A 57,671-nucleotide genomic window follows, 5' to 3' on the forward strand; every position below is an offset into this window, starting at 1 on the left:
CTCTAGTCTCAGATAGATACTCTGTTGAGTTACCCACAAGTTATCCACACTCTTGGTATCATTTGAGACAGATTTTTAGTAAAATGATGCACATTTTATGTAAATGACTACTAATGCAGTTGCAATGTGACAGGACAGCTGTGTAGTACAGTCATGACACATGCCCTAATTTTTCATTCCCTAATTTTTTAATCTAGGAAAGGTTTATGCAAAAGATATTTCGGGTGATGATCATCATTGCGATGCTAATTACCGCTTATCTGCTGATTTTGGCATGGCGAGATGATTATGCCGATGCTCCAGCTGTAGATGCGGTGCCAGAAACTACGAGTTCGGTAGGTGCTGACATTCCTTCTACTACTGGTGCAGCAGGTGATATCCCGGTACAGACATTACCTGTGGATAATAGTGCTGTGACAGCGACTCCTGCGAAAAACGCTGGTCTAATCACGGTAACAACTGATCGCTATGATATAAAAATCAATCCAGAAGGTGGTGATATTGTTTATGCTGCGCTCAAGCAGTATGACGCAACGCTCGATAGCGATAAGCCTTTCGTATTGTTAGAAAACAATAGTAACCGTGTGTATGTGGCTCAATCTGGACTTATTGGTCAGAACGGTATCGATACAGCAGAAGGTAGAGCGACTTATAGCCATACTGCTAACAACTATGTGATGGAAGATGGACAGCAAACGTTGTCAGTGCCGCTTACTTATAAGAAAGACGGCATGACGATTACCAAGACTTTCACTTTCACTGAAAACAAATATCCAATCGATATTAGCTATCAGATCCAAAACGCGTCTACCAATGCTTGGCAAGGTCAGATGTTTGCGCAATTAAAGCGTGATGATAGTAAAGATCCTGGTATGTCTGATAAAGGCGCGCTGAGCATGGCGACTTATCTAGGCGGCGCTTGGGGTACACCGGATGATCCTTATAATAAGCTGAAATTTGGTGACTTTAGTGATGGTGAGTTGACGACGACTAGCGATAAAGGCTGGGTTGGTATCGTACAACATTACTTTGTATCTGCTTGGACACCTGAAAACTTCACTGGCAAATTCTTCACTCGTGAAACAGGTAGTGATTACTTTATTGGTTTTAATAGCCAACCAGTGAACGTAGCACCAAACAAACAAGTTACTTTAAATGCAACGCTGTATGCAGGTCCAAAAGTTCAGTCTGAGCTAAAAGACGTTGCGGTAGGCCTTAACAAAACAGTTGATTATGGTCTGCTATGGCCAATATCAAAGGTCTTGTTTGCTATCTTGGAAGGTGTGCATAAGGTTGTTGGTAACTGGGGTTGGTCAATTATTTTACTGACTATCTTAGTAAAAATTGCCTTGATGTGGTTCTCTAATAAGAGCTATTACTCGATGGCTAAAATGCGTGCCATTGCGCCGAGACTCAAAGTGCTTAAAGAAGAGCATGGCGATGATCGTATGAAAATGTCGCAAGAGATGATGGCGATATACAAAGAAGAAAAAGTCAATCCGATGGCGGGTTGTCTACCGATCTTGATGCAGATGCCTATTTTCTTAGCTTTATATTGGGTGTTGGTAGAGAGTGTTGAGCTGCGTCATGCACCATGGATTTTGTGGATTCAAGATTTGTCAGCGATGGATCCATGGTTTATCTTGCCGTTGTTAATGGGTGCGTCGATGTTTGTACAGCAGCAGTTGAACCCGCAGCCAGCAGATCCGATGCAAGCAAAAGTCATGAAGTTCTTGCCGATTATCTTTACTGCATTCATGCTATTCTTCCCAGCAGGTTTGGTTCTATATTGGACAGTCAATAACTTGTTTAGTATGACTCAGCAATATATCGTCAATAAAAAAGTTGATGAAGAGCAAAAGCGTCGTACGGTAAAAGTGGTCGATTAATTAGTTCTTTGTCAGAAACACCAAAAACCATCGCGCAAGCGGTGGTTTTTTTTATAGGTGGTGGATAAGTGGTAAATGTTATCCACAGCTTATCAACATTATCCACAGTTTATAAGTATTAAAACGGAAATATATCTGATACATCTACCTTTCAAAGTTTGCTTTGTCAGTATGAGTCCAGACGTCTATAATGGAGCTTTTAAACATTGAGAGTCATTGTGGATTCCTTAGAGACAGCATTAGCCGTACCTAATTCTTCTGAAAAGTCTAATACATCTGGATTGGCCACAATTGCTGCGATTGCAACGCCGCTCGGGCGAGGGGGTGTGGGTGTCATACGTCTATCAGGCAGCCGTGCTTACGATATGGCATGTGCTCTAACAGGTAAGTCTGCTTTTACGCCGCGAATGGCCAGCTTTTGTCGTTTTTATCAGGCTGATGGCACTGTCATTGATGAGGGATTGGTCTTGTTTTTCAAAGGTCCGCATTCATTCACAGGTGAGGACGTTATTGAGCTACAAGGGCATGGTGGTGTTATTTTGCAAAACCAGTTGCTTGCACGAGTTTTTGAGCTAGGTGCCAAGCAAGCGAGTGCAGGAGAGTTCTCTTACCGTGCCTTTGATAATGATAAGTTGGACTTGGTGCAGGCAGAAGCGATCGCTGATGCGATTGATGCAACCAGTGCTGCCGCGGCCAGTAGTGCGATTCGTTCTTTAAGTGGTGAGTTTTCACAGAAGATTAACCAGTTATTAGAACAACTCATTCATCTTCGTTTACATGTTGAAGCAGCGATTGATTTCCCTGACGAAGAAGACGTCGATTTTTTGTCTGATGGTGTCATACAAAGCAAGCTTGAGCAGACGCAAGATAAGATACAACAAGTTTTAGCAACGGCAAAGCAAGGTCAGCTTTTGCGCGATGGTATCCATGTTGTGCTAGCAGGTAGGCCAAACGCAGGTAAATCTAGCTTGCTCAACCGCCTTGCAGGGCAAGAGCGTGCTATCGTGACTGATGTCGCTGGTACTACACGTGATACGCTGCAAGAGACAGTTGTGCTCAATGGTTTGACACTACATCTGACCGATACGGCAGGCCTACGCGAGACAGAAGACACTGTGGAGCGTATCGGAATTGAGCGTGCCCGTACTGCTATCACTCAAGCTGATATGCTACTGATGGTCTATGATGTAACTCGCGATGTTGAAGAGGAAAGCACACCTTTGCAGCTTGCTGAACAGTTATTTGGTGAATTGCCGGAAGCTAAACGCTTACTAATTATTGCTAATAAGAGCGATTTATTGAGCGATAATGATAGAGAAGAAAGTGCTGCTATGACCCAAGCTGAAATCAAGAACAGAGGCTATCAGCAAGTTAATGTTTCATGTGAAACAGGTATTGGTATCGATAATTTGGTTGAAGCACTATGTGAGAAAGTAGGCTTTCATCCACCAGAGAATAGCTTAATCGCTCGTACCAGACATCTCGACGCGCTTAGACGAACTGCTAATTTCTTAGCAGAGGCGCATGAGCAATTAACCGTGTTCGAAGCAGGTGAATTGGTTGCTGATAGTTTACGTCAGGCGCAGCAGAGTTTGGGTGAAATTACGGGTGAGTTTAGTGCTGATGACTTATTGGGTAAGATATTCGGCAGCTTTTGTATTGGTAAATAACTGATAAACGGTGTTCTTTATTATTTAATAAATTAGCTATCTTAAAAACACTGCTCTTATTCTCAATCGTAAAATAAGGAAATGCTATGCACTGTCCGTACTGTAATGCGTCAGAGACCAAGGTTATTGACTCACGTCTTGCTGCGGAAGGGGCACAAGTGCGTCGACGCCGTTCGTGTAACAGCTGCCAAGAACGTTTCACGACTTTTGAGATGGTAGAAGTTGTCATGCCAAGGATTATCAAATCAAGCAACAAGATTGAACCTTACGATAATGAAAAGCTGCGCCGTTCTATTTTACTACCCTTACAAAAGCGTCCTATCACTATCGATGAACAAGAGGCGATGATTAGTCGTATTGAAAAGCGTGTTAGGCAGATGGGTGAGCGAGAAATCAGTAGTAAAGTCTTGGGTGAAATCATCATGAGTGAACTCAAAACTTTGGATGATGTCGCCTATGTACGCTTTGCTAGCGTGTATCGCGACTTTCAAGATATCGATGCATTTCATCAAGAAATTGCCAATATTCGTCCAAATGAAAAGTAAGCGAAGTAAGCTTTTAAGTAAGCCCTAGTTGATAAGTGATTCCTAGTTATCAATCAGTTTTCAAAGCTTATTTTCTTATATAGAACTCTCAATCATTTATTAAGCCTAGCCTTATGTCTATTCAAAGCCATGCTCAAGATGCTCAAGACCGCTACTTTATGATGCTTGCTATCGAACAAGCGAAGCGCGGTTTGTATACTACTAGACCGAATCCTGCAGTAGGCTGCGTTATTGTTCAGGCAGAGCAGATTGTTGGTCAAGGGTTTCACCCTAAAGCTGGCGAACCACATGCAGAAGTGTTTGCGCTGAAAGAGGCTGTTACACAGGTAGCAGGGGCAACTGCTTACGTTACATTAGAGCCATGTAGTCATACGGGACGTACGCCGCCATGTGCGTTGGCGCTGGTTGCTGCTAAGGTAAAGCGCGTTGTAATCGCAGGTCTGGATCCAAATCCGCAGGTCGCAGGTCGCGGTGTGAAACTATTAGAACAAGCTGGCATTGAGGTAACAGTCGGTGTCCTGACAGAGCAGGCAGAGGCGCTAAACCGTGGGTTTCTAAAAGCCATGCGCACTAAAATGCCCTATGTACGATTGAAAATAGCGACCAGTTTAGATGGCCGTACAGCGATGGCATCTGGTGAATCAAAGTGGATTACCTCGACAGCTGCCCGCGAAGATGTACAAAAACTACGAGCACAAAGTGGTGCGATTATTACAGGTAGTGAAACCGTAATAACTGATAACCCGCAGCTCAATGTGCGCTCAAGACAATTGGAAGTGCCACCTGAGAAAATACCTAATCCTAAAATAGTCATACTTGATAGGCGTCAGCGTTTAAAGCACAGTCTACAGTCTGATTATCAGCTGTGCCGGCATCCAGATACTATCTATTGGCATAAAGATGATTTGTCGGCGTTGTTGGCGAAACTGGTTAGTGAGCACCAGTGCTATGACGTGTTGGTGGAGGCAGGTGCTAGCGTTGCAGGTAGTTTTTTGAGTCAACAGTTGGTAGATGAGTTAATCGTATATCAAGCACCTTGCTTACTTGGTGATGACGCTCGTCCAATGGTTGATTTCAATCCTATGTCCCTTGCTCAGCAGGTACGGTTTGATATAGAAGATTATCAGCAGCTTGGCCCAGATCTCAAATTAACCTTATTACCTTTATAAATATTCTTTGTATAAGCATATTGTCCACAAATTATAAAAAAAAGCTTAGAATATGGATAAATCAATTATTAACTTACGTGTTTCACATGGAACTGTGCATAACTTTGTTTCACATGAAACACAAAAGATGTTTATATTTCGATTATTTTAATAAATATTTATATAAATCAACACCTTAACAGTTTATCCATAAATAAATAGGTTTCATGTGAAATTTTTATTGATTGTGGATAACTATGTATTTATAGCGACTTCTAGCTATATCTCTATTGATTTATCTTTACTTATCCACAATCTATCCTATTAAAGGTCAAATCTATTGATGCTTCACTGTCAGCTATTTGAGCAAATTGTGATAAAGAATTGATAGCTGATTTGATAAACTAAAACATATCGCCTATAACGGCAATACTGTAATGAGATGAGGATAATATGTTTACTGGAATTATAGAAAGCGTTGGAAAAGTTAAATCTATGCAGGCCACAGGCGGTGATATACGTTTGACAGTAGAGTCTGATGACTTAGATTTCAGTGACGTGAAGCTAGGCGATTCTATTGCATCAAATGGTATTTGTTTAACTGTGGTGGAGCTCGGAAGTAATTACTACTCTGTTGATGTCTCACGTGAAACTATTGCTAGAACAGCATTAGAAGGGTTAAAAGCAGGTCATACCGTCAATCTAGAAAAGGCTATGCTACCGACGACTCGTTTTGGTGGTCATATCGTCGCTGGTCATGTAGATGGAGTAGGGGTCGTTAGTAAATTACAACAAGATGCTCGTTCTATCTATATTGAGATTGAGATACCGCAAGAGCTAGCGCACTATACAGCGACCAAAGGTTCTATCACAGTAGATGGTATTAGTCTGACGACCAATTTAGTACGTGACAATATTGTTTCTCTAAATATCATTCCGCATACTGCTCAAGTGACGAATATCGCTAAGCATTGGTTAGTAGGCAACAAAGTGAATATTGAAGTAGATATCGTTGCCCGTTATCTAGAGCGTCTATTAAATAAATCTCAATCTGGCGGTATGAATGCTTCAAACCCGCAAAGCCAAATCACAGAAGCATTTTTGGCCAATAATGGGTTTATGAAATAACAATTAAGCTTACCGAAATATCATCCTCGTACCAAGTTTTTGACCCTATCGATATTATTTTGATTAAGTGATATCGATAGGGTATTTTTTATTTGCACTAGAGATTTATTGTATAAAACTCTGCAAAACGGATTCTAAGTCTTTTTTGCTAATAGGTTTGGATAAAAACTCGTCCATACCAACTTGCATACAAGCCTCGCGATCTTCTTCTGTATTATTCGCAGTTAGCGCCACAATCGGTATTTTATCACCTTGCGAGCGAATCACTTGTGTGGCTTGTAAGCCATCCATAACGGGCATTCGGCAGTCCATCAAAATCAAAGAAATCTCTTCACGTTGGCTTTTGAGTTTCTCAAGTGCTTGCTGTCCATCTTCTGCGACAATACTACGATAACCAAGTTTACTTAACATCTTACAGGCTATCTTTTGGTTAGTAGGACTGTCTTCTACGACCAAAATCAGTGGAGACAAGATTTCTTTCTTAGGTATATCTTCTACAAAAGATAGACTACTGTCGTATTGATGTTTGACCAGTATGTTTAGCGTTTTCCTTGCAAACAAGGTTAAACGTAGCAGTTCAGAAAGTAATAAACTTGCGTCCAAGGGTTTGGTCAAAAATCCATCATATTGGCCTAGTAAAGTAGAAGGGATATGCCTTTCAAGTTTCATGCTAAGTAATATCTTCGGTAGTGAAGGCGTAGCGACTAGGTCGTTTAACACTTCTAATTGCTCGCTATACTTGTTGCTCGCATGAGCTGATAAGGTGATGGATTCGCTGTATTCATAATCTAATAACAAGACAGGAATGACAGTTTGCTCATCTTGTTTTAATTTATTTTTTAGCTGCTGTACAGTGGCTCTATCTAAAGTGCTGTAGATAGTCACGGATATTGTTAAGTACTCGCACAAACGTTGTAAATGTTCAGCAACTAGAGGCTGATTGATGACAGCGATAAGGTGAATATGGGGCAGCTGCGAACAACGATGATATACCGATTGATAAGTGGTCTGAGGATAAGGAAGGTAGAGGCTAAATATCGTCTCTTTATCCACCGTATTACTTAGTTCGATAAAACCGCCGAGTAACTGAGCAAAGCTATTGGCATCACTCAAGCCAATATTACTGTCTTCAACTAAGTCATGATTGCTTTGATTCAAGATATTGACTAATTGATTTTTTCTCTCAGGCGTAATAGTTGCCCCAGTGTCTTTTACGCTAAACCGAATCCAATAAGATGTCTGCGCAGGCATTGTCGTGTCATTATTAGGAGTTAAAGGCTGATTAATTATTCGCGTTACTTTATCTTCAGGTACACGATCAACAGTGAGCGCGACATAGCCTGATGTTGTAAAACTAATAGCGTTTTTCAACAGATTTAATAGGATATGGTGCAGTCGAATGTAATCAGTTTCGATGTAACGAGGACAGTCCGGCGCAAAGAAATAGATCAATTCTAACCCTTGTTGTCTTATTTCTTGTGTGACTAAATTGCTAACCTCTTTACTAACCTTATAAATATCAACCGTTTCTATACTTAGACGTGTTTTTCGGACTTCAACTTCCTCTGTTGCTAGCGTCTCATTGAGCACAGTCAACATGCTTTGACTGGTTGTAATTAATGTATTTAGAGTTTTTTTGCCTTGAGCTGTCAATGTTGAAGGGTCGATGGGTTCCAACGAATCAATTATCTTCTCTAGTGGTAACCTTAACTTACGACCTATAAATGCTTGGGCTTCGTTTGATTCATCAATTTGTAATTGCAGTTGTTGGTTGTGCAGCTGTAGTTGTTCAGATTGATGGAAAATCTCATCGACATTATTAAAAATCACAGTAAAACCGTGAACTTGCCCATGTTCGCCGAACCATGGTGTTACGTGTAGTTGGTAGGCTTGTTTGTTTTCCAAGCCATATACTATAAGCGTGCGAGTAACGCGTAAACTTGAGATGGTTTTTAACAGTATTTGAGTGGCCTCATCTTTCCCTTCAACGAAATCGGTCAGCTCATAGCTCTGCTCTCTCTGTGTAGGAGGAGTGAATACTTGCTCAAAACGCTGATTATAGAAACTAATTTGACCATGTCGTATACTCATCAACATCGGTAAGGGTGCCTGATCAACCAAGCGTTCTAGTCGATGAGTCAATGTTGTTATACGCCGATAGTCATTATGTAGTTGGTAGCTGACGCGACTTAGCGCATGACCTAACAGCATGAACTCGGTAGTAGATTTCTTTCGTAGAAACGGTGGCGGCGTATAAGATTCTTTTGCTCGGCTACTCAAGTTATCGGTATAAACCAGTAATTGTTCCCAGTTGGTTCGACGATTAAGCATATAGAGCAATGCCATGAAGAATAGTACGATGGCAACCATCAAAGGAAGCCAATAACGGTAAGATATCCAGTCGACAACAAAAGGTTCATGGCGTAATACGATATAAACCTGATGTCCGCTTTTTAGATTAATGATTCCTGTTAGTTCATTGCTATTGACGGTATAAGAGCTATGGTCGCTGCTGCTAGAAGCTGATGTACCGATGGTAGGGAAAGCAACGGTAGAAAAAGCAGATTCATTGGGACGAGTATTATGATGAATATAGGTCTGCCCAGAAGGCATCATTAAAATCAGCTGATAACTCAGGTGATCAAAAGTAGGTTGTTCTAAGATTTTTTTTATTTCACTATCTACAGGCGCTGCATGCTCAATAATACTGTGCTGTAGGGAATAAAAAGTATCTATGCTATGTTGTTCACTATGTTTTTTCATCCCATCAAACAGTGTGACATAGTACAGCAGCAACATAACCGTGAGAGACAAGGCATAAAAAATCAATAAGCGCTGTAAGGACTGAAACTGTTGCATGAAAGCGTGGCCCTATCTCGACACGAAAGAATATAGTGAAATAAAATTAAGTTTCTACATATAGTAGATGAATTATACGACAGTTGAATTGTCTAACATTTCTAGTGCTACCTTCTATTTATAGCAGAATAACGGCTTACTGTTTACAGAGAGTGGTTATTAACACCAAATTGTTTTGTAAAAGATATAAATAGAACGTTCGATGTCCTTGATATTATAAAGGCAAATAATGTCATTGGTTATCATGAAGTGAGGTCATTACAATCATGGCACTGCGCCGTAAACTCACCTATAATGAACAAATAAACCTTATATAATGCATGATTATGACTACAACTGCTCCTACCTTTGATACATCTAACTCGCTTACTGACCATGATAACCCAACTACTAACCGATTAAGGGTAGTATTTGCGGGTACACCTGAATTCGCTGCTATTAGCCTTGAATCGTTAATTAATCAGCAAGAAGCGCTGAATATAGAGATAGTTGCTGTTTACACGCAGCCCGATCGTAAAGCAGGTCGTGGTCAAAAACTGTCAGCCTCTGCGGTAAAAGAAGTTGCATTGGCACATGATATCGCTGTCGAGCAACCAGTCACTTTTAAAAAGTCTAGTGCAGAAGGGCTAGCTGCTAGGCAAACTCTGCGCACCTACCAACCAGATGTGATGATTGTCGCCGCTTACGGGTTGATCCTACCTATCGGTGTATTAGAGACGCCTACTCATGGTTGCTTGAATATTCACGCTTCACTGTTGCCACGCTGGCGCGGTGCTGCACCTATCCATCGAGCACTCTTGGCCGGAGACGATGAGACCGGCATTACCATTATGCAGATGGACAAAGGTCTTGATACGGGTGACATGCTTTATAAAGTTAGCGAAAGTATTGCCTCTGATGATACCGCTGCTAGCCTACATGATAAGATGGCTGCACTTGGTGCGACAGCCATTAGTACGGTGTTAAAAGATTTAGCTGCTTATCAAGCTCAAGCTATTGCTCAAAATGATAGTCAAGCCAACTATGCTGAAAAGCTGGTCAAAACCGAAGGCGAAGTTGATTGGTCGCAGCCTGCTGCCGCTATTGAACGCCAAATTCGTGGGCTGACACCATGGCCGGGTGCTTATACTTTCCTAGCAGGGCAGCGCGTCAAAGTGTTGGCTAGCTTACCTGTAAATACATCGCAGCAAACGAATAAACCTGCTGGAACGGTTATCAGTGTCGGACGAAAAGCGATCTTAGTCGCTTGTGGTAAGGATAATGATACCGAGTCGTCGGCCACTACTTTAGCCATTACTCATTTACAGTTTGCGGGTGGTAAGCCGATGACTGCTGAACAAGTTTGCCATGGCAACCAATTAAATGACGGCGATCAATTTACGTCAGAAACAAAATAACGTTACTTATATTTAACCTACTTGCACAAGACGCTATCGATCATACGTCAAGGAAATGAAATTTAATGAGACAAAACAGTACTGCGCCTAGAAACAATAAGCTCAAACCATCAAGCAATCTTATTATGAATGGCAGCGTACGCGTGCGTGTGATTCGTACCTTACTGGCTATTCAAAATGGTCAGTCGCTCTCAAGCGTCCTTGACCCGTTACTGAATAGTCTGCACGATGGCGATAAAGGCTTTGCTCATGCATTACTGCTCACGACATTGCGTCAATGGCATGCGCTGGCACGTTTGCTCGATAGCTTAGCAGACAACCCTATCGACGAAGTTGAAGTGCGTACCACCATTCAAGTCGGCTTAGTACAGTTGCTATATTTAGAAGTGGCTGACCATGCTGCAATTCATGAAACCGTTGAAGCAGCCAAAGAAATTGAGTCTGCTCATTCGACTGGTTTGGTGAATGCTATTTTGCGTAAAGTCGCCAAGAATCCAAGCAAATTCCGTAAGAAATGCGATAAAAAGCATAGTCTACCGAATTGGCTCGCTTATCAGCTTAAGCAAGATTGGAGCGAGCAATATGACGATCTGACACAAGGCTTGCGCCAACCAGCCCCGATGTTTTTACGAGTGAACTCGGCCGTGACTTCAGTAGAAGATTATCAGCATGCATTGGATGGCGCAGAGATTGATGCAGATATCGTTGAGCTAACGACTGGCTTTAAGGTAGCGAACTCATCAGAGTCTGCCGCTGCTACGCTATCAACCAAAGGTCTTAGACTACATCAAAGTACTGCCGTTAACGCTTTGCCTGATTTCGCTTTAGGAACGGCTAGCGTGCAAGATATGCATGCTCAGTTAGCTGCACCGATTATCAATAAAGCATTAATGGCGAAGCTTAGTGCTGTAAAATCTGATACGGAAAATACGAATAATGAGATACATATTCTAGATGCTTGTGCGGCACCTGGTGGCAAGCTTGCTCATTGGTTAGAGCTTATAAGCGCTAACGACGAATCATCGTTGTTTCACGTGAAACAAGACAATAATGAGATATCATCTGAAATGTCACCTGCGATTACTGATATCAGGGTAACAGCTATTGATAATGAAGCACCACGTATCGAGCGTATTCGCGAGAATTTACAGCGCTTGAATCTGAGTCAGCATGATTTGCAGCAAGCAGAGAGAAGCGTCGCACTTAATATCGTCTGTGCAGATGCAACCAGATGGCAGCATGGCAAAAATAAAAAAGCGGCGACAAATGATCCGGTATTTGATGCGATACTATTAGATTCTCCTTGTACTGCGACTGGCGTGATTCGCCGTCATCCAGATATCAGCATCCTGCGTACTGAAGAAGACATCGAGCAAACGGCACTGTTGCAAGCAGACATCTTGCATAATCTATGGCCACAACTCAAGATTGGTGGTTATCTGTTGTATGTGACATGTTCTATCTTAAAGCAAGAAAACGTTGAGCAAATGCAGGACTTTATCACTCATCATAATGATGCGGTAGTGATTGAGTTTACCGACGATTGTAACTGGGGCATCGAACAAGCAATCGGTCGTCAGTGCTTACCAATTGATAGTGCGAGTGGCGATGGTTTTTATTATGCATTGCTACAAAAAACTGCTGAATAAACTGTTTTTAACTATTGAATAACATTATTGTAGACAGGACAATCTAATGAAATATATCAGTACCCGTGGTCAGACAGCGCCGATGGATTTTAGTGATGTGCTTTTGATGGGTCTTGCCCCAGATGGTGGTTTGATGTTGCCTGAGCATTATCCGAATATCGATAGTGCAACGCTTGATGAGTGGCGTACGCTCAACTATCCGCAGCTTGCGATGGCGATTATGCAGCGTTTTGCGACAGATATTCCTGTAGCTGATTTGCAAGATATTATTGAGCGTACTTATACCGCCAAGGTGTTTGGCTCTGAAGAGATTGTTCCTGTCCGCAAACTCGAAGACAATTTATATATTCTAGGATTATCAAACGGTCCGACATTGGCATTTAAAGATGTTGCCATGCAGTTTTTGGGCAATGCCTTTGAGTATGTGCTTAAGAAAAAAGACGCGCGTATTACGATCATTGGTGCGACCAGTGGTGACACGGGTAGTGCAGCAGAGTATGCATTGCGTGGCAAAGAAAATATCGAAGTCTTTATGCTGTCACCGCATGGCAAAATGAGTGAATTCCAGCGTGCGCAGATGTATAGTTTGACCGATGATAATATTCATAACATTGCTATCGATGGGATGTTTGACGACTGTCAAGACATCGTCAAAGCGCTACAGCAAGATGCTGAGTTTAAAGCCGCTTATAATCTAGGCACAGTAAACTCTATCAACTGGGGTCGTATCCTAGCGCAGATTGTTTATTACTTTAAAGCTTACTTTGCGGTCACGATGAGCAACGATGAAAAAGTCAGTTTTAGCGTACCATCAGGTAACTTCGGTAATATCTGTGCCGGTCACATCGCTCGCGAAATGGGACTACCAATTGAGCGTCTGATTGTTGCAACCAATGAAAACGACGTTTTAAATGATTTTTTTAATCAAGGCGCTTATCAGCCGCGTCCGACTGAAAAAACCTATGTAACTTCTAGTCCGTCGATGGATATTTCAAAAGCGTCTAACTTTGAGCGCTTTGTTTATTTACTACTGGAAAAAGACAGCACACGCGTTCATGAGTTATTTGACGGCGTAAAATCAGGTAAAGGGTTTGACTTGTCTGAGTTGATGGAAGCGGTTAATACGCGTTATGGCTTTGCTGCTGGTAAATCTACTCATAACGACCGCTTGCAGACTATCAAAGCACTTTATGAACAGTATGGTGAGCTAGTTGATCCACATACCGCAGACGGAATTAAAGTTGCAAAAGAGCTACAGCTAGATGGCGAAATCATCGTTTGTGCAGAGACAGCATTACCCGTTAAGTTTGCGGACACTATTGTTGAGGCTATTGGTCAGATATATATCGCTCGTCCAGCGCATACTGAAGGGTTAGAAGATTTATCACAGCACGTAGTGGTACTGGATAATAAGGCCGAACTGGTTGCTGAACAAATCCGTCAACATGTCGCACCGAACCCTGCTTAAGTAATTACAGTCTTTAGGCTTATCATCAGCAAGGAAAAGTATCCGCGTGAAAGTTACACCATTGTAATAAAGTGTTTATGATTGTGTTATGGTAGATATAATTGTAATATTAGAAACGGCGTCAGCAAGTCATCATCGTGCTAGGCGCTTTTTTAGGAATTATTCTAGCCAATTACACTGAACAGTTACCCTATAATTTTCATAAGAATTTTATTAATAAATTACTGATATAGTTAAATTTTTATTAATTTAGAGTGTTTTTACAGTGATAAGTTAAGTACGGTTCTTTATGACAAGCACAGTGGTACATATTGTGGATATAACGATGAAGATGAGCTTAAAAAAGATAGCAAAAGCACTATTAATTACGACGTTTAGTAGTGCCATGTTGATGACCACAGCCCACGCAAACAATCCACCACCTACTATCAAGGCAGATGCACCCAATCGTTATATCGTGAAAAAAGGCGATACATTATGGGATATCTCAGGTCGTTATCTAGATAGCCCTTGGCGCTGGAAAGAAATTTGGGCTACTAATAAACAAATTAAAAATCCAAACCTTATTTACCCTAATGATGTTCTTATCCTTTGTGTGATTCAAGGTAAAACGCTAATTGGTGTTGATACAGGTGAAGGTTGTGCTGGCGTTGAAAAGCAGCTCACTGGGAATGTAAGTACAAGTAGAGTAGCTCTTACCTCGACGGCTAACAGTGTTCCTCCTATTCCATTATCTGCTATTCAGCATTGGCTTGATAAAACGCTTATCGTTAATCCTCAAGACTTTAATACCACGCCTTATATTTTGGCTTCTAAAAACCGTAACTTGATTACTGCGAGCGGTGATAAAGTCTATGCTAAAGGCGTTCCGCTTATCGTAGGTCAGCGTTACGGCGTCTACCGTGAGGGTGAGCTATATGTAGATCCTAAAACGCAAGAAGTGATGGGTTTAGAAGTTACGCAGGTAGCGACAGGACTAGTAACTTCTACAGAAAGTAATGGTGTGACTAGCTTGCAGCTTATTGATAGCTATGGCAAAGAAGTGCGTGAAGGGGATCGCGTCTTTGTAGAGTTAGACAACGCTATTCCTCCTGTCTTTTATCCAACGCCTGCAAGTGTCAGTCGCGGCGGTATGATCGTACGTGTGATGGACTCTATCAGCTCGGCTGCGAAGGGTAGTGTGGTCGCCATCAATTTAGGTAGCTTACAAGGTGCTAAGCCAGGTGATGTGCTGACGGTTTATCAAAAAGGACCTTTGGTACGTGATACTAAAGACAATGACACACCAGTACGTTTACCAAACGAGCCTAGCGGTATGGTAATGGTTTTCAATACCTTTGACCACATCAGCTATGCTTATGTACTAGACTCTGAGCTACCACTTAATATTGGCGATCAGTTATTACCACCCCCTTATTTATAAATAGCTATAAGGCTTTATTAAGCAATATATTAAACTAAATACTAATCTAAGCTTGCCTATACGAGACAGATGACAATGACGGCAGTCACCTCTTCTTTATCCGACGATCAGCGCGCTATCTTAGCGCTGTGGTACGAGGTGAATGCGTCATTATCTGCTTATCACAAACTGATCACTTCTTTCGGTTATCCGCAGCTTGCTTGGCAAGCTAAAGTAGAGGCATGGAAGCAACTAGGTATTCACCACACCCATCTCAAACGTCATGAACAGCCAGAGCAAACACTCGCCAATATCGATAAGATTCAGCAAGCATTGATAGATGGGCGTTATGGCTTGCTATTCGCTGATGACGCCGATTATCCTACCCAACTCTCACAAATCTACGACCCGCCGCCATTATTATTTTATCGTGGGAACAGCGCGCGCCTACATCAAGCGCAAATCGCTATAGTAGGTAGCCGAAAACCCACCGCGCATGCGCAAAAAATCACGTTTGATATGGCGCAGTACTTAGCGCAAGCAGGCTATATCATTACTAGCGGTCTGGCTATGGGTGTGGATAAACGCGCACATTTAGGCGCATTAGCACAGGCAGACCCTGACTATCAGGGACGGACGGTTGGTGTAATGGGTACAGGGATCGATGTGAACTATCCCAATCATCGAGATCAGTTATTTACTCAAATTGTTGAGCAAGGTGGCTGCATTATTAGTGAGCTATTACCACACACTCAGCCGCATAAACATACTTTTCCGCGTCGCAATCGTTTGGTAGCTGGGCTGAGTCTTGCGACCATCGTAACGGAAGCGACAATCAAAAGCGGCTCACTTATCACAGCACGTCTCACCTCTGAACAAGGCAAACAGGTCTTTGCTATTCCTAGTCATATTGATAACAGTAATGCAGAGGGTTGCCATCATTTAATACGTGAAGGTGCGACCTTGGTTTATCATCCTCAGCAAGTACTAGAGGACGTCAATGGTCAGCTTGATTACGATAAGGGCGCTGATAGAACAGCGAACGCTACTACTTTCAATAGCAATCACTCGAATATCACTCAGACTTCTGAAGCGATAGAGACAAGCTCAATCAAATCTACTAGCCAGCAACCATCCTCTGAGATAAAACCTGCGCGCAGCACAGTCGTTGTGCCTGAGCATTTAACTGCAATCTATGAGCAGCTTGACTGGCATGGGCAAGATTTAGATGCGCTTATTAGTGCAACCAAGCTTGCACCGCCGCAGTTGATTGGACAGCTAATGGAGCTTGAGTTAATGGGTCTTATCAGCGAACAAGGTGGACGATATTTGCGCGTTTAAAGTATCGTAAATATTCCTTATTGGACACTGGCATAGATAGCACTTAATTATAGACTCTCCTAGACAATATCTCTCTTGTGGTATTATTAGAATTTACTTCTACGAACCATTTAAGTCATGAGCCAACCTACACCTCTTATTACTAATTCAGCCACTCAAGCTGCTAAGTGGCTGAAAGAAGGGCAACTGCTCGCGTATCCTACAGAAAGCGTTTGGGGTATTGGTTGCGACCCTTATGACCAAGCAGCTGTTCAGCGTATTTTGGATATCAAAAAACGTCCACAAGCCAAAGGCATGATAGTCGTCACTGATAGTGTGTCTCGCTTAACACCTTTGCTAGCCTCTTTAGACGATGTCCAGCGCCAGCAGGTTATTGATAGTTGGCAGACAGACGGTAGCGGAGATAAACAGCAAAATCGCCAAGCACATACTTGGTTATTACCAATTCCTCAGCCGCTTGCGAGCACTGTACCCACTTGGATTACCGGCCAGCATCAGACTATTGCTGTTCGAGTTATCTCGCACCCTACAGTTCGTCAGCTTTGCCAGCAGATGGTCAGTGAAGAGAACCCATTTGGGCTATTAGTTTCTACAAGCTGTAACCCATCAGGGCAGTTGCCTGCTAGCACTTTTGATGCCGCCTATGCTTATTTTGATGAGCAAATTGGTTATTTGCAGGGCGATACATTGGGTTATACCTTACCTAGCCAAATTCGTGACGCAACGACAGGTTTCGTCGTTCGATAGCGCTCTCTATAAAAACTCTTAAACTTCTCAGATGCGATTGCTTGCAATGCAAAGTGATAGGTGTTGCTGTGCCTTGTTTATGTGAGCATTTATAAATTAACCATCTGCTAGCTTGCCTATTTTTCTACTTTCCTTTACCAAAAGCATGTAAAAGTCGTTTTGATAAAAACCACAAAAAAGTAGACGATGGTTATAACGGTCTGGTTTTTATTGAACGATAAGTACTTCAACAATAAGCAACTCAACGATAAGTCATAGTGGTGATATTTGAGGCATATAGGGAGTAGGGTATGAATGTTTTGATTAGTGGCGGTTCAGGGTTTTTGGGAAGTGCGTTTAGCCGAGAGTTAATGGCACGGTCTCGCGCGCAAAATAAAGACGTGGCGATTACTTGGCTAACTCGTAATAGCGGCCAACCACATCCCGATGATATCAATATGATGACTTATGACGAGCTTGCGATGTCTGATATGAGTTTTGATGTCATACTGAATTTAGCAGGTGCTGGGATTGCTGACTCTCGTTGGAGCGATGAGCGAAAAGAACAGTTGATGGCGAGCCGTATCAAACCTACTCAGTCGATATTGGAATTTATAGCACGTGCTAGCACCAAACCAAAGTTATTGGTGAGCGGATCAGCAATCGGCTGGTATGGTACGCAAGGTGACAAGCCACTGACTGAAAACAGCGATTATGAGACAGACTTTGCTCATACATTATGTGATGAATGGGAGCAATTAGCACTTAAAGCAACTGATCACGATGTTCCTGTAGCTATCGTCAGAACAGGTGTAGTCATCCATCCTGAAGGTGGTATGGTGGCTAAATTATTACTACCCTTTAAATTTGGTGTCGGTGGTCAGTTGGGTAATGGACAGCAAATCATGAGCTGGATCAGCCGTGAAGATTGGGTCAATGCGGTTATCTTTATTATTGAGCAGCAGCTTAAACTTACTAACGACTCAGACGTTAATCACATCGAAAGTTTAGCCCAAGATAATGCACCTATTAGTGACAGCACTATCAAGACTGCAAGCGGTACCGTAAATGATACACATATAGTCGTATATAACCTTACTGCTCCGAATCCTGTGACCAATCATACTTTTACCAAAGCACTTGGTTCGTGGCTACATCGTCCCACATTTTTTACTTTACCAGAGTTTTTGCTCAAGCTAATGTTTGGCGAAATGTCGACATTACTTATCGATGGTCAAAAAGTGCTGCCACAAGCGCTATTGGATGCAGGTTATTCGTTCAAACACTCAACACTGCAGCAAGCATTAGAAAACCAAGAATAGTTATATGGGTTTTGTTTCATGTGAAACATCACAAAATATCTTTTGATAATCAATTACTGAACCGTATTTATGTTTGAGGGTAGTCCATGCGTTACGCATTTTTCTTCACCATCTTTCTGCTATTACAGTTATTTAGCTTAGGTACAGTATTAAGTATACAGTGGTGGCTCCAGCCTTGGATAACGCTAACATTGCAAACGACGATATGGACCAGTGTATTTATTATTACTAATGGTCTATTAGTATTGAGCGTAAAAAGAGCATTTGCTAACAGTTATCGCTGGGTTAGCGGGTGGATGCTAGTCATGCATTTTATGATACTGACGGCGTTGGCAGTGAGTCTACTCTACGGAGGGTATCTACTAGTAATTTCTTTATCAGGCACTACGTTGCACCAATCGAATGAGATGACTATAGGGCTAAGAGTACTAGCGCTATTCCTATTTATAGGACTATTCATTTATTCATTATATAGTGCCTATGCTCCTGTTATACGCAAGCTCTCTATCAGTATAGATAAACCTTTAACCAAGCCACTACGCATTGCAGTCGCTAGTGATTTGCATATAGGTCGATTATTTGGTGTGAGAGCCATAGATAGATTGCAACAACTTATGATTCGCTCTGGTGCAGATATGCTGCTGATGCCAGGGGACATTATGGATGATAATACAGATGCCTTTAATGAATATCATATGGAGCAAAACTTGGCAGAATTGTGCCGTAGTCTGCCACGTGGTGTTTATGCGACATTGGGTAATCATGATTTATATGGTCACGAGCGACCTATCAGCGAAGCGCTGCAAAATGCAGGTATACAGTTGTTAAACGATGAGGTGCTCTGTATCGAGCATGAAGGTCAACCAATATGGCTAGTTGGACGTTTCGATAATCATAAACGTCAACGTGTAGCAACTACCAATCTACTTGCGCAAGTAGATACGTCGCAGCCAGTGATATTATTAGACCATAGACCGAGTGATATAGATAATCACAGTCAATTACCTATAGACTTACAAGTCTCGGGACATACCCACAACGGTCAAGTATTTCCCGCTAATTTCATCGTCAATGCTATTAATCGTTTGGGTTATGGCTATGAGCAGATTGGTAAAGGACACTTCGTCGTGTCCTCTGGCTATGGTTTTTGGGGCATTCCGTTTCGATTAGGATCGCGCTCAGAGATTTGGTTGATTACGCTATCTGGCAATACAAATTAATTAGTTATACAAATCAATAATTAGCCAGCAAGCGGTCTATGCAGCTAACCGCGATTGTGTACTGATGATCTCACGTACAAAGCTGCTAAACCCATGAATGATATTGTTTGTTTCTTGTCCAAGACCTTGGTGAACACTCATAAAATGAATAAAGCCATGTGGTGCACCAAGCACAGTATAGGTCTCTACAGCAACGCCGTAACCTTTCAGCTGCTTTGCATAAGCAAATGCCTCATCACGTAATACATCGAGCTCAGAAGCTACAATGTAAGTTGGGCAAACTTTACTATTATCACCTAGCATAGGTGAGTTCAATATATGTAGGCGAGGCAGTGGGCTATTCTCTAGGCAAGCAGCATCAAATACTGCTACATCAGCATGATCTAATAGTAGACCTTCACCGTATAGCTCCCAACTTGGATAATCTGTCTCAATATCAGTGACTGGATACAAAGGCATCTGCGCTAGAGGTTCGGGTAGTTTTTCTAATAGATTAAACATTTTCTGTCCATCTATCCCTAAGTCTGCCCATGCGCTTTTGCTCGGTGCAGTCAGTTGCTGCGCAATTAAAGTTGATAGACCACCACCTGCGCTATCACCAGCCAATACAATACGAGAGGGTAACGCACCCAATGTGTGACAGTGATCAACCAACCAATCATACGCAGTGATACAGTCTTTTAATGCTGCTGGAGCAGGGCATTCAGGCGCTAAGCGATAATCTACACTAACCACAGACCAGCCAGTCTGCTCACAGACTGCATGACAGAACTCATGATGTGTATCGACATCACCAATGCAGAACCCGCCACCATGAAAAAACAGCATGACTGTTTCATCAGGATTATGAATACGTTTTCTTCTAAAACCAGATTTTTTGCCGCCGGCTTTATAACAACGGACAGTCATGTCGCCATCATCAGCATTGGCAATCGTTTCATCTTTCCAACTAACAGGTGAATCATTTTTTTTAGTGAAGGGCTTTATATTGCTTAGCATAGTAGTACTGGCTTGTTGCCATACTCTAGGTGATTGCATGGCTACCGCATCAGCAGTAAATCTCTCACGCAACTCCGGCATTGGAGTTAGTTCTAACGGTGTTTTGAGGTAGCTATTTACTGCAAAGATGAGACGCAGGTGAGCGTTTGCATGCAGATATTGTTTTGAATTAGGGCCTTTAAGGTAACCAATTACCCCTTCTAAAATAGGGTCTGGTAAGTAGCCCAGACTTTTCATTGCATAGTGCAATGTATGCGACTGATAGTTTGCTACAGGGTTGTAAGCAAGTATTTTCTCTTTAACGCTCAGACGTTTTTCTGATGAGTTATACGTTTGTGCATCTTGGTTCGATGACTCTTTTGACGCTAGGTGTTCTTTTGACGCTAAGTGCAATGTCATCAATGCTTTATTAAGCAAAGTATTGATAGATAAATTTTTTGAATTAGACATAACAGCTCTCATAAATGATTTTTAGCGTGCATTTGAGTGTAGGCGATAATATTTATAGCAATGATAAAATAGCTATCAGGGTAATAGGGTATCGTTTGGTAATAGCTTGATTAATAAGCGTAAAGTAATTGAAATAAATAGCGGTTTTTTGTTCTTTTTGTGAATGAATATTGAGATTTATTGACAGGGAACAAAAACGTTAGATGCATTTCTTTAATCAGACTTCACTAATATTTGTCATAAATGGTAAAAATTCCTTTGCTCTAGGCTTGAAATTTGTCCTTATCACCTTTATCAAGCAGCTATTGAAGCGTATTAAAAAAAACAATGAGTCAGAATCATCGAGTATTTAATAATGGCATAGTATGACCAGTAATTATTCGGTCTACTGTGCCGTCTCTTAATCTTCATTATTGAAATTCCAAGGAGCTATCATGAGCGAGCAAAACCCGAACCACGAAAATCTTGACCAAAATGTGGCACATGAGAATATTGATCACAATGACAGTATCTTAGAAGAAACCATGAAAGAGTTTGATCCACAGAATAATTCAGGTGAAGAAACGACTATCGAAAACGAAATCAACCTTGATACTTTCAAAGCGCGTATTGCTGAGCTAGAAGGCGAAGTAAAGCAAGCCAAAGAAGGTACTGCACGCGCTAATGCTGAAGCTTACAATGCGCAAAAGCGCATGGAGCAAGAAGCGGATAAAAGCAAAAAGTTTGCACTACAGAAATTTGCTAAAGAATTGTTAGACATCGTTGACAACTTAGAGCGCGCTATCGAAAATGCCGATGCAAATGATCCAGTCGCTGAGGGTGTGCAATTAACGCACAAAGCATTGGTAGCAGTATTGACTAAAAACGGCGTAGAAGTGGTCGATCCCCAAGGCGAAAAATTCAACGCTGACTTCCATGAAGCAGTGGGTATTGACCCAGAAGCAGCGGCAGATACAGTTGGTACGGTCTTACAAAAAGGCTATAGCCTAAACGGTCGTCTATTACGTCCAGCTATGGTTCGTGTTGGTCAGTAATATTTTTAGGGCTAAACCCTACTAATATGAAGGTTTTTCACAAAAAATGACATGAAACACAGTTTTTGCGTGATTATCGCCTTGAAAAATACGACGGGTAAACCGATATATAGCAACAAGTGACCGACTACGGTCTAGATAAATAAGTATTTATAGTTAAAAACAAATTAGGAGCAATTGATTATGGGTAAAGTAATTGGTATTGATTTAGGTACTACTAACTCGTGTGTAGCAGTAATGGAAGGTGACAAAGTTAAAGTCATCGAAAATGCTGAAGGTACTCGTACAACACCATCGATCGTCGCTTATAAAGACGACGAAACGCTTGTTGGTCAGTCAGCTAAGCGTCAAGCAGTAACAAACCCAAGCAACACTTTGTTTGCGATCAAGCGTTTGATCGGTCGTCGTTTTGATGACAAAGTCGTGCAAAAAGATATCGGTATGGTTCCTTACAAAATCGCTAAAGCAGACAACGGCGATGCGTGGGTAGAAATCAACGGTAAAAAGCTTGCGCCACCACAGGTTTCTGCTGAAATCTTGAAAAAAATGAAAAAAACAGCAGAAGACTATCTTGGTGAGAGCGTGACTGAAGCGGTTGTAACTGTACCTGCTTACTTCAATGACTCACAGCGTCAAGCAACTAAAGATGCGGGTAAAATTGCTGGTCTTGATGTAAAACGTATCATCAATGAGCCAACTGCTGCTGCACTTGCTTATGGTATGGACAAGAAGCAGGGCGATAGCACTGTTGCTGTATATGACTTGGGCGGTGGTACTTTCGATATCTCAATCATCGAAATCGCAGACGTAGATGGTGAGCAACAATTCGAAGTACTAGCAACCAACGGTGATACTTTCCTAGGTGGTGAAGACTTTGACTCAGCATTGATTGATTTCTTAGTTGCTGAATTCAAAAAAGAGCAAGACGTGAACCTAAAAGGTGACTCTCTTGCGATGCAGCGTCTAAAAGAAGCGGCAGAAAAAGCGAAGATTGAGCTATCAAGTGCACAAAGCACTGAAGTAAACTTGCCATACATCACTGCTGATAGCAGTGGTCCTAAGCATTTGGTTGTAACTATCAGCCGCTCTAAACTTGAGAGCCTAACTGAAGAGCTAGTACAACGTACAATGGGTCCTTGTAAGACTGCACTTGAAGATGCTGGCCTAAAAATTGGCGACATCAACGATGTAATCTTGGTCGGTGGTCAGACTCGTATGCCACTAGTACAGCAAAAAGTACAAGACTTCTTCGGTCAAGAGCCACGTAAAGACGTGAACCCTGATGAAGCAGTTGCAGCTGGTGCAGCGATTCAAGGTGCTGTATTGTCTGGTGACAAAACTGACGTATTACTACTTGATGTAACGCCATTGACTCTAGGTATCGAAACGATGGGCGGTGTCATGACACCAGTTATCGAGAAAAACACCATGATTCCTACTAAGAAATCACAGGTATTCTCAACGGCTGAAGACAACCAGCCAGCTGTAACGATTCAGGTATATCAAGGTGAGCGTAAAATCGCTAACCAAAACAAAATGCTTGGTCGTTTTGACTTGACGGATATTCCACCAGCACCACGTGGCCTACCGCAAATTGAAGTGTCTTTTGACATCAATGCTGATGGCATCATGAACATCTCTGCAACCGATAAAGGTACTGGTAAAGCACAAAGTATCCAAATCAAAGCGGATTCTGGTTTGTCGGACGAAGAAGTCGAACAAATGGTTCGCGATGCAGAAGCCAATGCTGCTGAAGATGAGAAGTTCGCTAACCTAGCGCAAGTTCGTAACGAAGCAGATGGTCGTATCCATGCCGTACAAAAAGCGCTAAAAGAAGCAGAAGATAAAGTCACTGATGAAGAAAAATCAACAGTAGAATCTGCTATCACTGAGCTTGAAGCTGCAGCGAAAGAAGATGACCATGACGAAATCAAAGCTAAGCTTGAAGCATTAGACAATGCATTCTTGCCAATCAGCCAAAAAATCTATGCTGATAGCGGCGCTGGTGCAGAAGGTATGGATCCAAGCCAGTTCCAACAAGGTGCTGACGATGCTGGTAGCAACAAAGCTGATGACGACGTCGTTGATGCTGAGTTCACTGAAGTAGACGAAGACAAAAAATAATACCAAATCCAAAAATGCGATTAGCTACGTCAAACTCGCTTAGTCTACTTAATGTAGTACTTACGCTTGTTTTCCTTGCTACTCAAGTTTTTGAAAATGGTATAGTCAATACGAATCGATAAGTAGTTAAATTAAAAAACGCATCCTTCGGGGTGCGTTTTTTTATGGCTGCTATTTCTAAATGTTGTTATGCCTATTAGCCACAGTTCCTACTAGCCACTATTTTTACTATCAGTTAATAAATTAAGTTTTAAACGCGCTCACTATTAGCACTTCATAGGTTAAATTAACCATGAGCTGTCCTGTTTCTTCCTTTTCTGAGAATTGCTGCCAATAGTCTGACTCAAATTGCTGTAAACGCGATTTTGTCCATATAAAGGTTCGGCTATCTTCTGATTTAACCTGAGTTTGATTGGTCGATACGCCGGTGAGTTTCATATGCTTTAAGATAGCGTAGGGGGTAGGAAATGGTAAATCAAAGCGCTGAATTGAGAGTTTGATATTCTCAAAGCCAGCACTATCTAATGCCAATTGCCATTCATCAATATCTGGGTAGTGAAGTCCTTGGCCAGTGAGAGTCTTAATTTGCAAAAAGTTATTTGGTGTAAAAGTACTAAAAACTAGCTGGCCTCCAGATTGTAAACGCTGCGCTGATTGTGTGATGAAACTCAACGGACTATCAAACCATTGCACGGCATTGGCACTAACTATCAAGCTATGATTTTCTGCTAAATTTATCGTTTCAGCATCGCCAATCATTACGTCAGCAGTTGGCAGTATTGATTGCAATGTAGCCGTCTGCTCATTACATAACTCATTAATAAGCCAATACTGGCTTTGAATATGATCAGCGAGTAGGCGTGTCATTTGACCTGTACCTGCCCCCACTTCTAGCACACTGGCTTGTTCGGTATTAGCGATACTGTCTAATAAATAATGACAAACAGTCTGTTGAACATTGGCATGCTGGTCATAGTCACTTGCATTGGCAAAGTGGCGAGCGATGGTTTGTTTTCTAACACTGAGGTCATCAGCTGTGTCGAGTGTTGTCATAGGCTTTATTATGTCCGAGTGCGCCAGTTATCTATCGATAGTAGGAGTAAATTCTGTGTTAAACGATAAGCTTACAACTGCTGTATCAGTCGCTCGCAGTCTTCGTTAGTTAGTTTGGCATTCATAACTAAGCGAATACGAGCAGTATTTGTAGGCACAGTAGGTGGCCTGATAGGCAGCGCGTAAAATCCAGCGGCTTGCAACTGTTGCGCTTTGGCAAGGGTACTTGCATTATCGCCTAATATATAAGGAACGATAGGGGACTGGTAGTATATCTCTTGCAAGGTTGGCGATACACGGTGCCGTGGGTCAATGGCTTGACTAAGCGTAGTAGATAACTGTGCTAGATGCACACGTTGGTCAGTTAAAGCCGGCATCTTTGCTAAAATAAATCGTGTCCATGCATGGTTTATCGGAGGGAGTGCGGTACTAAAAATCAGTGGGCGCATGGCATTGATCAGCCATTGTTTGACGACCTCATCACACATTATATAAGCACCAACTGAAGCAAATGCTTTCCCAAAGGTACCCACCAAGTAGTCAATATCCGCCAAGGTATTTGTTTCTTCTGCCAATCCTAGACCTGTATCGCCAAGCACTCCAACAGCATGTGCTTCATCGACATACAGCTCAATACGAGCATCTTTGGATTTTAATTGTACTAGTTCAGGCAAGTCAGCACGGTCACCATCCATACTAAATATACTCTCGGTAACAATAATGATGCGTTCAAACGTCTCGTCTGCTTGTTCAATAAACTTGGCTAAATGTCCGTAATCATTGTGACGGTAACGACGATAGGTAACAAGTTTACTTTGGCTTAGGCGCATCCCATCGATAATGCTGGCATGTACTAGCTTGTCAGCCAAAATGAGAGTTTTGACTGGCAAAGTTGTTAATGCTGGCAAGATACCTAGGTTGGCGTGATAGCCACTGTTCAACACCAGCACCGACTTTGAATCGGTTAAACTCTGTTTCTCTATGGCACTGTGATACCAGTTTTGCAGTTCTTCTTCTAGAGCTTCTAACTGTATATCGTTGCCTGTCAGTAGGCGTGAGGAAGTGGCACTCATTTTAGGAGTGTGCGTAGTAGATAGCTGTCCCACCTGAGCAAGAAACTCAGCTTGCATCTCGGTATCGCCGCCTAAGCCAAGATAGTCGTTACTCGCAATATTGAGTAAAGCCTTACCTTTGCTAATAACGTATCGTCCGTCATGCTGCATGTTTGGTAATTGACGATACTGCTGCTTTGCTTTTAAGTCTGCAAGTGCGCTTTGCAAACGCTCAGTGATAGAATTTTGCATTTTTTCTCTCTAATTATTGTTATATCAGCCATGTTTAGCCAATTTGTCTAGCAAGAAAGCTGTGAAATGAGTACGAATTATTGCATAAACTGGGTGGATGTAACAAAAGGTTTCATATCTAGGCCTTTGTAACCCACACACTGATAAACGCTTTCAATTCTTAACTCTCATACCATTAAACACTGACAGAGTGTCTGAAATAGTTTGTTACTATGTATTCATCGTTAGCAGATAAGGCGATAGGGCCACAAGGCCAATATAAATAAATAACTTGTCTGTCCAAATTTCTTTCAAGGAGCTAATAATGAAAACTCTACAAAAAACAATACTTGCACTAGCAACTGGTTCTTTACTTTCTGTAGGTGCACAAGCTGCTGTTAACTATGGCAACGGCTACACAGGTCAGCCATACGTTGCTGCTAAAGTTGGTCAGTTCGATCTAGATGTTGATGGCGCTGATGACCCAACTGCATACGGTGTAACTGCTGGTTATAACTTTGATCCTAACTTCGGTATCGAAGCGGAATATGTAGGTTCAGATGATGCTGACTATAGAGGCGGCGACATCGATGCTAAAACATACGGCGCTTATGGTACTTACCGTTATGCATTCCCAAATAGTGGCTTATACGCAAAAGGTAAGCTAGGTGTTGCAAAAACTGAAGTAGAAGCTAACAACACTAACTTTGCTGGTGCTTCTGATTTCTCAGACGACGATACTAACATCGCTGGTGGTGTAGGCCTTGGTTACGCAGTAAACTCTGACTTCAGTGTTGAAGCTGAATATGACATGCTAGGTAGCGACGCTGATCTTATGACTGTTGGCGCACAGCTAAAATTCTAATGACTTAGAAAATAAGCTTTTAGCTAAACAGCTATAATAAAGAAACGATCACTTTAAGTGGTCGTTTTTTTTTGCTTAAAATTTATGATGAGGCTTTTAGGGTAATAATTTATAAGTAGCTCACCGATAATATATCATTATCGTTAAAGCGTTGTTATCCTTAAAAATGTGCTACATTAAAAACTGGAATGATAAAGATAGGAATGGTGGCAAGGATGGAGATACTTTGGATGATTGAACCTTGGCATTGGTTAGTATTAGGCTTCTTATTACTAATAGTCGAGATGTTTGTACCAACGTTTGCCAGTTTGTGGTTTGGTGCCGCTGCCATCATCGTTGCAGCGCTATCATGGTTGTTGCCTATTTCTGTCTCTGTTCAGATTATCGTCTGGTTAGTGCTCTCTGCTGTGTTTTTGCTGGCTTGGTTCAAGTTTATCAAACCGTTGTCAGTAGATCGTACCAAAGCTGGGCTAGGCGGTAGTGTCATAGTTGGTGAGGTCGGGATGATTATCGTGTCACCGCAGCTAGATAAAGCTGGCACAGTTAGATTTAGTGTTCCTATCGTTGGTGCGGCTGAATGGATGTGCCGTACGAGAGGGGAGCAGGTGGCAATCGGCGATAGAGTGGTAGTGACGGATATCGTGGGTAACGAGCTGATTGTGAGCAGTACAAAAGCGCAGGCAGCGATGCATAAAAGTATGCAGGTATAATAATAAGGGATGAGTTATGGAAAGCTTTAGTATTGTCATGGTGGTATTGATTGCACTGGTGGTATTCACCGTGTTTAAAGGCGTACGTATTGTACCGCAAGGTTATAAATGGGTAGTGCAGAGACTGGGCAAATATAGCCAAACGCTAGAGCCTGGACTCAACCTCATCATCCCTTATGTAGATGATGTGGCTTACAAGGTAACGACCAAAGACATCGTACTCGATATTCCATCACAAGAAGTCATTACTCGTGACAACGTTGTTATCATTGCAAACGCTGTCGCTTATATTAATATCGTGCGTCCTGATAAGGCGGTCTACGGTATCGAAGACTATGAGTACGGTATCCGTAATCTAGTACAGACGTCATTGCGTTCGATCATTGGTGAGATGGATCTTGATAGTGCATTGTCCAGTCGCGACGAGATCAAAACCAAGCTAAAACATGCAATTTCAGAAGACATCGCAGATTGGGGTATTACCCTTAAAACAGTAGAGATTCAAGATATTAATCCTTCGCAGACCATGCAAGCATCCATGGAAGAGCAAGCAGCGGCAGAACGTTTACGCCGTGCGACCGTGACCCGTGCTGATGGTCAAAAGCAAGCTGCTATCTTAGAAGCGGATGGTCGCTTGGAAGCGTCACGCCGTGATGCTGAAGCGCAGGTAGTACTAGCCAGAGGTTCTGAAGAGTCGATTCGTTTGATTACTAGTGCGATGGGCGAGGAAGAGATGCCGATCGTATACTTGCTGGGTGAGCAGTATATCAAAGCGATACGAGAGTTGGCTGAATCTGATAACTCCAAAATGGTAGTATTACCAGCAGATATCTTAAGCACTGTAAAAGGTATGGTCGGTGATAAATTAAAAGTGTAAAAAGTCATAGCAATATTAAAAAAAGACCTCGCTTGAGGTCTTTTTTATGTGTATTAATTGGACTAAAGTTTCGCTAACTTAGATAACTTTCGAAAAGCGGTTTTGATGTTTTTTTTCTAAGTATTCATCAAATACCATGGCGACGTTACGGCCAAGCAAGCGACCTCTAGGTAAGACGCGAATACCTGCTGCATCCATATCAATCAGTCTGTCGTCTTGCATAGCGCCCAACTGCTGAATCTCATTAATAAAATAGGTGATGGCATCGATACCAAATTTTTGATTCACATCTTTAAAATCGAGGTAATCATGACACAGTAGGTTCATGATGACATATTCACGCAAGCGGTCTTTGATAGAGGTTTTTATATACTTTACCGCAGGCATGACAGTCGGATTGATTTTCGCCATATCAATCTTGGCTTGATAGTTCTGTAGATCAGTATCGTTTTGCAAAATATAGCGCGTATTGGCATTAGAAATCTGACTGATTGATGAGACACCAAAGCCTAATAAGTCACAGTCACCCATGATGGTGTAACCCTGAAAATTACGATGTAATTTACCTTCACGCTGTGCGACAGCCAATTCGTCATCAGGTTTGGCAAAATGGTCGATACCGATATATTGATAGCCAGCTTCAGTCAATGTATTGACAGTACTGCCGAGCATCGTCAGTTTGGCAGCTGGGCTGGGCAAGTCTTCATCTTTTATCTGACGTTGGGCTTTAAATCGCTCAGGCAAATGCGCATAGTTAAAGACTGACAGGCGGTCTGGTGACATCTCGATGATACGATTTACAGTTTTGTCCAACGTATCAGGCGTTTGATGCGGCAAACCATAAATCAAATCAATATTGATAGAGCGAAAACCAAGCTCACGTGCTTCTGTTAGCACGCTTTCAATAAGCTCTGCTGAATGCACACGATTAACGGCGATTTGTACCGTTTCATCCAAGTCCTGCACACCCAAGCTGATACGGTTGAAACCGAGATTACGCAGTATCTTTAGGGTGTTTTCACTCAGCTCGCGAGGGTCAATTTCGATAGAATAGTCACCTTCATCTTCTGGCAAAAACTCAAACTGAGTTTGTAAAAACTCCCACAACTGCACCATCTCTTCGTCACGCAAAAACGTTGGTGTACCACCGCCCAAATGTAGCTGTTTGACCAATGGTTTGTCGCTGCCTTCTGGCTTAGATAACAGGCGGCGCTTATGCGTAATTTCAGCGATTAAATACTGCAAGTAATCACCAGAATCACTATTTTTTTTGGTAATAATCTTATTACAAGCACAGTAGTAGCAAAGATGGCGACAGAATGGAATATGAAAATATAGCGATAAGGGAGCACGCGCTTCACGATTCTGCAGGATTTTCGTCTCAAGACCGATATTCTCGAAGCTATCTGGTATTGGCGTGAACTCTAGAGCTGTCGGATAAGATGTATAACGTGGCCCTGAGCGATTGTACTTATTGATGATTGCTTCATCAAATGCTGGTAGCTGCTTACTCGTAATACTGCCACGTGTACTTGCATAAGGGTTGTCAGGCTGCATAACAGGGCGCACAGTCGTGGGCGGCTCGTCCGCACGGTTGTAGGGCTGCTGAGTGTTCTGTTCTGAATAGTCTGTCATGCGATATTCCTCGTTTTTACTCTAGATACTGCTGGTTTTTATATGATCAATGATTTCGGATTTGGTGTTTATTTTTCGTTTGTATCAATGATTAATAATAAGATTCGAATACGTCATCGGCAGCAGTATGTATCGCTAAATGTATAGTAGATAGTATAACAAATCCTTGTTAGCAGTGGGGTGGTCGGTGAGTATTCTTAAATATTAAAATAGAGCTATCATTTACACATAAAAAACCTCAGAACGACGCTGAGGTTTTGGTGATTCTCTCTACACCAGCAATAAAATACGACATTTGCGCGTTGATAAATAATACTTTATTATCAATGACACTCTGTATTAGGAAGATACTGATGTCGTTTGCCCAAGTCTATACCCGTTCGGTGGTTGGTCTGCATGCTCCCAAGGTCATCATTGAGGTGCATCTATCGCAAGGACTGCCCGCATTGACCATCGTTGGGCTACCTGAGGCCGCCGTGCGTGAGAGTAAAGACAGGGTACGCTCTGCCATTCTCAATTCAGGTTTCCAGTTTCCTAACCGCCGCCTCACGATCAATTTAGCCCCTGCTGATTTGCCTAAAGATGGCGCGCGTTTAGACTTACCAATTGCTATCGGCATACTGGCAGCAAGCGGACAGCTTGAGCTAGAGGTACTATCAGGATTTGAGTTTATTGGCGAATTAGCGCTCAATGGCCAGTTGCGACAAGTAACTGGTAGTTTGGCAGTCGCACGAGCAATCAAAGCTGAGAAATTGGCAATAGCATTGTCGCAGTTAGCAGCGAGTGACCAAGGGCAAAACAATCCAGATACCTCGCCGCCGACAACACCACAACTGATCGTACCGATTGATAATGGTCGTGAGGCCAGCCGCGTTGATGGCGTAACGATACTAGCTGCTCAGAGTCTAAAAGCGGTTTGCGACCATCTACAGTCGCTCGTTGACCCAAGTGCAAACTATGAGAGTTTAGCAGTGGTACAGCCAAGTCTTGCACAGCAGCATGTTGGCTATCAAGTGGATTTAGCTGATGTCAAAGGACAGCATCATGCTCGCCGCGCGTTAGAGATTGCCGCTGCGGGCGGTCATTCATTGTTATTTACAGGGCCACCAGGGTCAGGTAAGACGCTTATGGCATCACGATTGCCAACGATATTGCCAGACTTGAGTGATGAGGATGCACTAGAGGTTGCCAGTACCTATTCGGTGGCAGACAGCGATTATGACTATGGGACGCGGCCATTTAGACAAGTACACCATACGATATCAGCTGTGGCGTTGGTCGGTGGTGGCTCACGGCCAAAACCAGGTGAGATTACGCTAGCTAATAAAGGCGTGTTATTTCTAGATGAGTTACCGGAGTTTGATCGGAGCGTGCTGGAAGTATTGCGTCAGCCGCTAGAAGCCAAACAAATCACTATTAGCCGCGCTAACTCTCAGATGACCTTTCCGGCGAATTTTCAACTGGTCGCTGCGATGAACCCTTGCCCATGTGGCTATGACGGCGATACATCAGGACGTTGTCGCTGTCGACCTGAGCAGATCAAACGCTATCAAGACAAACTATCTGGACCTCTCTTAGATCGTATTGACTTACATATTACCGTACCTGCATTACCGATTGCTGATTTGCAAAATAGTCAGGTAGGTGAAACCTCTAAGCAAGTACGGGCTCGCGTAGTAATAGCGCATCAGCATCAAATGCAGCGCCAGCAAAAGGTTAATAATGAGCTTAGCCCTAGCGAAATCGATGAATATATCCAGCTAGGCGACAATGAAAAGCAGTTATTGCAACTTGCTCAGCAGCGTCTAAATTTATCAGCGCGTGGCTACCACCGAGTACTACGGGTGGCTCGTACAATCGCTGATTTGGCTAACAGTACTGATATCAACAGCGCCCACGTATCTGAGGCGCTGAGCTATCGTAGTAAAGCGTAATCTATATTTGAGTAAGTTACATTATGATGATTCGATAGATTCTTTATAGACTAAACTCTATCTTTCATAATCCAAGCAACCAAGTCAGCAAAGTGATCAAATGCTTCGGTTGGATTTAATTCGCGAATATCTTGCCCGTAGTTATAGCCATAAGACAGGCCGAGCGTGTCCATATTGGCGTTCTGTCCAGCCAACATATCGTTTCTAGAGTCTCCAATCATAACTGCCTGCTCGACACTAAATTTGAGAGTCTCACAGACGTGTAGTAGGGGCGCTGGGTCTGGTTTTTTGACAGCTAAACTGTCACCGCCCATCACTTCACTAAACAAGTCTTGCCAACCAAACGACTGCAATATCTTTGGTACAAATCGAATGGGCTTGTTGGTGACCAAAGCAAGCGTATAGCCAGCAGCGTGCAGTTTTTTGAGTCCGTCATCGACATCTGGGTAGGCAACGGTTTTACTACCACTAAGATTCTTATAAGCCTCAAAAAATATTTGCTCTGCGTGATCGGCTTCCTCAACCGTTAGCTCACCCTCTGCTACTTCTACCTTGCCAACCAAAGCGCGCTCTACGAGCAGTCGTGAACCATTTCCTATCCAATTGCGTATCGTCTCGATAGGGTAAGTGTCTTTACCCAATGTGGTTAGCATGGCGTTGGTTGCGTCGGCCAAATCGGGTACGCTATCAATGAGTGTGCCATCAAAATCAAAAATTAAAAGCTGCTTATTCATTATTCCTCACTATTGAAAATTGTTATATTTATTATATTGGCCATACCTTAGCATAGTAGTATTTCGAGACCAGTCAATTTATTTACCTGTTGTGCTGAATGTCTTGAGTATTAGCATCTATTCGACATCTTTATAGCGTTCACGATGCTCTTTCTTCATTCTTAGATAGTCTTCGTTCTCACGGCATTCATCCCATTTAACTTTAAAGATCCGTGCGGATTCTGCTTTGACAGGGTCTTCCTCTTGTCGTGGCAACTCTTCGCGGCCATGAGCGCCGCTTTGACCTTTTTTATCATCAGGTACCGCGCCTTTATATTTTTTGCCGCCTTTATGATTGGCATAGCGACGAGCACGGGTATAGCCCATTTGGATAAACTTACGCGCCATATCTGCACCGATGAAGTCATCGTCAGCCAAGTAATCTAAAAACATCTGATAGATAGCTTCACTACTTTCGCGGGCAATATCGGGGGTCGCAAAGCGCCAATGGGGTAAAATCTCAGACTTATAAGGCTCTACCAATAATACACCTTGCTCACCGCGACCGACACGGTACAACTCAGGCTGAGCGCGCAAATCCAAACTCTTATAATCTAAGTCGTAATCAAACTCTCTCATAGCTATGACCTATTATTTTTATCTACTCGTATATGGTTATTGAGTATACTTAGCCAAGCTGTTTAGAAAAAAGCACAAAAATGTTATGCAACCGTGACAGTAGGTATTTAGCATCAAAAGCGTTAAGTAGAAATGGTTATGGTAAAGTCAGCTGTGAGACGTATGAAGGCTACAAATATGATGAATGCAATGCCACAAGAGATACTATGTTGAGAAATAAAATAAGTGTAAATGAGCTGAGCCGTTTGCGATTACCCAAAAATATACTGGTAGCGTGGCTCTTGCTAACGACAAGCATACTAGCCAATACGACTGCCCATAGCGCGTGGTTTGAACGTTTGATTCCGCAAGGTGAGACGTATACGGTACGCGAGATAGATCGCGATTTGGCATTTGTGATAGATGGCTTTATCTATGATGCGCGTACGTCTTGTTTTTTGGCAGTGGGCGACCGAGTGATATTTTTTGAAGGGCGTCACGGTATTGATTACCGCGCAACTATATACGACCTAGATTCGCGTGAGCGCTGTAATTTACTATTACGTGGTCGTTTTTACGAATAGTGGTCGGCTATACGAATAAGAACAATGCATAAATAGAATGAATGTTAACGAATACGATAAAATTTAAACATAAAAAAAGCCCCGAACATTGCTGTTCAGGGCTTTTTAGAATTCTATTAACGAATGGTGGCTCGAGGCAGGATCGAACTGCCGACACACGGATTTTCAATCCGTTGCTCTACCTACTGAGCTATCGAGCCGTCTTCGTTGAGGTCGCTATTAAACTAAATATACGCTCAGCTGTCAAGCTGTTTTTGCATTATATCTGATAAAAGACGATAAATAATCAGATATTGGCAAAATTAACCGTTTTAGCGCTCAGTTTAGTCTTTCACACGCAATAGTTCGTACTCGCTCATGATACGGTGAATATCAGCATCAGCAGGGACAAATTCACGTACACCTTTTCTAACTTCGCAATCATAGACCAGTTTAATAAACTTGGCATCGATAGCACGTTTACGATTCTCTGGATGCACCGTGAGATATTGCAGGCGCTTAGCATTGGTCTGCCCGTCATCAAAGCAGGCGACCGCAGCGATAGGCTTATCATTGAACATCCCGACATAGAGATACTGTCCACGTTTAAACCCTTGCTCAACGATATTTAATACCTCGAGACCGTCAGGCTGCGCATCATCGCTATCGTACAATGCCTGCAAGCGCTCTGCTAGCTCATTGTCGCGAGCAGGTTTTTTGATAAGTGGCGCATCCAAACTATTAATGGCGATCGCTTCTAAAGGCATAGCAGTTCCTATAAATAGAGGGTTTCTATAGTATAAATTAGCAATATGAGACAGCACAATGTCATAGCGTGTAGTGCCGTAAGTAAGGGTCTTCAAAGTCAGCGCGAGTCATGATTGATAATACTGAACACACTATTTTAGCAGAATGACGTGATTTTGTGCGTGGTTTACCGCTTGGTCGTGGCAGTAAATGTTAGGGTTTGCTATGATGAGGCTATATAATATTTAGTATGTATAAACCCTAATATGTTGATATCTTTTGTATATATCATTTTCTAATACATTTTTTGCTAAGGTCTGACACAGACACTAGTAAAATATTTTGGGCAGGTTTTTGCCTTATTTATTGACCGCTTTTCACTGATAAAAAACTGATAGAGAGTAGCCATGACAGCCAATGCAACGACGACTGCTGCCACACCTGAGCAAACTGAGTCAAAAAACGTAAATCTATATGGTCGCCCTGAACGTATCGCGACCGTTGAACGTATCACTGCCGAAACGCAAATCACCTGTACCGTTAATCTAGATGGTACAGGTAAAGGCACGGTAGACACTGGTGTGCCATTTTTGGATCATATGATTGATCAAATCAAGCGTCACGGTTTGTTTGACTTAGACATCAAATGTACCGGTGATACGTTCATTGATGACCATCATAGCGTCGAAGACACTGGTATTACCCTTGGTCAAGCCTTTAACAAAGCATTGGGTGACAAAAAAGGCATTCGTCGTTATGGGCACTTTTATGCGCCGCTAGATGAGTCATTGACCCGTGCTGTCGTCGATCTATCAGGTCGTCCTGGTTTGCATATGGACATTCCATTTACGCGCTCGCACGTCGGCCGTTTTGATGTTGATTTGTTCAGTGAGTTCTTTTACGGGTTCGTCAATCACTCATGGATGACCGTGCACTTAGATAATCTAAAGGGCAAAAATAGCCATCATCAGATCGAATCAACCTTTAAAGCCTTTGCTCGTGCATTACGTATGGCCTGTGAATACGATGAGCGTGCGTTGAACACCTTGCCATCGACCAAAGAGGCTTTCTAAGGCGCATTTAAGGCTCTTCTACGGTGTCAGTCAAGCTTGGCGTACTGGTTGTACAGCCTTCGCTTGACTTCCTTGTAGCAAAACCTTATCTACACCCGCGATAATAGAAAGGGCAATAGCCAACAATATAAATGGCTAACGATATAAATAGTAAAGTAGTCAAAATATTTAAAAATGAGAACCAATCGATGACTAAAGTAGCACTACTAGATTATGGTATGGGCAACCTGCACTCTGCTAGCAAGGCCCTATCGGTAGTCGGGGCAGAAGTCTCTATCACCAATGATCCAAAAGTTGTGGCAGCGGCTGATAAAATCGTCTTCCCTGGTGTGGGTGCGATGCGTGACTGTATCGCTGGCATGCACGAGGCGGGCATTGATGAAGTGATACGTCATGCGGTGTTTAACAAGCCCGTTATGGCCATCTGTGTGGGCATGCAGGCGTTGTTTGAGCAGTCAGCTGAAAATGGTGGCACGGACTGCCTAGGCATCTTAAACGGCACTGTAGAAGCGTTTGACCCTACGTGGAAAGACAAGCAAGGCGCGACTATCAAAGTACCGCATATGGGCTGGAATACCATTAGCGGTATGGATTTTGACCATCCGCTATGGCACGGTATCGAAGACAATGCGCATTTTTACTTTGTGCATAGTTACTACTGTGAACCTGCCGATAGCTCACAAGTGGCGGCGATATGTGACTATGGTCAACCGTTCTGCGCCAGTGTGATCCAAGACAATCTATTTGCCACCCAGTTCCATCCAGAAAAGAGCCATACCGCTGGCTTGCAACTGCTCAAGAACTTTGTAGAGTGGAATGTGTAAGTAGTTGATAAACGTGAAGTGAATATTTAATTTAGTAGAAGGTAGATTATCAATTGTATAATCTGCCTTTTTTATGCTCAGCTATCACTTTGTAGCTGCCATTCTTTAGCTATTATAGTTTAGCCATCATGGTTTAGTGATACGCTTAGTTATTTTCTACTCGCTTATATTTGGAATATCTCAGTGGATTTTACTGCCTTTAAAATGAATGTTGTGGAAACAACTGGCCTTGCCAAAGATGCCTTACATATCTATGTCGGTGTCGGTGTTTATCTGCTGTGTCTGGTTGCGCTGCGTCCTATTATCAAAAGCCAAGGTATTCGATCATTTATCGCTCTGATCGTCGTAACTTGCATCGCGCTGTTGGGTGAGTATTTAGACAATCGAGATACGATTGAATCACTTGGCTTGACAGGCTTAAGCCGTGATCAGATACTCGCGAGTATCCGCGATTTGATTAATACTTGTATGCTGCCGTATGTGCTCTTTGCGCTGAATAAGTGGACGACTATATTTCGACCAACCAATAAATCGACTTCACTGACCAAGCGTCATAAAAAAACGGACTATTAATTAGTCCGTTTTTTGTTGTACATCAAAAAATATTTAGTTTATTGCTTGAGGAGAGGAACAAAGCTAATACCACAGCAATTATCGGCAACACCAAAAATTTACTCCATCCAAACGGCAAAGCATAAGCCAGTTTCGGGTAAAAAGGGCAGACATAGACAGCTATTCTGTCTTCTGGAGTTATCGAATTCGCTACTGCCTTTCTAACTCCGTTTTCACCAAAACTACGCACCCCTCCAAAAGCATTCAGTAATGTGCTGGTATAAATGACACCTTCGAACTCATATTGATACTTAATAAAAAGCTCATGCACATCATCCAGATAAGAGAATTTGGCAGAAGTAATCACTATTCTTTTGCTTAAAACCTTTGAATCTACTTTTGGAAAACATAAAAATATAAAGTCAGTTATGATTGCTATTAGGATCCACACCAAAAAAATAGCTGAAAATATAAATATGCCATAGAGTAAAAATATTGGGTACATAGCCATCAGACTCTAGGTTATATGTTAGCTATTAGCCTCATCATAAAGCTCACGTACGACTTCACCAATGGCTTTGATACCATCAGTCAGTGTCTGCTCGTCAGCGGCGATACTCATGCGGATACACTCGTGTGCATGTTGATAATCGCTAACATCGACACCAGGGAAGAAGTACTCACTTGGCACAATAAGCGTACCTTTCTCTTTTAGGCGCTCGTATAGATCCAGCGTGCTAATCGGCAAGTCTTTAAACCATAACCATAAGAATATCGCGCCTTCAGGCTTATGAATGACCAACGGATAATCGCCCAAGGCTTCTTTTAATAGCTTCACCGCGAGGGTCGCCTGCTTTTGATAAAACGGCTTGATGTCGTTATCAGATAATTGCTTAATACGATCGTTTTCTACCAATGGCGTGGCAATCGCTGCACCAAAGCGTGTCGGAGCTAGGTTCACCACCGCATTCATCGCACTGACCGCTTCGATTACTTTGGCATCGGCCACGATAATACCAGTACGCATACCAGGCAAACCAATCTTCGACAGGCTAAAGCACAGAATCGTATTGTTATCCCAATTCAGGTGCGCGTCAGAGTAGATGATATTGGGGAAGGGCATACCGTAGGCATTATCGATGATAAGCGGTATGTCATAACGTTTGGCAATCTCGGCCAAATGCGCCATTTCTTCATCAGTCAGCACGTTGCCAGTCGGATTGGTCGGGCGTGAGCAGCAAATCGCGCCGATACGACCTTCTTTTAGTGCTGGCAAGTTCTCTAACGCGTCAAAATCGACACAATATTTAAAGAAGCCTTCCTCGCCATCATGCGTCACTTCATCGATATGTGGCAATACAGCGGTGAAATGCTGACCTTCTACATGCACATCGCTATAGCCAATATATTCAGGGGTCAATGGCAGTAGAATGGACTTGTCGATAGACTCGCTATTCTCATCAGCGAACGCACCGCCAAACAGATTAAACAGATAGAAAAACGCATTCTGTGAGCCATTGGTCAAGGCGATGTTTTCTGAAGTGAGGTTCCAATCATAATGACGGTTAAAGAAGCCAACCAACGCATCAATAAAGGCGGCATCCCCTTGCGGATTAGAGTAGTTCGCCATGCTGATAATCGCGCTACTATTGGCCTCACCCGTATCGTTATCTGTGCCTAGTGCCTTATACGTCTCCAAGAACAACTCATTGACAGCATCAATTTTGGCAGGGTTACCACCGCCCAGCATGTTGACTGGCTGATCGCTTTTTAGCGCGTCGCCCAGATCATCCATCAATTGTGAAATGCCAGTGGGCTGGGTAAATTTTTGACCGAACTTTGAGAATTTCATAAGGCTACCATGCTGTTTGGGAGGGTGTTATAAGTGGGTATTTAACCGATAAAGTTGGGCTAGTATAGCAAATGAGGGCTATAAAATAAGCAAAGTGCGGGGTAGATATTAACTTATATGTCTATACAGGTTGTGAAGTAAAAAAACCTTCTAGGTGAATAGAAGGCGTTTTGGTTTAAAGTTTTAGTGAAAACCTACTTTGCCCTCATGTAAGAGCTATCTATAGTTTTCTGATTAGCAAGGTGTTGTAAATGATACAATCTAATAAGCTATCGCTTCAATTAGAACTAGAGCGCTTACCAACGCGGCTATTGCTAGCTAAGTAAAGACTTAATAGTTATACATTTAAACTACTCTAAAAATGTTTGAGAAGAGTTCCATCTTTTAACCCTAAAACCATGAATTTTGATTGACAATTCCATGTTTTTGTACAAAAATAGTCCAAAATTATGGACAGTAAATGGTATACAAGAATGAATACAATATTTGGAAGTTTTGTTAAGAAAAAGAGAGAAGGTTTAGGGCTTCCTTTAAGACAGGTAGCAACTGAATTAAATCTAAATACTTCAATGTTAAGTAAGATTGAAAAAGAAGAAAGAGGTTTATCATCTGACCTAATACCGAAACTCGCTGAAGTGTTAGATACAAATCATAAAGAATTACTTGATTACTATATCTCCTCTAAAATATTGCAAGAATTACAAGACTATCCACACTATGAAGATGTACTTAAGTTAGTTCGTAGTCATCTAAACTCTAAAGATACAATACAGCAAACGCTTAATTTCCAAGATAAATGGACTGACAAAGCCTTTGTTCACCCTAAAAGGACAATCCGTGTAGCCACTCTTTTTTCAGGAATTGGGGCAATTGAGTATGCATTTAAAAGGCTTGGTCTAAATACAGAAATTGTATTTGCTAGTGATAATGATAGATTCGTAAAGCAAAGTTATTTAGCAAATTATGACATTAATGAAGAACAGTGGTATGACGATGTACATGATGTGAACGGAGAAAAGTATCAAGAAAAAATAGATATCCTCGTTGGTGGTAGTCCTTGTCAGTCATTCTCTATGGTCGGAAAACGAAAGGGTCTAGAGGACACGAGAGGTACTTTATTTTATGAGTTTGCACGTGTTGTCAAAGAGTCAAAACCTAAGGTTTTCATTTATGAGAATGTTAAAGGTTTGATTAGCCATGATAAAGGTAATACATTTGAAACTATGAAAGCAACTTTTGATGAGTTAGGCTATAAATATTATTATCAAGTATTAAATGCTAAGGATTATGGTATGCCTCAGCATCGGGAAAGAATATTTGTTATAGGATTTAAAGACAAAACAGTTGATTTTTGTTTTCCTGAACCTATTCAACTAGAATATAAGATGCAAGACTTTCTTGAAGACTATACGGATAGTAAGTATTATTTGAAAGAAAAAGGAGTGAAGTTCGTTACTAGTTCTAAAAATAGGCAGAAAAGGTATACTCAAATTAACGGTGATATCGCACTGTGTCAAAAAGCTAATCAACAGTTTAATTGGCATGGTGACTTTGTTTTTGAGAATCAAGATAAGCAACAGTACGATGAATTCGTTTTTGACGTAAATGATGTTGAAGAGAAATACTATCTTTCCGATAAAGTAAAAAAATATGTTCTATCAGAAGGAACTAAAAACTTTAAATCGAAGGTTAAGACTGATTTGGAGGTGGCAAGACCTTTGTTACAGTCTATGCATAAAATGCATAGAGCAGGTGTTGATAACTACGTGACTCATAATAAAGGTAGAATTAGAAAATTGACGCCTAAAGAGTGTTTAAGGCTTATGGGTTACAGAGATGATTTTGAACAAGTGGTTAGTGATACTCAGATGTATCGTCAGGCAGGCAACAGTATTGTGGTTGATGTACTCATTGCTTTATTGAAAGAAATGGACATAACAAAATTTACGGAACCATCTCATGGCTAATTTACAAGAAATAAAAATTTCAAATACGGTATACAAAATTATCGATGCTATGCAGAATTTTCGAGCAGAAGATAGCTTTATTGATAAAAAGAACAAACTATCTAGATTTCAAGGTAATGGAGAGGCTAAAAAGCATGTAGGTACTTATAATGGTGAAAACAAGCTAAGGATATCTAATTTTTTTAATTACGATAAATGGGGTCTTGAATATAGTGATCCAAAAAACAACCGTAAAACGTTCGACTCTGCAAAAGCACACGACGGTGTAATTAGTGAAAACAGATGTTTTTTTAGTAAAGAGAATATGAGAAGATATTTAGAGGATGCTAAAACAGAGTATTTTGCGCAAGAGCAGCACTATCATAATGATATTAGTGAATATTACAATGAGAGGGTAGAAAAAGTCGAAGGCCTTGAGAATGAAAAAATTTTCTTTAGCATATACGACGCATCTGATAGCCTATCTCAAAAACAAAACAGAGGGTATATCCGATCTGATGATCTAATATGGAAATTATGGAGGGAGTTGATATTACCAAGTATCAGTTATTTGTCCATACTCAAGTTAGTACCGAAAGATAATCCAAACTCAGAACCTTTATTTTATTTTAGAATCCTTTTGGATTATCAGTTTAGAAACTTCCAACATCCCAAAATGGTATCTGAAGAAATTTCTAAAGACCTAATTGTTGAAAATTTGGAAGAGCAGAGTGCAAAAAAATCTATTTATAGAATCGGTGCAGATAAATACAGAAGAGCTGTTATTAACCATATGCCTCAATGTCCTTTTACAAAGATTACAGATGAAAGATTACTTATTGCAAGTCACATTAAGCCCTATATAGTATGCATGCGAAATAATGAAAGAGAACAAGCGATAGACCACCTAAACGGATTAGCGTTATCGCCCACTTACGATAAACTGTTTGATCAAGGGTATATAACCTTTACTGATACTGGAGAATTAGTTTGTGGGACTCAATTAAGTCCCTATACTTGGGAGCAGTTAAACATAAATCCAAACGCTAAGAATAAACTTAGAATTTATCCTGAAGACAGAGAATCTTATCTAGAGTACCATAGACAAAATGTGTTCCAAGACAATATTGCGGACTTACTCTAAATATACGATCAGTCATTCTATGGATGAGATACACATTATTGCAAAACCAACGTTGCTTAGCCTGATAAATGATAGCGAATTAAAAAAACCCCTATTAAGGGGTTTTTCTATATGAAGCCAAAATCCAATACGTCTAAATCATCGCCCTTACCCTAGCCATAATCCCGCGTCCAATCACCAATCTCACATAAATAATGGCAATGGCAAACAGCAATACGATTAATGCCACACCGCCAATCGCCAAGCTCGTCCACGGCACACTAAACTTTAGATTAAACCATTGCGTGATAGCTGCCCATGCGCCAACGCTAGCGATGACGACGGCAAAGGTCGCCGCGCTAATACCAAGCACACCCAGCTCTAAGATATTGAGCATATACAAGTCACGCTTTTGCATACCGAGCAGTCTAAACGACGCGCTGTCCTTCATGCGATCTTGCGAAGTAGACAGTAGCGAGCTGATCAGCACCATGACCCCAGTGAGCAGGGCAAGCAAGGTAAACACATAGACCAAGCGGCTCATTTGTACCACCAGTTCTTGGATTTGCTTCGCAATAGCAGTCCCATCAATCGTAGTGACAGCAGGGAACTCGCGCACCAGTTTGCCTTGTAGTTCTGGAATGGCATCTTCTGATACGTGCGCAGTAGCAAACTGAATCTGCGGGGCAGCGGACAGGACAGACGGCTCAAATAAGAAGTAAAAATACGGACTTGGGCCACGCTCATAGCGCGTGCGAATACTGGTGATCTGCCCGACGATTTCGATACCTTGAATGTTAAAACGTACCTGATCGCCCATGCCAACATTGAGCATACTGGCGGCAGTGTCCAATATAGATAAGGGTTTGACTTGCTGATCGGCATTATCGATAGGCGTATACAGCGCATCGTCTGTGAGAGATTCAGTGATGTACTCGGTATCCATCACCGTATCTGCGTAGCTTAAGTTAAACACTCGCGTGGGATCATCAAAGCCATCAGCAGGCTCGATATCTTTTGCCGCCACATCATTTGCCGTCTCTACACGCGCACGAATGACGGGATAATAAGTGACAGGCGCCTCAATGATCGCATCAATATCGTCATGCTGATCGCTCTGCACATCAAGTAAAAAAAGATTGGGCGCGTCTTCAGGATAGGCGTTGATAAACTGCGCATTGATACTGTGATTGAGTGTGGTGATAAGCGTCAGCACCGCCACCGATAGTGATAAGGTGACAAAGAATAACGCTGATTGGTTGCCTTTACGCGCCAGATTATGAATGGCGATACGCTGCATCCAACTGACCTTGGTATTACTTGCCAACTTGTTAAGCAGCCAGAGCCACCCACGTGCCAATAGCCAAAATATCGCCACAAAGCCAATCAAGCCGCCCAATAACTGTGCGCCTAATGACAGCGAACCCACTTCATAAGCAAAGAAAGCATACAGCCCTGCCAGCACCAAGCCATACCACAGTAGCGGCACGCGTCGATACCAAGGCAAGTTTTGTGTTTGCGTACTCGCCCCTTGATTGAGTAGGGTAGCGGGTTTGGTTGTGCTAAGCGCGCTCAAACCACGCTGTGCAATCAGTAACGTCAAGGCTAAAGCAATCACAATGGTTTTAATCGCACTGATTGGATTGATGGCTAGACCCACATCGGCAGGCAAGATAGCCACCAGATACGGCTGACCTATTTTGAGCAAGCCCAGACTAAGGGCAACCGCTGCGATACAAGCAATGACAGTCGTGACAATAAGCAATTGATAGTAGCTACGTTTGAGTGAGCTAAGTGGCTCGCCTAACGCCAATCGAATGGCGTTATTTGACTGCTGCTTGCTGACAAACGCACTAATGACACCGTACATGGCGACAGCAGATAGTAGCAACACCGCGATGACTAGCAGTTTTAAAAACATTAGCACATTATCAGAGATACGCGAGACAGAAGTGTCTGCGGACTCTGCATCAGAGAGCTCGATATCAGGATAATTGGTCAGGATATCTGTGAGCTTGTCACGCTGCGTGGTTATCAGCTCTGGGTCGCCTGCCATCTCAATACGATAGTTTATGCGGCTACGTTGACCCAATAGGTTGGTTGACGGAAGTGCATCTTGTTTCATCAACACACGTCCACCGAAACCAAAGGTGGTCAGCGGACGGTCAGGCTCTTTAGTCAGTACATCACTGATCGTAAATTGCGCATCGCCAATGGTGATACGGTCGCCGACATCGGCCTGTAGACTACTGAGCACTTCTGGCGCGACGATCACACTGTCAGATGTTAGCTGATCCCACAGCGGCTGCCCTGAGGCAAGCTCCGCTGTGCCGTATAAGGGATACGACGGAGAGACGGCTTTGACGCTGGCAAGCAGTGTTTGCTCATCATTGACCAGCATGGCGCTAAATTGATAGTCATACACCGTCTGTGTATTAGGGATAGTTTCTACCTGTGATAATACTTCGCTTGGCCAGTCTTGCTTACTGTTTAGGATTAGATCCCCACCAACGAGCGCGCGCTGATTGTCATTGATATAGCTATCGACAGACTGCTGCACAGAGTCGAGGGTCAGGTAGGTTGCAAGCGACAAGGTCAAGGTCAGTAGAAACAACACAGGATATACCCAGCGCTGCCACCAGCTACGACTGAGTGCTTGCGAGCCTAGGGTTTGAAAACCTAGGGTACGAGTAAATAGTTGACTAAGGATGCCGCTAGGATAACTGGACTCTTGATGCATACTGGTATCAGTCTTTTTTGTATCAGGCGGTTTATTGTCTGTGGGCTTACTATTCATTAAGATACAATCCAGTTATTCATGTAGGTACAATGTGGCCGTCATGCATGGTGATGACGCGATCTGCCATCTCGGCAAGTGCAGGATCATGAGTCACAACCACCAGTGCCGAGCCAACTTGTTGGCGTAAGTCCAATAGCAGCTGCATCACTTGATCGGCATTTTGCTCATCTAAGTTACCCGTTGGCTCATCCGCAAACACAATCTTTGGGTGCGATACTAGCGCACGTGCTACTGCTGTACGCTGCTGCTCACCACCTGACAGCTGATTGGGTAAGCTGTTACGTCTATGACCTAAGTCGACTGCATCTATCAGCTCGTCTACCCGTGCTGGGTTTGGACGTCTGGCAATATCAAGTGGAAAGGCTATATTTTCAGTGACCGTCAGTGTGGGCAGTAGATGAAATGACTGAAAGACAAAGCCCATATCCTGCTGACGAATGACGGCTAGCGCATCCTCGTCAAGACTGCTAAGCATTTGACCTGCCAGCGACACCGTACCACTATCGGGATAGTCTAATGCTGCGAGTAAACCTAACAAAGTAGATTTACCCGAGCCTGATTTACCCATGATGACCACAAACTCGCCAGCATTAACGTAGATATCCACGTCTTTAATGATGGACAGTTTTTGCTCACCGACTTGCACGGTTTTATTTAACTGTGAGGCGGTCAGTAGTGCTTGTGTCTTAGCGTCTGCTTGTGGCGTTGCTGTGGCAGTCAAAGATGATGATGTCATTACAGTATCTCGTTAAGTAGTCTCGTTTGTCTTATTTTTTGTCGTGTCGTCTTGAGCCGTTGTAGCTGTATTATCGGTATCGGTTGTTTTTAACTCTTTTAGCTCTTCTAGTTCATTTAATTTCGGCTCTAGAATAGGCAGGATATTGTTATTAACGATAATCTCGTAGCCTTCTTTAGTCGGATGAATCGCATCCGCTTGGTTGAGCTCTCGGTCACCGCCGACACCCTCTAAGAAAAATGGGATAAGCGTCAGGTTCATGTCTTTAGCAACACGTGGATAAATGTCTGAGAATGCCGCCACGTATTCACTGCCTAGATTGTCATAGATCGACATACCGCCTAAGATGACGACACTGCCATTGTCTTGCAGGTGCTTAACCGCAGTACGAATATTGGCTTCAATGGTTGCTACATCGATACCGCGTATCGCATCGTTAGCACCGATAGTCAAGATAGTGATGTCGGGTTTGGTTTGCGATACCCAGTCCAATCGATTGACCAATCCCGTACTGGTTTCACCGCTTAGACCTGAGTTGATAACCTTGGCATTAGTATAGCCCATCTCTTGTAGACGATCTTCTAACTGAGCAGGATAGTTGTCATCTTTGTCCACTCCCAGACCTTCTGTCAGTGAGTCACCAAGTGCTAGAATAGTAAGTGATGAGGATTTGACCTGTTGATCAGTTGAGGCCGCGGTTTCAGTGGCTACTGGAGCAGTGCTGGCTTGACTGTTAGTCGCTTCAATACTGGTACTCTGCGTGTCAGTAGCAGATGTGGTTTCAGCTTCTTTTTGACAGCCACTGATAGCAATTACAGCTGCAAGCATGGCAATAGCAGACAAGCGCTGAGCAAAACGAGAGGGGAGTTTCATCATGGGTGTTATGTCCTATATGCAATCAAACCAGTGTATAGTCAAATCCTATCTAAACCAGATACAGTATCAGTCAGATAAATCGTCAGGCTCGTTCAGTCTACTATTGGTAGTACTTTCACACGCCGTCCTTTTATCCGGATTATATTGAGTATCCAGCTTATATTAAGTATTGAAATTATATTGAACTGACTATAGCAAAATAAGACAGTGACCTATATTGCCCTAAGGTTAATTTAAGGCCGCTTTATTGCGCGTTAGCAATCATAGCCTTGTAGACCATAAAAACTGATAGAAATGAAAGCTGATAGCAATCAAATAGATTTGCCATCGACCATCACTGGACGACTAACAAGCCAAGCAATCATGACGTTGACAATCATCAGTATCAGCATAATAAGAAGCGGCATACTCCAGCTCCCAGTCATTTCATGCAGCCAGCCTGTACCCAATGGTCCAAAAAACGCAATGACATAACCCACTGCTTGAGCCATACCAGACAGCTCACTTGCCTGATTGGTCGTATAAGTACGCATAGAGAACAGCATCATGCTTAAGGTAAAAATCGCTGAACAGCCCATGCCCATCATGCCTGACCATAACCATGCCAAGTCAGTCGATAGATAACTGACACCCAATATACCAACGACATTTAGCACAGCGGCGAACACGGCTAGCGCTTGAATAGGGCGGCCACGATTGACCAACCAAGTTAAACTTAATATAGAAACTGGTGCCATAAACTGAAATACAGAGCCCATCTGTCCAGCACTGACGGCAGATAGTCCCTTACTAACCCAAATCGACGGTAAAAAACTGGCAACGGTATAAAACAATAATGACTGCAATCCCATAAAAATAGCAATCTGCCACGCAAAGGTAGTTCGCCACATCGAAATGTCAGAGGTGCCCAAAGCTGTAGGGATAACCGTTTGATGGTTTGATGAGCCCAAACGCACACGTAAAAATAGCCAGATGACAAAGGCAAAAACACCCAGTATCGTCCAACCACCTAATGCCCACTGCCAACCAACTTGCTCCGATAGCGGTAATACGACGCCTGCGACGATACCTGCTGCTGTGGTCATCGTTAGACTAAACAGACCAGTAATCAACGGAATATGTTGCGGGGTACGCTGCTTAATGACAGGGGCTGCTAACGTATTAGCAAAGCCGATAGCCAAAGTCAGCAACAAAGTACCAATTAAAAACCCACTCCACGTCGGGATAGCGGTACGGATAATCATCCCTACCGTCAATAGCCCAATCATGGCAAGCAATGTGTTTTCTAACCCGAATCGCTTGCCAATGGTTGGGGAAATCAGCGCACCAACGGCAAAGCTAAGCATAGGAACTGCTCCTAGCCAGCCTATCTGAAACTCAGAGATATCAAGCGCGTCCTTTACCACTGGAGCGATAGAACCTAGCGCGACGATAGGCGCACGCATATTGGTGGCTAGCAGAATCATGGCACACAGCACCAACCAAAAGGTAAAGCGTGAGGAGGGCAGGCTAGATGAAGCAGATAGATTGGACGAGGTAGACATAGCAGCACAACGATGACAGCGAAAAATAACACGTTATTAAACAGCGTCAAGCAATTGCCGCTTATAAAATAACACCAGAGAGCATTTACCCAGACACGTACCTAAACGGTAATCGATATCTTAAATGAGACCGAAAAATATATGTAGCGCGTAAGACATACAATTTGCTTAACTGACTTTGCTAAATTGGCAGGCAAGTTAGTCAAAATGTATGTGTGGTTACTTCGAGTTAAGGCTTTAGAATCGTGATGATAAGAGATGGCGATAATAAGGAATCTCAAATAAGCAGTCTTATCGCACAATAAAAATAGCGCCAAGTCACTTTTGAATGACTTGACGCTATTATAAGAACATATGTCAGGTAAATGCTACCAGCGTATGGTAACCAATAGGCTATTAAACCGATTTACCCAATTGAGCAGCTCTCAATGCATTCTCTTGCTGTTCAGCGATTAATGAATCGCACTTATTGGGATCATTGCCGCAAAACGAGCAATTTTCGTCGCCCATCAATTTGGCAACACCGCCACAAGATCCTCTAAGCGGCTTTTTTTTGACCATATAACCGACGCCCATAAAAATGAAGAATAGGACAAATACGGTGAAAGTAATGGCAAGCATAGGAAGCAGTTGGCTAAGCATAGAGGAAACCTCATTTTAAAAAATAGGGCAGTTATTAGTACTGTTGTCTAAGTTCATGACAGCTAAGCACCGTTAATAACAACTGTATAATAGTATAGCAAATTTTAGTGCAGCTCGTTGTGCGTTAACGTATTCTCTTGTTTCACATCTATCACTTACTAATGGCTTTTAGAGTGTGCCGTCTAGAGTTTGGAGAGCGTTTAGAGCTTTTTATCAGCACGTAATGCTTTCATCGCTGGTGTCTGTACCACCTGCCAATCGTCAATGTTATCATCAGTAGCTTCGTCAGCAGCTTCGTTGAACATATCGTCAGAACTCTTTGCTTTTACATCGTCAGCTAGTACCACGAACATGGCCGCTAGATTTTGGGTTTTAGCGACGTTTAGTGCCTTGTGATAAGGCATCGCGGTAAGGGCAGTTGCCCACGCATCTGCCAATGCAACCGAATCAGCTGCGACAGTGACTGAAGGTGCACCGCCTGCAATAGGGTTACCCGTTGTCGGATCGATAGTATGGCTATAGCGTTTGCCATCGAATATGACAGAGTTACGATAGTTACCAGAGGTCGCTAGATGCATCTGACTAGCCGTGTTTTTCGGTTGGCGAATAGCAGATATGGTCTGACGTTCGCTGACCGTGCTGCCTTCAATAGGGGCGTCAATCGCAATTTGCCATGGCTGCTGCTGGTTATTCACACCAGAGGTGGCAATCTCACCACCGATCTCAACCATATAGTTACGAATTTGGTAATCCTCTCTCAGCACATCAGCAATGACATCGACGCCATAACCTTTGGCAACGGCAGAAAAATCTAAACCAACGCCATCTTTGGTTTTATATATGGTGTCGTCTTTCTTTATGATGCTCTCAAAATCGACTAATGCTTTTGCTTGCGCAATCTCAATGGCTGTCGGTGGACTTTGTAGACGCTCGACCGTCATGGTACTCCCAAAGCCCCATGTGTTTACGAGTGGCATAACAGTAGGGTCAAAAGCACCGCCAGACTGCTGATAGACAATTTGTGATACGTCTAGCACACGACTAAAATCAGCATCAATAGTGATAGGTTTGTCTTTGCCCAAACGATTGAATGTAGATATCGTCGAGTCGTTTTGATAAGTAGACATGCTATCGTTAATTTGTTTTAGGCGCTCGTCTACCGCAGCTTGTATGGCGGCTTCGTCCGCATCATCAGGCAACTGATAGCTAATATGATAGCTCGTACCCATCGTCTCACCGATCAGATAGTTATAGTCTGGGGTTTGCTGGCAAGCGCTGAGCCCTAAAGTACTGGCAAGACCAACGACGCTTACTAAGGTAAGGTGTAGAGATTTTTTGGAAGATAAGCTGGATATAGTGTTTTTCATAATATTTTCGGTATGGCGTAGAAATGAGTAGGGTGTAAAACAAGCCACGCTTATTTTACACCCCTTGAACCCCAAAATACTAATGAAGGCACCATTCAGCGACAATTCGTTCGGTTGAGCGGATTATTTTACTTGTGACTCACGTATGAGTTTATAGAGTTTTGGCGGAGAGACGCGGTTGACCCGTGTGGCCAGTTTTTCTTTCCGACCAGCGACGATAATATATTCCTCTCCCTTGGTGAGTGCCTTCACGACTTGTTTGGCAAAATCAGTCGCAGTTAGCCCGTTATTAGTCGCTTCATCCATCGTACCTTGTGCGCTACCATCGCCAGTCAACGCATTGATAGAGATATTAGTCTGGATAAACCCGGGGAATATCGTGGCTACTTCGATACCTTGGTCATGTAGCTCAGCTCGCAAACTGTTTGCCCACATATGCAGCGCTGCTTTGGCTGCCCCATAAGCACCTCGATATTGTGTACCCAATAGGCCTGCCACACTTGAAACCATCACGACTTTACCACCGCCTTGTGCGATCATGTCAGGCAACGCAAGCCTGGTAAGACGCGTCTGAGCAAAGTAATCTATTTCCATGATTTGACGCTCAACTTCTTCAGCTGTGTCCATGATGAGTGAACGCTGACTGATACCAGCGTTATTGATGAGCCAGTCGATTTTTCCTGCCTGAGCTTTAGCAGTGTCATAAGCTTCTTTGGCTTGGTTGGCATCACTGATATCAAAAGGAACGACAATATGTTTGTTAGCGCGTTTGCAGCTGTTTTTGACCACCTCTAACTTATCACTGTCACGTCCACTTAGAATAATCCTAGCGCCGCGTTTGGCGAACGCAACGGCTAATGCTTGTCCAATACCACTAGAAGCTCCGGTAATCCAAATGGTCAAATCTTTGTATTTCGTTTTCATAAGAGTCCTTTCTCAATGTTTAGATAGTCCATCATATAGGATAATAAAGCGATTCTACTAGCTAGATTTGTAGCCTACGAAGCCACGACTATGTGTAAAAATCGCACAAAAAAAGAGCCTCAATTGAGACTCTTTTTTATATTCTTAAACTTACTTTGCTAGATTAATTATCTAACTTAACCACCGAAATCATCAAGCATGATGTTTTCGTCTTCCACGCCCATGCTGTGTAGCATGTCGATTACGGCAGCGTTCATCATCGGTGGCCCACACATGTAGTATTCACAGTCTTCTGGGTTTGGATGATCTTTCAGATAGTTTTCGAGCAATACGTTATGGATAAAGCCTGTTGGACCTTCCCAGTTATCTTCTGGTAATGGGTCAGACAGTGCAACATGCCACTCAAAGTTATCGAACTCTTCTTCTAGCTGATCATAGTCTTCAACGTAGAACATCTCACGAATAGAACGTGCTCCGTACCAGAAGCTAATCTTACGATCAGTATTCAAACGTTTAAGCTGATCAAAGATATGTGAGCGCATTGGGGCCATACCAGCACCACCACCAACAAAGATCATTTCAGCTTCGGTCTTCTTAGCAAAGAATTCACCATAAGGACCTGAAACTGTCACTTTGTCACCAGGTACTAAGCTAAATACCCATGAAGACATTTTGCCTGGTGGAATACCGTCAGGACCACGTGGCGGTGGACTTGCGATACGGATGTTAAATTTGATGAGGCCTTTCTCTTCAGGATAGTTGGCCATTGAGTAAGCACGGATAACAGGCTCATCAACTTTTGAGACATAGTTGAAGATACCGAATTTTTCCCAGTCTTCTCTATATTCTTCATCAACCACAAAGTCTTTGTAGTGCACTTCATGCGGTGGCGCTTCCAACTGTACATAACCACCAGCACGGAAGTTTACTTCTTCGCCTTCTGGAATTTTTAGTACCAGCTCTTTAATGAAAGTGGCAACGTTATCGTTAGAGATAACTTCACATTCCCATTTCTGTACATCAAAGAACTCAGGATCAATCTCAATTTTCATGTCTTGCTTAACAGCTACCTGACAAGCTAAGCGCATGTGATTGCGGATTTCACCTTGGGTAAAATAGCCTTCTTCGGTGGGCAAAATAGAACCACCACCTTCAATAACGCGGCAACGACACTGCGCACAAGTACCACCACCACCACAAGCTGAAGATAAAAATATACCTTCGCCCGCTAGCGTTTGTAGTAGTTTGCCGCCAGCTGGTGTCACAACATCATTATCGGGATTATCATTAATATGGATAGTGACATCGCCTGAACTGACCAGTCTTGAGCGCGCCGCCAAAATAATAGCGACAAGGCCCATGATGATCAAGGTAAACATAGCAACGCCACCAATCGCCGTAGCGTAATCCATGGTAGGTATCCTTAATCTATGGGGTAGGGGTGTGAGGGCATAATCTATGCTGTACCCAAACCTCTACCGAATAAATGAATTAAATAAGTCAAATAGCTAATGAAAGCTTTGAGCTTAGCGGTTTAGATGGACATACCACCGAACGACATAAAGCCGAGCGACATAAGACCAACCGTGATAAAAGTAATACCAAGACCACGCAGCGGTGCTGGAATATCTGAGTATTTTAGCTTTTCACGGATACCCGCCAATGCTGTAATAGCAAGTGCCCAACCGAAGCCTGCACCCACACCATAGACAACAGATTCACCAAAGTTATAGTCACGCTCAACCATAAATAGTACACCACCTAAGATGGCACAGTTTACGGTGATTAGTGGTAAGAATACCCCAAGCGCGTTATATAGACTCGGTACAAACTTGTCCAAAAACATCTCTAGGATCTGTACGGTGGCTGCAATCAAACCGATATAACTTAGCAATCCTAAGAAGCTCAAGTCGATATCAGGGAACCCTGCCCATGCCAGCGCACCATCTTTTAGGATGAACTGGAATAGTAAATTGTTTAGTGGAACGGTAATTGCCATCACGACAACAACCGCAACACCTAGACCAATCGCTGTAGAGACTTTTTTGGATACGGCCAAAAAAGTACACATGCCTAAGAAGTAGGCAAGCGCCATGTTCTCAATAAAGACTGAGGTTATAAATAAACTAACATAATGTCCCATTAGTGACCGCCTCCATGTGCCATGCCTTTAGACTGCGGCTTCATTACAAACTCAGCTTCTTCAACTTGTTCTGGTTTCCAGATACGGACAACAGCGATGAACAAACCAATGATAAAGAACGCTGATGGTGGTAACAGTAATAGACCGTTTGGTATGTACCAACCGCCATCAGTGACTGGCTGTAGAATCGTAATACCGAACCAAGTACCAGCACCCAATAGCTCACGGATAGTTGCAACGAATAGTAGTACTGCTGAGTAACCAAGACCGTTACCAATACCATCTAAAAAGCTTGGAATTGGTGGGTTGCTCATAGCAAATGCTTCAGCACGGCCCATAACGATACAGTTAGTGATAATCAAACCAACGAAAACTGACAAACCTTTACTGACGTCATAAGCAACTGCTTTTAGTACCTGATCAACCAAGATAACCAATGAAGCAATAATCGTCATCTGTACGATGATACGAATGCTTGATGGAATCTGCTTACGGATAATTGAGATAAAGAAGCTTGAAAATGCCGTTACCAAGGTCAATGCCACACACATGACCATAGCGTTAGCCATGCTGGTGGTAACAGCCAATGCCGAACAGATACCAAGGATCTGTAGGGCAATAGGGTTATTATCAAAGATAGGCGTGGTTAAAATGCTTTTAGTGTCAGCCATGTTATGCCTCCTTGCCGTTTGCTACTGGTAGCTTGGCTGCCAATTCGGTTTTAGGTTGAGCTGCCGACTTTGATTGATTTGCTTGCGTATCTGCACCTTCAACCGTTTGGCCGCTCTTTTCGCGTAGCGTATCTAGATAAGGCTTATAACCTTGCTCGCCTAACCAAAACTGAATCATGTTGCTGACGCCGCGGCTAGTCAATGTCGCACCGCTGATGCCATCAACCCAGTTCTCTTTTGGGTTACCAGCTTTGGTTACACCAGTGGCAACGTTACCATTCTCGTCATAAGACTCGATACCGCTCCACTTTGCACGCCACTCTGGCTCTTCGATACGAGCGCCAAGACCTGGGGTTTCTTTATGCTCGTAGAAACTGATACCTTTGATGGTATTCATATCACTTTCGAGCGTTAAGAAACCATAGATAGTGCCCCATAGACCGTAGCCCTGAATTGGCAGTACAACCGTTTCTGGCTGACCTGCGTCATCATTTTTGACATAGACTTTGGCATATTTTGGCTTACGACCAATACCAGCAGGATCGTTGTCACCCAAGTCTTCACTTAAAGCTTGGTTTTTTGTCGCTTGACTGGCGTCATAAGCATTACGATCAGGGATGCCAGCAGTTTTTAGCGCGTCGTCATCGAGATAAGTACCTTCGTTTAGATCAATGATTTTTACTTCAAAATCTTTAAAACGTTCGGCGACATCATCTGCTGTATCAGACTCAGCGTCATACATATCAGCCGCAACTAAGATGTTTTTGTTACGGTCTAAACGTGCGTTTTCAACTTGTGCAGGTTTTAGACCAACAGCCACTGCTGAAACCAACACTGAACACACCAAGCATAGCGTCAAAGCCACACTGATGGTTTTCGCGTTATTACTTTTGGGCTTGGACATAGCGAACCCTCCGAGCGGTTTGGCGTTTGATATTTGCTTGAGTCACAAAGTAATCAAACAATGGAGCAAATAAGTTGGCGAATAGAATGGCCAGCATGATGCCTTCTGGGAAAGCAGGGTTGATGACGCGAATCAATACGGTCATAAAACCAATCAAGATACCATAAGCCCAGCGGCCTTTATTTGTATGCGCAGCTGATACTGGATCGGTTGCCATAAATACAGCACCGAAAGCAAAGCCACCGATAACTAAGTGCCAGTAGAACGGCAAGCTCATCATCATGTTGTCTTCAGAACCAATCATGTTGAATACAAGAGACGTCGCAATCAGACCGACCACACAACCTGCCATAATGCGCCAAGAAGCAATACGCGTCCATAGCAACACTGCAGCACCCATTAGGATGGCTAGCGTCGATACTTCACCGATACTACCTTGCATGTTGCCTAAGAATGCATCACTCCACGTAATGGCATTACCATAGACGTCGACGAAGTCCTGAGGAACCACACCAAGGGCTGCAAGGCCAAGAGGCGTCGCACCTGAGAAACCGTCTACTGCCGTCCATACTGAGTCACCAGACATATAGGCTGGATAAGCAAAGTATAAGAATGCACGACCCGATAGGGCAGGGTTAAGGAAGTTTTTACCAGTACCACCGAACACTTCTTTTGCGACAACCACACCGAAGATAATACCTAGGGCAACTTGCCATAAAGGAATATCAGGTGGTAGACATAATGCAAATAGAACTGAAGTCACAAAGAAACCTTCGTTAACTTCGTGTCCACGGACGACAGCAAAGATAATCTCACAGAGAATACCTACCGCAAACGTCACGATATAAATAGGCAAAAACTGCATCGCACCATAGACGAAGCTGGCCCAGATACTGTCTGGGTTATAGCCTGCCATGCTAGTGATCACAGTACGCCAGCCTTCAGGCTGCAAGCCAAGCTGAGCGATAGCGGTTAGTGCTTGATGACCAATGTTGTACATACCCCAAAACATCGCTGGGAAGGTACATAGCCATACAGTAATCATAATACGTTTTAGGTCAATCCCGTCACGTACATGCGATGACGCATATGTGGTTGAGCTTGGTTGACGTAAGAACGTATCAAACATCTCAAAAATAGCGTAGTACTTTTCGTGTTTGCCGCCTTTGGTGAAAGATGGCTCCATACGATCGAACATATTGTGTAAAAATTTCATCGTGGTTAGCCCTCCAGCTCAATGCGCGTTAAGTTATCACGCAAAATATCACCGAATTCATATTTGCCAGGAGATACAAAGGTGCATAGTGCCAAATCTTCTTCGTCCAGTTCAAGCACGCCCAAATCTACGGCGCTAATGATGTCTTCGACAATCAATGCACGTAGTAATTGAGTTGGTAGGTAATCTTGTGGCATGACTTCTTCGTAGACACCGATTGGTACCATCGCTCGTGGTGAGCCGTTACTTGTCGTAGTAAAGTTGTATTTTTTGCCACCAAAGAACTGCGAAATATAGATAGGCAGTTTTGAGAAGCGGTTTTTACCTGGAGTAAAGAAGTGGAATGCAGGACGCTCACGGCCTTCAGTCAAGACGCTGATCTGATTGTGAAAACGACCCAGATAGGCGATGTTTTCAAACACTTTGCGACCAGACAATACTGAACCTGAAATGATACGGTTCTCGCCAGCAGCCAGTTTACCTTTGGTTAAGGCAGTAATATCAGCACCACGCTCAGTCATAACCAACTGCGGGTTAGTGACAGCAGGCCCTGCTAAGCTCACCATGCGGCGCGTATATAGACGACCTGTCGTGAACAATTTACCGATTGCAATCACGTCTTGATAACCAATCGTCCATACGGTCACACCGCGGCTGATAGGATGCAAAAAGTGAATGTGCGTACCAGCAAGACCAGCTGGATGCTTACCAGCAAAACCATGATACTCAGTGACGTTATTCGCTGCAGTTTTTGCAACTGGCGTCAGTTGGGTATCGCCATGATGGCAGACAAAGATCTTTGGACTAAGCGTAGATAATACAGCAAGTCCATCATTGAACGCTTGTAGCTGCTCATTGATCACAAGCATCGGGTCAAAGGCAAGTGGATTGGTATCCATTGCTGTGACAAAGATGGCATGTGGACGAGCGCCGATTTCGGGTGCGCGGCTATAAGGACGCGTACGGAACGCTGTCCATTCGCCAGAGGCAATCAGTTGGGTTTCAACGACTTCAGAGTCTAGGTCAGCAAGCTGCTGTGAGTCATAGCGCTCAAAGTCTACTTCTTCACCATTTGGGTCGACCGCAATCACAAGACTCTCAAACACTCG

Annotated in this window: 48 protein-coding genes and 1 tRNA gene (1 of these 49 cut by a window edge); 25 read left to right on the forward strand and 24 right to left on the reverse strand. The window is 42.8% G+C overall.

Annotation, left to right across the window (positions count from 1 at the left end):
• Window positions 1-206: 206 nt before the first annotated feature.
• From yidC to V6252_RS08340, 5 genes are all read left to right on the forward strand, one after another.
• A complete protein-coding gene (gene yidC / locus V6252_RS08320; protein WP_341610054.1) occupies window positions 207-1,889 on the forward strand; it encodes a membrane protein insertase YidC in 1,683 nt (560 codons plus the stop codon).
• A gap of 281 nt (window positions 1,890-2,170) precedes the next feature.
• Complete coding sequence (gene mnmE, locus V6252_RS08325; protein ID WP_341610096.1) at window positions 2,171-3,559, forward strand: tRNA uridine-5-carboxymethylaminomethyl(34) synthesis GTPase MnmE; 1,389 nt, start codon at window positions 2,171-2,173, stop codon at window positions 3,557-3,559.
• Window positions 3,560-3,645: 86 nt separating this feature from the next.
• Window positions 3,646-4,104 (forward strand): transcriptional regulator NrdR, encoded by a 459-nt coding sequence (nrdR, locus tag V6252_RS08330; protein ID WP_057762240.1) that lies wholly within the window; start codon window positions 3,646-3,648, stop codon window positions 4,102-4,104.
• Between the two features lie 113 nt (window positions 4,105-4,217).
• Window positions 4,218-5,273, forward strand: coding sequence for a bifunctional diaminohydroxyphosphoribosylaminopyrimidine deaminase/5-amino-6-(5-phosphoribosylamino)uracil reductase RibD (ribD, locus tag V6252_RS08335; protein ID WP_341610055.1), 1,056 nt, complete (start codon window positions 4,218-4,220; stop codon window positions 5,271-5,273).
• A 432-nt stretch (window positions 5,274-5,705) separates the two neighbouring features.
• On the forward strand, window positions 5,706-6,380 hold the full coding sequence (locus V6252_RS08340) for a riboflavin synthase (protein WP_341610056.1): 675 nt from the start codon (window positions 5,706-5,708) through the stop codon (window positions 6,378-6,380).
• 105 nt (window positions 6,381-6,485) lie between these two features.
• Here the strand turns inward: V6252_RS08340 and V6252_RS08345 are convergent, their stop codons facing one another.
• On the reverse strand, window positions 6,486-9,239 hold the full coding sequence (locus tag V6252_RS08345; protein ID WP_341610057.1) for a response regulator: 2,754 nt from the start codon (window positions 9,237-9,239) through the stop codon (window positions 6,486-6,488).
• Window positions 9,240-9,565: 326 nt separating this feature from the next.
• On the opposite strand from V6252_RS08345, the gene fmt reads away from it, so the two are divergent.
• From fmt to V6252_RS08385, 8 genes are all read left to right on the forward strand, one after another.
• Window positions 9,566-10,636, forward strand: a complete 1,071-nt coding sequence (fmt, locus tag V6252_RS08350; protein WP_341610058.1) for a methionyl-tRNA formyltransferase — start codon at window positions 9,566-9,568, stop codon at window positions 10,634-10,636.
• 65 nt (window positions 10,637-10,701) lie between these two features.
• Entirely contained in the window at window positions 10,702-12,285 is a 1,584-nt protein-coding gene (locus tag V6252_RS08355) for a transcription antitermination factor NusB (RefSeq protein WP_341610059.1), read from the forward strand.
• A gap of 46 nt (window positions 12,286-12,331) precedes the next feature.
• A complete protein-coding gene (thrC, locus tag V6252_RS08360; RefSeq protein WP_341610060.1) occupies window positions 12,332-13,753 on the forward strand; it encodes a threonine synthase in 1,422 nt (473 codons plus the stop codon).
• A 325-nt stretch (window positions 13,754-14,078) separates the two neighbouring features.
• Window positions 14,079-15,176, forward strand: a complete 1,098-nt coding sequence (locus V6252_RS08365; protein ID WP_425355869.1) for a LysM peptidoglycan-binding domain-containing protein — start codon at window positions 14,079-14,081, stop codon at window positions 15,174-15,176.
• A 75-nt stretch (window positions 15,177-15,251) separates the two neighbouring features.
• Window positions 15,252-16,496: a DNA-processing protein DprA gene (gene dprA / locus V6252_RS08370; RefSeq protein ID WP_341610097.1), complete on the forward strand. Its 1,245-nt coding sequence runs from the start codon at window positions 15,252-15,254 to the stop codon at window positions 16,494-16,496.
• A gap of 117 nt (window positions 16,497-16,613) precedes the next feature.
• Entirely contained in the window at window positions 16,614-17,243 is a 630-nt protein-coding gene (locus V6252_RS08375) for an L-threonylcarbamoyladenylate synthase (RefSeq protein ID WP_341610062.1), read from the forward strand.
• Between the two features lie 290 nt (window positions 17,244-17,533).
• Window positions 17,534-18,544 carry a TIGR01777 family oxidoreductase gene (locus V6252_RS08380; protein WP_341610063.1) on the forward strand — a complete coding sequence of 337 codons (1,011 nt, stop codon included), beginning with the start codon at window positions 17,534-17,536 and terminating at the stop codon, window positions 18,542-18,544.
• An 86-nt stretch (window positions 18,545-18,630) separates the two neighbouring features.
• Complete coding sequence (locus V6252_RS08385) at window positions 18,631-19,764, forward strand: metallophosphoesterase (protein WP_341610064.1); 1,134 nt, start codon at window positions 18,631-18,633, stop codon at window positions 19,762-19,764.
• Window positions 19,765-19,800: 36 nt separating this feature from the next.
• Here V6252_RS08385 and V6252_RS08390 read toward each other — a convergent pair whose 3' ends face one another.
• Window positions 19,801-21,213 (reverse strand): alpha/beta hydrolase, encoded by a 1,413-nt coding sequence (locus tag V6252_RS08390; protein ID WP_341610065.1) that lies wholly within the window; start codon window positions 21,211-21,213, stop codon window positions 19,801-19,803.
• A gap of 434 nt (window positions 21,214-21,647) precedes the next feature.
• Between V6252_RS08390 and grpE the strand changes: the two genes are divergently transcribed.
• Together grpE and dnaK are read left to right on the forward strand one after the other, a co-directional pair.
• A complete protein-coding gene (gene grpE, locus V6252_RS08395; protein ID WP_057762215.1) occupies window positions 21,648-22,247 on the forward strand; it encodes a nucleotide exchange factor GrpE in 600 nt (199 codons plus the stop codon).
• A gap of 183 nt (window positions 22,248-22,430) precedes the next feature.
• A complete protein-coding gene (gene dnaK, locus V6252_RS08400; RefSeq protein WP_057762214.1) occupies window positions 22,431-24,371 on the forward strand; it encodes a molecular chaperone DnaK in 1,941 nt (646 codons plus the stop codon).
• 243 nt (window positions 24,372-24,614) lie between these two features.
• On the opposite strand, the gene V6252_RS08405 is transcribed toward dnaK, so the two are convergent.
• Both V6252_RS08405 and V6252_RS08410 read right to left on the reverse strand, forming a co-directional pair.
• The gene (locus tag V6252_RS08405) at window positions 24,615-25,424 is read right to left on the reverse strand and encodes a methyltransferase domain-containing protein (protein ID WP_341610066.1); all 810 of its coding nucleotides are present in this window, start codon (window positions 25,422-25,424) and stop codon (window positions 24,615-24,617) included.
• A gap of 71 nt (window positions 25,425-25,495) precedes the next feature.
• On the reverse strand, window positions 25,496-26,728 hold the full coding sequence (locus V6252_RS08410; RefSeq protein ID WP_341610067.1) for an 8-amino-7-oxononanoate synthase: 1,233 nt from the start codon (window positions 26,726-26,728) through the stop codon (window positions 25,496-25,498).
• A 304-nt stretch (window positions 26,729-27,032) separates the two neighbouring features.
• Between V6252_RS08410 and V6252_RS08415 the strand changes: the two genes are divergently transcribed.
• The 3 genes from V6252_RS08415 (at window position 27,033) to V6252_RS08425 (ending at window position 29,159) form a co-directional block, all read left to right on the forward strand.
• Entirely contained in the window at window positions 27,033-27,572 is a 540-nt protein-coding gene (locus V6252_RS08415) for a porin family protein (protein ID WP_201547565.1), read from the forward strand.
• 230 nt (window positions 27,573-27,802) lie between these two features.
• Window positions 27,803-28,282: an NfeD family protein gene (locus V6252_RS08420; protein ID WP_057762204.1), complete on the forward strand. Its 480-nt coding sequence runs from the start codon at window positions 27,803-27,805 to the stop codon at window positions 28,280-28,282.
• Window positions 28,283-28,298: 16 nt separating this feature from the next.
• Window positions 28,299-29,159: an SPFH domain-containing protein gene (locus V6252_RS08425; RefSeq protein WP_057762202.1), complete on the forward strand. Its 861-nt coding sequence runs from the start codon at window positions 28,299-28,301 to the stop codon at window positions 29,157-29,159.
• 78 nt (window positions 29,160-29,237) lie between these two features.
• Here the strand turns inward: V6252_RS08425 and hemN are convergent, their stop codons facing one another.
• Entirely contained in the window at window positions 29,238-30,716 is a 1,479-nt protein-coding gene (hemN, locus tag V6252_RS08430; RefSeq protein ID WP_425355871.1) for an oxygen-independent coproporphyrinogen III oxidase, read from the reverse strand.
• A 431-nt stretch (window positions 30,717-31,147) separates the two neighbouring features.
• Between hemN and V6252_RS08435 the strand changes: the two genes are divergently transcribed.
• Complete coding sequence (locus tag V6252_RS08435; RefSeq protein WP_341610069.1) at window positions 31,148-32,728, forward strand: YifB family Mg chelatase-like AAA ATPase; 1,581 nt, start codon at window positions 31,148-31,150, stop codon at window positions 32,726-32,728.
• A 50-nt stretch (window positions 32,729-32,778) separates the two neighbouring features.
• On the opposite strand, the gene V6252_RS08440 is transcribed toward V6252_RS08435, so the two are convergent.
• Together V6252_RS08440 and V6252_RS08445 are read right to left on the reverse strand one after the other, a co-directional pair.
• On the reverse strand, window positions 32,779-33,462 hold the full coding sequence (locus tag V6252_RS08440; RefSeq protein ID WP_341610070.1) for a phosphoglycolate phosphatase: 684 nt from the start codon (window positions 33,460-33,462) through the stop codon (window positions 32,779-32,781).
• 117 nt (window positions 33,463-33,579) lie between these two features.
• On the reverse strand, window positions 33,580-34,080 hold the full coding sequence (locus V6252_RS08445; protein WP_341610071.1) for a DUF4385 domain-containing protein: 501 nt from the start codon (window positions 34,078-34,080) through the stop codon (window positions 33,580-33,582).
• A 206-nt stretch (window positions 34,081-34,286) separates the two neighbouring features.
• Between V6252_RS08445 and V6252_RS08450 the strand changes: the two genes are divergently transcribed.
• Window positions 34,287-34,643 (forward strand): hypothetical protein, encoded by a 357-nt coding sequence (locus V6252_RS08450; protein ID WP_145990080.1) that lies wholly within the window; start codon window positions 34,287-34,289, stop codon window positions 34,641-34,643.
• Window positions 34,644-34,767: 124 nt separating this feature from the next.
• Here the strand turns inward: V6252_RS08450 and V6252_RS08455 are convergent.
• Window positions 34,768-34,843: transfer RNA gene (locus tag V6252_RS08455), tRNA-Phe, on the reverse strand.
• A gap of 123 nt (window positions 34,844-34,966) precedes the next feature.
• Entirely contained in the window at window positions 34,967-35,389 is a 423-nt protein-coding gene (locus tag V6252_RS08460) for a hypothetical protein (protein WP_102091078.1), read from the reverse strand.
• 387 nt (window positions 35,390-35,776) lie between these two features.
• Between V6252_RS08460 and hisB the strand changes: the two genes are divergently transcribed.
• From hisB to V6252_RS08475, 3 genes are all read left to right on the forward strand, one after another.
• Window positions 35,777-36,442, forward strand: a complete 666-nt coding sequence (gene hisB, locus V6252_RS08465) for an imidazoleglycerol-phosphate dehydratase HisB (protein WP_220455963.1) — start codon at window positions 35,777-35,779, stop codon at window positions 36,440-36,442.
• Window positions 36,443-36,630: 188 nt separating this feature from the next.
• A complete protein-coding gene (gene hisH, locus V6252_RS08470; RefSeq protein WP_341610072.1) occupies window positions 36,631-37,266 on the forward strand; it encodes an imidazole glycerol phosphate synthase subunit HisH in 636 nt (211 codons plus the stop codon).
• 204 nt (window positions 37,267-37,470) lie between these two features.
• Window positions 37,471-37,839 (forward strand): hypothetical protein, encoded by a 369-nt coding sequence (locus V6252_RS08475; RefSeq protein ID WP_218870062.1) that lies wholly within the window; start codon window positions 37,471-37,473, stop codon window positions 37,837-37,839.
• Between the two features lie 22 nt (window positions 37,840-37,861).
• Here V6252_RS08475 and V6252_RS08480 read toward each other — a convergent pair whose 3' ends face one another.
• Together V6252_RS08480 and V6252_RS08485 are read right to left on the reverse strand one after the other, a co-directional pair.
• Entirely contained in the window at window positions 37,862-38,329 is a 468-nt protein-coding gene (locus V6252_RS08480; protein WP_341610073.1) for a hypothetical protein, read from the reverse strand.
• Window positions 38,330-38,347: 18 nt separating this feature from the next.
• A complete protein-coding gene (locus V6252_RS08485) occupies window positions 38,348-39,670 on the reverse strand; it encodes a valine--pyruvate transaminase (RefSeq protein WP_341610074.1) in 1,323 nt (440 codons plus the stop codon).
• A 473-nt stretch (window positions 39,671-40,143) separates the two neighbouring features.
• Here V6252_RS08485 and dcm point away from each other — a divergent pair, with 473 nt between their 5' ends.
• Window positions 40,144-41,637 (forward strand): DNA (cytosine-5-)-methyltransferase, encoded by a 1,494-nt coding sequence (dcm, locus tag V6252_RS08490; protein WP_341610075.1) that lies wholly within the window; start codon window positions 40,144-40,146, stop codon window positions 41,635-41,637.
• Window positions 41,630-42,760 carry an HNH endonuclease gene (locus V6252_RS08495; RefSeq protein WP_341610076.1) on the forward strand — a complete coding sequence of 377 codons (1,131 nt, stop codon included), beginning with the start codon at window positions 41,630-41,632 and terminating at the stop codon, window positions 42,758-42,760. The genes dcm and V6252_RS08495 overlap by 8 nt, the downstream gene beginning before the upstream one ends.
• 133 nt (window positions 42,761-42,893) lie before the next feature.
• Here V6252_RS08495 and V6252_RS08500 read toward each other — a convergent pair whose 3' ends face one another.
• The 13 genes from V6252_RS08500 to V6252_RS08560 all read right to left on the reverse strand — a co-directional run.
• Entirely contained in the window at window positions 42,894-45,536 is a 2,643-nt protein-coding gene (locus V6252_RS08500) for an ABC transporter permease (protein ID WP_341610077.1), read from the reverse strand.
• A 19-nt stretch (window positions 45,537-45,555) separates the two neighbouring features.
• Entirely contained in the window at window positions 45,556-46,275 is a 720-nt protein-coding gene (locus V6252_RS08505; RefSeq protein WP_341610078.1) for an ABC transporter ATP-binding protein, read from the reverse strand.
• A 12-nt stretch (window positions 46,276-46,287) separates the two neighbouring features.
• A complete protein-coding gene (locus V6252_RS08510) occupies window positions 46,288-47,151 on the reverse strand; it encodes an arylesterase (RefSeq protein WP_341610079.1) in 864 nt (287 codons plus the stop codon).
• 311 nt (window positions 47,152-47,462) lie between these two features.
• Complete coding sequence (locus V6252_RS08515) at window positions 47,463-48,695, reverse strand: CynX/NimT family MFS transporter (RefSeq protein ID WP_341610080.1); 1,233 nt, start codon at window positions 48,693-48,695, stop codon at window positions 47,463-47,465.
• 396 nt (window positions 48,696-49,091) lie between these two features.
• The gene (nqrM, locus tag V6252_RS08520; RefSeq protein WP_057762175.1) at window positions 49,092-49,337 is read right to left on the reverse strand and encodes a (Na+)-NQR maturation NqrM; all 246 of its coding nucleotides are present in this window, start codon (window positions 49,335-49,337) and stop codon (window positions 49,092-49,094) included.
• A 200-nt stretch (window positions 49,338-49,537) separates the two neighbouring features.
• Window positions 49,538-50,704, reverse strand: a complete 1,167-nt coding sequence (locus V6252_RS08525) for an FAD:protein FMN transferase (RefSeq protein WP_341610081.1) — start codon at window positions 50,702-50,704, stop codon at window positions 49,538-49,540.
• Window positions 50,705-50,827: 123 nt separating this feature from the next.
• Entirely contained in the window at window positions 50,828-51,628 is an 801-nt protein-coding gene (locus V6252_RS08530) for an SDR family NAD(P)-dependent oxidoreductase (RefSeq protein ID WP_341610082.1), read from the reverse strand.
• Window positions 51,629-51,804: 176 nt separating this feature from the next.
• Window positions 51,805-53,040, reverse strand: coding sequence for an NADH:ubiquinone reductase (Na(+)-transporting) subunit F (gene nqrF / locus V6252_RS08535; protein ID WP_102078341.1), 1,236 nt, complete (start codon window positions 53,038-53,040; stop codon window positions 51,805-51,807).
• Window positions 53,041-53,162: 122 nt separating this feature from the next.
• Complete coding sequence (nqrE, locus tag V6252_RS08540; protein WP_011281361.1) at window positions 53,163-53,771, reverse strand: NADH:ubiquinone reductase (Na(+)-transporting) subunit E; 609 nt, start codon at window positions 53,769-53,771, stop codon at window positions 53,163-53,165.
• The gene (locus V6252_RS08545) at window positions 53,771-54,442 is read right to left on the reverse strand and encodes an NADH:ubiquinone reductase (Na(+)-transporting) subunit D (RefSeq protein ID WP_057762168.1); all 672 of its coding nucleotides are present in this window, start codon (window positions 54,440-54,442) and stop codon (window positions 53,771-53,773) included. Before V6252_RS08545 ends, nqrE begins: the two co-directional genes overlap by 1 nt.
• Before the next feature lies 1 nt (window position 54,443).
• Window positions 54,444-55,346 carry a Na(+)-translocating NADH-quinone reductase subunit C gene (locus V6252_RS08550; RefSeq protein WP_341610083.1) on the reverse strand — a complete coding sequence of 301 codons (903 nt, stop codon included), beginning with the start codon at window positions 55,344-55,346 and terminating at the stop codon, window positions 54,444-54,446.
• Window positions 55,327-56,562 carry an NADH:ubiquinone reductase (Na(+)-transporting) subunit B gene (locus tag V6252_RS08555; protein WP_057762164.1) on the reverse strand — a complete coding sequence of 412 codons (1,236 nt, stop codon included), beginning with the start codon at window positions 56,560-56,562 and terminating at the stop codon, window positions 55,327-55,329. The genes V6252_RS08550 and V6252_RS08555 overlap by 20 nt, the downstream gene beginning before the upstream one ends.
• 5 nt (window positions 56,563-56,567) lie before the next feature.
• Window positions 56,568-57,671, reverse strand: the 3' portion of a protein-coding gene (locus V6252_RS08560) for a Na(+)-translocating NADH-quinone reductase subunit A (RefSeq protein ID WP_341610084.1). 249 nt of this gene lie beyond the right edge of the window; only the last 1,104 of its 1,353 coding nucleotides appear in the window; its start codon lies beyond the right edge, outside the window; its stop codon occupies window positions 56,568-56,570.

Source organism: Psychrobacter proteolyticus (assembly GCF_038155145.1).
GTDB classification, from domain to species: Bacteria; Pseudomonadota; Gammaproteobacteria; order Pseudomonadales; family Moraxellaceae; genus Psychrobacter; species Psychrobacter proteolyticus_B.

Excerpts from the sequence above, each read along its gene's own strand:
- yidC (WP_341610054.1), top strand. The coding sequence starts at position 207 with ATGCAAAAGATATTTCGGGTGATGATCATCATTGCGATGCTAATTACC.
- nrdR (WP_057762240.1), top strand. The coding sequence starts at position 3,646 with ATGCACTGTCCGTACTGTAATGCGTCAGAGACCAAGGTTATTGACTCA.
- ribD (WP_341610055.1), top strand. The coding sequence starts at position 4,218 with ATGTCTATTCAAAGCCATGCTCAAGATGCTCAAGACCGCTACTTTATG.
- V6252_RS08340 (WP_341610056.1), top strand. The coding sequence starts at position 5,706 with ATGTTTACTGGAATTATAGAAAGCGTTGGAAAAGTTAAATCTATGCAG.
- V6252_RS08345 (WP_341610057.1), bottom strand. The coding sequence starts at position 9,239 with ATGCAACAGTTTCAGTCCTTACAGCGCTTATTGATTTTTTATGCCTTG.
- fmt (WP_341610058.1), top strand. The coding sequence starts at position 9,566 with ATGACTACAACTGCTCCTACCTTTGATACATCTAACTCGCTTACTGAC.
- V6252_RS08355 (WP_341610059.1), top strand. The coding sequence starts at position 10,702 with ATGAGACAAAACAGTACTGCGCCTAGAAACAATAAGCTCAAACCATCA.
- thrC (WP_341610060.1), top strand. The coding sequence starts at position 12,332 with ATGAAATATATCAGTACCCGTGGTCAGACAGCGCCGATGGATTTTAGT.
- V6252_RS08365 (WP_425355869.1), top strand. The coding sequence starts at position 14,079 with ATGAAGATGAGCTTAAAAAAGATAGCAAAAGCACTATTAATTACGACG.
- dprA (WP_341610097.1), top strand. The coding sequence starts at position 15,252 with ATGACGGCAGTCACCTCTTCTTTATCCGACGATCAGCGCGCTATCTTA.
- V6252_RS08375 (WP_341610062.1), top strand. The coding sequence starts at position 16,614 with ATGAGCCAACCTACACCTCTTATTACTAATTCAGCCACTCAAGCTGCT.
- V6252_RS08380 (WP_341610063.1), top strand. The coding sequence starts at position 17,534 with ATGAATGTTTTGATTAGTGGCGGTTCAGGGTTTTTGGGAAGTGCGTTT.
- V6252_RS08385 (WP_341610064.1), top strand. The coding sequence starts at position 18,631 with ATGCGTTACGCATTTTTCTTCACCATCTTTCTGCTATTACAGTTATTT.
- V6252_RS08390 (WP_341610065.1), bottom strand. The coding sequence starts at position 21,213 with ATGTCTAATTCAAAAAATTTATCTATCAATACTTTGCTTAATAAAGCA.
- grpE (WP_057762215.1), top strand. The coding sequence starts at position 21,648 with ATGAGCGAGCAAAACCCGAACCACGAAAATCTTGACCAAAATGTGGCA.
- dnaK (WP_057762214.1), top strand. The coding sequence starts at position 22,431 with ATGGGTAAAGTAATTGGTATTGATTTAGGTACTACTAACTCGTGTGTA.
- V6252_RS08405 (WP_341610066.1), bottom strand. The coding sequence starts at position 25,424 with ATGACAACACTCGACACAGCTGATGACCTCAGTGTTAGAAAACAAACC.
- V6252_RS08410 (WP_341610067.1), bottom strand. The coding sequence starts at position 26,728 with ATGCAAAATTCTATCACTGAGCGTTTGCAAAGCGCACTTGCAGACTTA.
- V6252_RS08415 (WP_201547565.1), top strand. The coding sequence starts at position 27,033 with ATGAAAACTCTACAAAAAACAATACTTGCACTAGCAACTGGTTCTTTA.
- V6252_RS08420 (WP_057762204.1), top strand. The coding sequence starts at position 27,803 with ATGATTGAACCTTGGCATTGGTTAGTATTAGGCTTCTTATTACTAATA.
- V6252_RS08425 (WP_057762202.1), top strand. The coding sequence starts at position 28,299 with ATGGAAAGCTTTAGTATTGTCATGGTGGTATTGATTGCACTGGTGGTA.
- hemN (WP_425355871.1), bottom strand. The coding sequence starts at position 30,716 with ATGCAGCCTGACAACCCTTATGCAAGTACACGTGGCAGTATTACGAGT.
- V6252_RS08435 (WP_341610069.1), top strand. The coding sequence starts at position 31,148 with ATGTCGTTTGCCCAAGTCTATACCCGTTCGGTGGTTGGTCTGCATGCT.
- V6252_RS08440 (WP_341610070.1), bottom strand. The coding sequence starts at position 33,462 with ATGAATAAGCAGCTTTTAATTTTTGATTTTGATGGCACACTCATTGAT.
- V6252_RS08445 (WP_341610071.1), bottom strand. The coding sequence starts at position 34,080 with ATGAGAGAGTTTGATTACGACTTAGATTATAAGAGTTTGGATTTGCGC.
- V6252_RS08450 (WP_145990080.1), top strand. The coding sequence starts at position 34,287 with ATGTTGAGAAATAAAATAAGTGTAAATGAGCTGAGCCGTTTGCGATTA.
- V6252_RS08460 (WP_102091078.1), bottom strand. The coding sequence starts at position 35,389 with ATGCCTTTAGAAGCGATCGCCATTAATAGTTTGGATGCGCCACTTATC.
- hisB (WP_220455963.1), top strand. The coding sequence starts at position 35,777 with ATGACAGCCAATGCAACGACGACTGCTGCCACACCTGAGCAAACTGAG.
- hisH (WP_341610072.1), top strand. The coding sequence starts at position 36,631 with ATGACTAAAGTAGCACTACTAGATTATGGTATGGGCAACCTGCACTCT.
- V6252_RS08475 (WP_218870062.1), top strand. The coding sequence starts at position 37,471 with ATGAATGTTGTGGAAACAACTGGCCTTGCCAAAGATGCCTTACATATC.
- V6252_RS08480 (WP_341610073.1), bottom strand. The coding sequence starts at position 38,329 with ATGGCTATGTACCCAATATTTTTACTCTATGGCATATTTATATTTTCA.
- V6252_RS08485 (WP_341610074.1), bottom strand. The coding sequence starts at position 39,670 with ATGAAATTCTCAAAGTTCGGTCAAAAATTTACCCAGCCCACTGGCATT.
- dcm (WP_341610075.1), top strand. The coding sequence starts at position 40,144 with ATGAATACAATATTTGGAAGTTTTGTTAAGAAAAAGAGAGAAGGTTTA.
- V6252_RS08495 (WP_341610076.1), top strand. The coding sequence starts at position 41,630 with ATGGCTAATTTACAAGAAATAAAAATTTCAAATACGGTATACAAAATT.
- V6252_RS08500 (WP_341610077.1), bottom strand. The coding sequence starts at position 45,536 with ATGAATAGTAAGCCCACAGACAATAAACCGCCTGATACAAAAAAGACT.
- V6252_RS08505 (WP_341610078.1), bottom strand. The coding sequence starts at position 46,275 with ATGACATCATCATCTTTGACTGCCACAGCAACGCCACAAGCAGACGCT.
- V6252_RS08510 (WP_341610079.1), bottom strand. The coding sequence starts at position 47,151 with ATGATGAAACTCCCCTCTCGTTTTGCTCAGCGCTTGTCTGCTATTGCC.
- V6252_RS08515 (WP_341610080.1), bottom strand. The coding sequence starts at position 48,695 with ATGTCTACCTCGTCCAATCTATCTGCTTCATCTAGCCTGCCCTCCTCA.
- nqrM (WP_057762175.1), bottom strand. The coding sequence starts at position 49,337 with ATGCTTAGCCAACTGCTTCCTATGCTTGCCATTACTTTCACCGTATTT.
- V6252_RS08525 (WP_341610081.1), bottom strand. The coding sequence starts at position 50,704 with ATGAAAAACACTATATCCAGCTTATCTTCCAAAAAATCTCTACACCTT.
- V6252_RS08530 (WP_341610082.1), bottom strand. The coding sequence starts at position 51,628 with ATGAAAACGAAATACAAAGATTTGACCATTTGGATTACCGGAGCTTCT.
- nqrF (WP_102078341.1), bottom strand. The coding sequence starts at position 53,040 with ATGGATTACGCTACGGCGATTGGTGGCGTTGCTATGTTTACCTTGATC.
- nqrE (WP_011281361.1), bottom strand. The coding sequence starts at position 53,771 with ATGGGACATTATGTTAGTTTATTTATAACCTCAGTCTTTATTGAGAAC.
- V6252_RS08545 (WP_057762168.1), bottom strand. The coding sequence starts at position 54,442 with ATGGCTGACACTAAAAGCATTTTAACCACGCCTATCTTTGATAATAAC.
- V6252_RS08550 (WP_341610083.1), bottom strand. The coding sequence starts at position 55,346 with ATGTCCAAGCCCAAAAGTAATAACGCGAAAACCATCAGTGTGGCTTTG.
- V6252_RS08555 (WP_057762164.1), bottom strand. The coding sequence starts at position 56,562 with ATGAAATTTTTACACAATATGTTCGATCGTATGGAGCCATCTTTCACC.